A 40,745-nucleotide genomic window follows, 5' to 3' on the forward strand; every position below is an offset into this window, starting at 1 on the left:
GGGTCGCACCGGAGGGTCGGCGGCGGGCCGGAGCCGCAGGCGACGGAGGCGAACCGGGTTGCTGTCCCGGGCTACGGCTGGGCACTCGCATGACAGGTCCCTCTCTCCGGTCACGACACTGGGTGGTTCGCCCTGAAACACACCGTAATCATCGGGACCGGAACGGACCGAACAATCCTCCTATTTCCCCCCTAACGGAGCGTGGACGACGCAGGGGTGATCCTTGGGCCTGGCGCTTTGGAGCTGATGTCGCCAACGAATCAACGCCGCCGGCTTCGCAAGCGGAGCCGTGGTGCACACGAGCGGGCCCTGACGTCACACAGGCGGGCGTGACGTCACACAGGCGGGCCCGTCACACAGGCGGACACGTGATGTCGCAAACGATTCAGCTCCAAAGGCACCGACCAACACACCACCCACCGACGCCCGACGGACCGACGCCCGCCGGGCCGACGGCCGACGGACCGACGCCCGCCGGGCCGACGGCCGACGCCCGCCGACTTCCGGCCGGCCGGGCCGCATCGAGCGAGCCGAGCACAGCACCCGCCGACGGGCCGCCTGGGGCGGGCCAGGCCCTGCTCGGCAACCACCGCCGGAGCGCCGGCAACCACCGTCAGTCGCCGTCCATCGGCACCAGGGCCTGCACCTCGGCGTACGACGGCAGTCCCGTCGGTGTGGTGGGCCCGCCGTCGCGGACGGCGTCGGCGGCGGCGAGCGCGGCACCCAGCGCGGCCCGGAACAGCAGCGAGCCGGTGCTGACCCGGGCCACCCCGACGCCGCCCAACTCAGCCAGCCCTGGGCCGCCCGGCTGGTACAGCGCGTTAACCGGAGCGTCGATCCGCTCGGTGAGGACGCGCAGGGTGGCCAGGTCGACAGTCCCGGGCACGAAGATCCCGTCGGCACCGGCCACCCGGTAGGCACGAGCACGAGCGAGGGTCTGCGGCAGCGGGTCGTCCACCCCGAGCCACCAGGTGTCGGTGCGGGCGTTGATGAACAGCTCCGGTGCCGCCGCCTTCACGGCCACAATCTTGGCAACGGCGAGCTCGGTGTCGGCGAGGGTGCCATCGGCACGCCCGTCCTCCAGGTTGATCCCGACCACGCCAAGCCCGGCCAACTCCGCCACGTACTCGGCGACCTCCGCCGGGTCGTCACTGAAGCCACCTTCCACGTCAACGCTGAGCAGCATCGGCAGCCGAATCAGCCGGCGGGCCAGGGCGAGGGTCTCCCCCGCGGTGGCCGCAACGCCGTCGGGAAGGCCTGCGGTCGCGGCGACCCCGAGGCTGGTGGTGCCGATGGCCGGATGCCCACGCGCGGCGAGCGCCGCCGCCGAGGCGTGGTCCCACGCGTTGGGCAACAGCAGTGGGCGGCCGGCGTGATGCAGGGCGTGGAACGCGGCACGACGTTCGCTCATCGGACGTTCACCTCCAGACTCGTCGGTACCCGCAGGGTCGGGTGCGGCTCGTGGCACACGGGGTCGGATCACGCCGGCAGCGTTCCCGCAGCACGTCGAGCACCCCGCTGGCCAGCGCCAGGGCGTGCCGGTCACCGGGGCAACCCCGCTCCCCCGTGCCGAAGGTCAACAGCCCGGCACCGGGTCGACCGGGCTGGAACGCCGCGGGCTCGGTGAACGCCTGCGGGTCACGGTTGGCCGCGTCGAACCGCAGCAGCACGAGGCTCCCGGCCGGCAGATCCTGCCCGCCCAGCCGTACCTCGTGGACGGTGACCCGTCGGGTGGCCCGGACCGGTGGGTCGAGGCGCAGCACCTCGGCCAGCAGGTCGGCGGTCCGTGCCGTGGCCGGAGGTCGCGGGGCGGCCGGTGGCAGCAGGTGATGGGTGGCGGCGCCGATCAGGCCGGCGGTCGCGTCGCACGCCTGGACCAGCAGACCGATCAGGTTCGCCCGTACCTCCGGCGGGCCCTGCGGCGCGAGCGCCAGCAGCGCCGTCACCGCCCGGTCGGCCCGCGCGGTCAAGGCCGGGTCCACCCCCGGGTGGTACGCCGCCGCGACGACCGCGACCGCCGTCCCGGCGGCTGCCGGATCCGCGAAACCGAGGCGATCGGCCAACGCCCGTAGCGGAACCGGCCGGGCCAGTTCCCGCATCACGTCGACGCGGTCGCCGGCGCGGTCGAGAACGGCAACGGTCAGCCGTGCCGCGTCCTGTCGCAGGTCGTCCGGGTCCAGCCCGGCCAGCGCGCTCACCGCGACCGCCCGACGCTCGGCGTGCCGTCGCGGTGGACTGAACCGGCTGACCGTGGCGCGCAGCCAGGCGAGGGTGCCGGGCGGACCGGTGTCGACGGCCGGCACCTGGAACGCCGGGTCGGTCAGTGCCGCGCGCACGTCGGCGTGCCGGGTCACCCACCAACCGCGTTCCGGTTCGAACGAGGGCGGCCCGCACGCCGGTGTTCCCGGGGCGGACGCAATGAGCGGCCAGTTGTCAGTCACCGCCCGACCGTAGGGCCCGAACCGTTCGCCGTACACCGAACGATCCCGCCGCGGTCACCTAGCTGCTCGCCGGTCAGGCGCGGCCGCTCGTGGGTGGCGGGGCTGCCGGCGGGTCGAGGGTGTGTTCGGGGATGGACAGTGCCGCGGCCAGGCCGGGGCGGCCGGTCGGAGTGAGACGGACGGCGCGGCCGGTGCCCGGGCTGATCCAGCCCAGGTCGGTGAAGCGATGGCAGAGTGCCGCGCCGAGCGCTCCGGCCAGGTGTGGGCGGCGTTCGGTCCAGTCCAGGCAGTCGCGGACCACCGGGCGGCGGGCGGCGCGCAGCACCTGCACGGGTACGCCCAACCCGGCCACCCAGGCCCACCCGTCGGGCGTCAGTGCCAACCCGCTGGACCGGTCGAGCCGGCGCTCGGCCAGCAGCGCGTCGTACATCAGCACGCCCAGCCGCCCCGCGAGGTGGTCGTAGCAGGTCCGGGCGTACGCCAGGGAGGCGGTGGCGGTCGTCGCGCGCAGCGACCCGGTCGGGGTGGGCGTGGCCGGGGCCTGCCCGGCCAGGTCCTCGATCAGCTGAGCCACCGACGGCCCGGCCAGTCGCAGGTAACGGTGCCGGCCCTGCCGTTCCTCGACGAGCAGCCCACCGCGGACGAGTCGGGTGAGGTGGTCGCTGGCCGTCGACGGGGCGACACCGGCGCGCCGGGCCAGCTCGCCGGCGGTCCACGCCCGCCCGTCGAGCAGCGCCAGGCACATCCCGGCGCGGGTGCCGTCGGCCAGCAGGGCCGCCAGCTCGGCCATCCCCCGGCCGTCGGTGCCAACGCTCATCGCCCCAGTCTAGGAAGGCCGCACACCTGATCCGCCGTCGAGTCCCTCGGTGGACGAGACACCCAGCAGGACCCGCTCGTCGGTGGGGCGGGCCGACAGCGTTCAGCGGAGCCGGGTCAGCGCGGTCACCGAGCGGTCCGTGCCGTCGTAGCTGCGGGCGGCGTCGAAGTCGCCCGTCGGGCGCTGCCCACCGGCGACGGCACGAGCCGCCCGCAGGTCGGCGTTGCGGAACCGCAGGGCCAGGCTCAGGTGCGGCACCCACGCGTCGGGCGCATGCCACGGGCGATGTCCGTCGGCCTCGGCGAGAACGTCCCAGACGGCGGCGTGCAGCGCGGTCAGCGCCGGAGTGGGTCGGACGAGCCAGACCAGTGGGGCGCTGCCGTCGAGCACGACGACCCGGTCGAGCGTCACCGGCACCGGCAGCGCGGCGTCGAACAGGTCGGCCAGGTGGTGCTCGACCCCCGGCGGGAACTCGTCGACGGCGGCGAGGGTGAGGTGCGGCCGGTTGGTCGGGTGGATGTTGCGGGCCAGGCTGGGCAACCCGGCGGCGGCCAGCCGACCCCAGACCGCCCGGACCGCGACCTCCAGGCCGGGCGAGCAGACAAGTTCCACCGTACGCACGCGCCCACGCTAGCCGGGCGGTCCACGCCACCCCCACGGATCGGAACCGCGCCACACCCTTCAGGCCGGGTGGCGGCGGGGAGCGTCCCCGGCCGACGCCGGGTTGACCTCACCCGCGATCCGGGCGCGGTGGGTCAGGTCGAAGATGGCGACGACGGTGATGGTGGCCGCGCCCAGCAGGCCCACCGCCAGCGGCGGGAGTCGTGCCGCGACCGGGCTGAGGATCAGGCACGCCACCACGGCCGCGAGGCAGTGCCTCGTCAGGCGGCCGAACACCCAGATCTCGAAGATCATCCGCCCGATGAGGAAGGTCAGCGGCCCGACCAGGATCGCCACGACGTTGCCGGCCGACCGCTGCGCGTCGGGCTCCTTCAGCATCAGCTCGCCTCCGATGCCGGTGAGCAGGATGCCCGCCACCATCACCAGGTGGGTGTAGCTCGCCCGCAGGTTGAGCCGGTACGGATCCACTGCGGTGTCGATCTTCACGGCGAGGCTGCTCGTGGTGCGATAGAAGTAGGTCCACCAGAGGAAGACCACCGTCCAGAAGGTGAGCAGAAATGCGGTGGTGTCCGTCAGGTCCCGCGTCGACAGCCGGTAGAAGTTGCCGGTGGCCAGGATCGTCTCGCCGAGGGCCAGGATGATGAACTGCCGGTACCGCTCGTTCAGGTGTTCGCCCGAGAGGTGCCACTCGTTGGCCCGCGCCCGGCCGAGCCGCGGTACCGGCCACCCCAGGACCGGCCCCGAGTAGTCGATCGCCAGCGCGCATGCCCACAGCAGGACTCGGGCTTCGCCGCCACTGGCCGCCGCCCCGGCGAACCAGACCGTCGCGGACAGCAGATACCAGACGATTCCCCGTACCGGCCGACGCCAGGCCGGGGTGCCCCGCAGGTAGAGGGCCATGACCAAGGTCCGGCCGAGGTGGATCCCGAGGTACGCGCTCACGAAGACGAAGCCCTGGTCACCGAAGGCGTCCGAGAGTGTTGGTCCGTCCCTCACGCTTCGGCCCTCAGCGAGACGCGCCACCGGTGTCGACGGTCAGAGCCAGCCGTTGTCCCGGGCGGTGCGCACCGCCTCGGCCCGGTCGGCGGCACCGAGCTTCTGCACGGCGGCGGAGAGGTGGTTGCGCACGGTTCCGGTGGACAGGTGCACCCGACGGGCGATCACCGCAACCGGAGCACCCACCTCCACCAGCCGTAGCGTCTCCAGTTCCCGAGGGGTCAGCGGGCACGGGGGCAGGGTCAACGCGTCGGCGGCCAACGAAGGGTCGACGTAGCGACCTCCGGCGTGCACCCGGCGGATGACGTCGGCGAGCGCCGCACCCGGCGAGCCCTTGGGCAGGAACCCCCGGGCGCCGGCGGTCAGCGCCTGGCGCAGGTGCCCGGGACGACCGTGGCCGGTCAGCACGACCACCGCGCAGTCGGGTCGGACCCGGGTCAGCTCGGCGGCTACCGCGATGCCGTCCAGGCCGGGCATCTCCAGGTCCACCACGGCCACGTCCGGACGGTGCGCCAGCGCCGCGGTGACGGCTGTCTTCCCGTCGGCGGCGTGCGCCACCACCTCGATGTCCGGTTCCAGGCCGAGCAGCGCGGCGACGGCGACCCGGATCAGGTCCTCGTCGTCGGCGAGCAGGACGCGGATCACGACGGCGCCGGCACTGTGGCTTCGAGGGTGAAGATCGCGTCCTCCCGGCGTACCCGCAACTCGCCCCCGGCAGCGGCGAGCCGGTCGGCCAGCCCGCGCAGGCCGTGGCTGTGCGCGTCCGGGCCGCGGTCGTCGGCGCCGTCGTTGGCCACCGTCATCCTGGCCACGTCATCCTCCCGATCGATGCGGATCCGGCACCAGTCGGCCCGGCTGTGCCGCAGCACGTTGGTGCTCGCCTCGCGCAACACCGCCGCCAGCTCGATGGCGGCGGGCTGCGGCAGGTCCGCCGGCAGTGGCAGAACCGTGCACCGCACCCCGCAGGAGCGCAGCACCCCCACCACCGCGGTGAGCTGTTCGTCGAGGTCGACGGCCCGATAGCCGTGCACGGTCTCCCGTACCTCGCTCAGCGCGGAGGCGGCCAACCGTTGCACCTCGGCGGCTTCCCTCCCGGCCCGTTCCGGGTCGACCGGGGCGAGCCGGGCGGCGAGTTCGGCCTTCAACGCGATCACCGTGAGACGGTGCCCCAGGACGTCGTGCACGTCGCGGGCGAAGCGCAGCCGCTCCTCGGCGGCGGCCAGCCGCGCCTGGGCGGCCTGGCCCTGCCGGGCCTCCACGAGCAGGTCCCAGAACCAGACCTGGAACCCGTTGAAGGCGGCAACTGCCGCGCCGATCCCACCGGTCACGGCGAGGTGGCGCGGAACGGAACCGCCGGTCCACCAGGCCACCACGACCGCCACCGCCAGGACGCCGACCGCGACCGCCAGCCCGGCCCGCCACCGCACCAGCAGCGGCGTCATGCCGATCAGCGCCGCACCGAGCCAGGCCCAGGTCGGCCACCTGCCGGCCGCCACCGGACCCACCAGCGGAACGGTCAGCACCGCCACCCCGACCAGGCTCAGCTCGGCCCGACGTCGCCAGCGCGGCTCGAGCCACGGCGTCACGGCCGCGTACAGCACGACGGTCTGGGCGATCACGAAGGCGAGGATGCCGACCGCGCCGAGTGTCACCCGGCCCGGGTCGGGCTCGCGGGTCAGGCCGACCGCCGGTAGCAGGATGCTCGTCCAGACGCCGGTGGCCAGCGACACCAGCGTCGCCCGCCGGGCGCGACGCAGCCGGCGGTCCGCCCGGGTAGTCACCGCCTCGCTCGCCACGCGCCGATCCTAGGACCGTCCCCGGCACGGTCCACCCCTGCGAACTGTCACGGTTGGACCGTGCGGTCCGCACGGTTTTCCGGTGACGAACGGGTCTGCCGGTCACACGGGGGGCACCGGCAGGGTCGAGGCATGGAAAACACCCGGATGTACGCGGACAGCCTCACCGCCGTACCGTCGCCCGCGCCCCTGCCCACCGACGAGCCGACCTCCTCGGCCCCGACACCGACCACGGCGGCACCGACCGCCGCGGCACCGGCCAGCAGCAGGCGGAGGTTGCTGTGGCATCTGGGCGAGATGGCCCTGGCGATGGTCGCCGGGATGCTGCTGCTCGCGCCGTTGTGGGAGCTGGCCGGCACCGCTCTGGGCATCGGCGACGCGCTGGCCCGGCCGGAGGTCGCCGTCCTGGTGATGGCCACGAACATGACCGTCGGGATGACGGTGGGGATGCGCTACCGGGCGCACGGCTGGCACGCGGTCGGCGAGATGGCCGCCGCGATGTACGTCCCGTTCCTGCTGCTGCTCGTGCCGTTTCGGGCCGGCCTGATCGACGCCGACGCGCTGATGCTCGGCGGTCACCTGCTGATGATCCCCGCGATGGTGCTGGTGGCTCTCCGGCACCGGCACGAAGCGCCGGCACCGGTACGCCGACACCGGGTCGTGGTGGCGCTCGCCCACCGCTGGCCGACCGGGCTGGCGCTGCTGATGACCGTCGACATGTGGGTCGACCCGAGCGTGCTCAGCCCGTGGACGATGCTGGTGCTGGCCGGCGGCTATCTGGTGATCGGCGTGGTCCGTGGCACGCTGCACGGGCCGGGGGTGCTCGCCACCCAACTGGCCGGCCTGGTCGGCTGGGTTGCCCTGACGCTGGTCGCGGTCGCTGCCGGCGGGCGGACGGCCGAGTGGCTGGTGGCGTTCGGTTGGCTGGCGCATGCCGGCTGGGACCTGGTCCACCACCGCAGCGGCCGGGTGGTGCCGCGCGGCTACGCGGAGTGGTGCGGCGTGCTCGACGCGGCATTCGCGGGAATCATGATCCTGGCAATCCTGACCACCAACGCCTGATCGAAGCCGCCGTCGGGGTCGCGGAACAGCCGCAGCACGGGCTCGGGGACAGCTCTTGTGGCGGTCGGCGCAGCGGCTCCGACGGCGTAATGAAAGGCTTGGCACATGAGTTCCGCACCTGCACAGCACGACGCACCGATTGACGCACCGATCGACGCCACCCCCGACGGCACCGACGAGGTGAGCGCCTTCACCGAGCTCGGGCTCCGCGCCGAGCTGCTGGGCGCGCTCGCCGCCCTCGGGTACGAGGAGCCGACCCCCATCCAGCGCGAGGCTATCCCACCGCTGCTGGAGGGTCGGGACCTGCTGGGTCAGGCGGCCACCGGCACCGGCAAGACGGCTGCGTTCGCGCTGCCGCTGCTGAACCTCATGGCGGCACACCGTCAGGGCGGCGACCCGGTGGCGCTGGTGCTGGTGCCGACCCGGGAGCTGGCGGTACAGGTCTCCGAGGCCTTCCACCGCTACGGCAAGGACCTGGGGGCGCGGGTGCTGCCGATCTACGGTGGGCAGCCGATCGGGCGGCAGTTGCGGGCACTGGACAGCGGTGTCGACGTGGTGGTGGCCACCCCGGGCCGTGCCCTCGATCACATCGCCCGGGGCACCCTGCGCCTCGGTGGGTTGGCCACGGTGGTGCTCGACGAGGCCGACGAGATGCTCGACATGGGCTTCGCCGAGGACATCGAGGCGATCCTGGAGCACGCGCCGACGCAGCGTCAGACGGTGCTCTTCTCGGCCACCATGCCGTCGCGCATCGACGGGATGGCCCGCCAGCACCTGCGCGAACCGGTGCGCATCGAGATCGGCCGGGAGCAGCAGGTCGCGGGTGAGGCGCCCCGGGTGCGGCAGAGCGCGTACATCGTGACCCGGGCGCACAAGCCGGCCGCGCTGGGCCGGGTCTTGGACGTGGAGTCCCCGACCGCGGCGATCGTGTTCTGCCGCAGCCGGGAAGAGGTCGACCGGTTGACCGAGACGATGAACGGTCGGGGCTACCGCTCCGAGGCGCTGCACGGCGGCATGAGCCAGGAGCAGCGCGATCGGGTCATGGGTCGGCTGCGGGCAGGCACCGCCGACCTGCTGGTGGCCACCGACGTGGCGGCCCGTGGGCTGGACGTCGAGCAGCTGACCCACGTGGTCAACTACGACGTGCCGTCCGCCCCCGAGTCGTACGTGCACCGGATCGGTCGGGTGGGTCGGGCTGGCCGCGAGGGCGTGGCGATCACCCTCGCCGAGCCGCGTGAGCACCGGATGCTCAAGACCATCGAGCGGGTGACCGGCCAGCGGATCACCATCGACAAGATCCCCACCGTGGCCGACATGCGCACCCGGCGGCTGGAGCTGACCCAGGCGGCCCTGCGGGAGAGCCTGCTGGAGGACGACCTCGACCCGTTCCGGGTGATCGTGGAGACGCTGACCGACGAGTTCGACCTGATGGAGGTCGCCCTCGCCGCCGTGAAGCTGGCCCACGAGGTGACGTCGCCGGGCTCCGACGACGAGGAGGAGATCCCGCAGGCTCCGGTCCGTGGGCCGCGCGAGGGTCGCCCGGAGGCCGGCGGCCGGGGCGGCGACCGGCGGGGCGGGGGCCGGCCACGCTCCGGCGGCGGCAACACCGTCCAGGTCTTCGTCGGCCTGGGTCGACGCGCCGGGGTGCGCCCGCAGGATCTGGTCGGCGCGATCACCGGGGAGACCGGCATCCGCGGTCGGGACATCGGCTCGATCGAGATCGCCGACCGGTTCTCACTGGTGGAGGTGCCGCAGGGGGTGGCCGATGAGGTCATCTCCGGGTTGCGCTCCAGCACGATCAAGGGCCGCAAGGCCACCGTGCGCCGCGACCGCGGCGGCGACGAGCGCTGAGCACGCCGTCGGCGACCGCCGGAGCACGACGGTCGCCGACGCCACTGCCCGGCGAGGCGGCGGGAGAAACGAGAGCACCCGCCGCCCGCGTCGAAGAGCAGGCGCTGTCCAGCAGCCGTATCTACTGTGCATCGTCGCGTGCTGGCCGACGCGGATCAGAGGGCGTACGGGCCGAAACGGCCCCAGGCCACCACTGCGGCGAGGACGAGCAGCACCGCGCAGGTGACCGCGCCCTGGATCTCGGTGCGACGCCCGTCCGGGGAGGTCTGCTGCTCGCGGGCACGCAGGTGCACCAGGATGCCGCCGATCATGACGATGACCAGCCCGACGGCGGCGAGTGGGGTGAGCACTGTGGCGATGCCGGTGGCGGCGGGCAGCACGAGCCCGGCGGCGGCCAGCAGCTCGACCGCGCCGAGCGACTTGACCTGCGACGGCGGCACCGGGTCCACCCACCGCATGACGTCGCGCAACTTCTCCTTGGGCTGGCTCAGCTTGGCCAGCCCAACGCCGGCGAAGACGGCGGCGAGCAGGATCTGAATGATCCAGAGCACCACGTTCACGGGGGTTCCTCCAGGGGGCCGCCTCGCGGCGGAGAGGTGGTTGACGGTGCAGACGAGACAGTAGACCGTCCCCCGCGTACCGAAAGGGCCCCCGCCGTCGGAAGACGGCGGGGGCCCGCATGGTCGGAGCGTCAGACCGCGAAGAGCGCCGGACCGTCCAGCGTCTTCACGTCGGCCGGACGCAACGCCAGGGCGAGCACGTCGGCCACGTCGGCCAGGGTGTGCACGGTCAGCGCCTCGCGCACCTCGGTCGGCAGGTCGTCCAGGTCGGGCTCGTTGCGCGCCGGGATGATCACCTCGGTGAGGCCGGCCCGGTGCGCGGCGAGCAGCTTCTGCTTCACCCCACCGATCGGCAGCACCCGACCGGAGAGCGTCACCTCGCCGGTCATCCCGAACTCTGGGCGGACCGGGCGACCGGTGACCAGCGACGCCAGGGCCGTGACCATGGTGATGCCGGCGCTCGGACCGTCCTTGGGCACCGCGCCCGCCGGGAAGTGGACGTGGATCCGGCGTCCCGCGAGAGCGTTCGGGTCGATGCCGAACCGCCGCCCGTTGGAGCGCAGGTAGGAGAGCGCGATCTGCGCCGACTCCTTCATCACGTCACCGAGCTGGCCGGTCAGGGTCAGCCCCGGCTCGCCCTCCATGCTGGTCGCCTCGATGAAGAGCACGTCCCCACCGGCACCGGTGACGGCCAGGCCGGTGGCCACGCCGGGCACGGCGGTGCGCTCGGCCGATTCCGGGGTGAACTTCGGCCGACCCAGGTAGCCGGCGAGGTTGTCGGTGCCGACGCGTACCGGCGTCGGGTCCGTCGCCAGCGTCACCGCCACCTTGCGCAGGATCTTGGCCAGGGCACGCTCGAGCTGCCGGACACCGGCCTCCCGGGTGTACTCCCCCGCGATCAGCGCGAGAGCCTCATCGGCGACGCTGACCTCGTCGACGGTCAGCCCGGCCCGCTCCCGCTGCCGGGGCAGCAGGTGGTCGCGGGCGATGGCGACCTTCTCGTCCTCGGTGTACCCGTCCAGGGTGACCAGCTCCATCCGGTCCAGCAGGGGGCCGGGGATGGACTCCACCACGTTGGCGGTGGCCAGGAAGAGCACGTCGGACAGGTCGAGGTCGACCTCCAGGTAGTGATCCCGGAAGGTGTGGTTCTGGGCCGGGTCGAGCACCTCCAGCAGGGCGGCGGCCGGGTCACCGGCGTAGCCGGCGGCCAGCTTGTCCACCTCGTCGAGGAGCACGACCGGGTTCATCGAACCGGCCTCGCGCAGCGCGCGGACGATCCGACCGGGCAGCGCCCCCACGTAGGTGCGTCGGTGCCCGCGGATCTCCGCCTCGTCGCGGACGCCGCCGAGCGACACCCGGACGAAGTTACGCCCGAGCGCCCGCGCCACGGACTCGCCGAGGCTGGTCTTACCCACCCCGGGAGGACCGGCGAGGGCGAGCACCGCGCCGGAGCCGCGTCCGCCGACCACACCGAGGTTGCGCTCGGCACGCCGGTTGCGCACCGCCAGGTACTCCAGGATGCGGTCCTTCACGTCGGACAAGCCGGCGTGGTCGGCGTCGAGCACCGCCCGGGCCGCGGCCAGGTCGGTGTTGTCCTCGGTACGCGTGCCCCACGGCATTTCGAGGACGGTGTCCAGCCAGGTACGGATCCAGCCCGCCTCCGGGGAGGCGTCGCTGGCCCGCTCCAGCTTGCCGACCTCGCGCATGGCCGCCTCGCGCACCTTCTCCGGCAGCTCGGCGGACTCGACGCGGGACCGGTAGTCGGCGGAGCCGTCCGGCTCGTCCTCGCCCAGCTCCTTGCGGATCGCGGCGAGTTGCTGGCGCAGCAGGAACTCGCGCTGGGACTTCTCCAGCCCCTCGCGGACGTCACTGTTGATCTGCTCGGTGACCTCCTGCTCGGCCAGGTAGTCCTTCACCCAGCCGACCAGCAACTCCAGCCGGGCGGTGACGTCCGGCGCGGCCAGCAGTTCGGTCTTCTGCTCCAGGGTCAGCCAGGGCGCGTAGCCGGCCGAGTCGGCCAGCTCGGAGAGGTCGGTCATCCGCTCCACCGCGTCGATGACCTGCCAGGCGCCCCGCTGCTGGAGCACGGATGTCACCAGGGCGCGGTACTCGCGGGCGAGTTCCCGGGCCCGACCGGCGTAGGCGGGTTCGTCGAGTTCGGTCGCCTCGACCCAGAGGGCGGCACCGGGGCCGGGCACGCCGGAGCCGATCCGGGCCCGGGACAGGCCACGGATGACGGCGGCGGGCTCACCCTCGGGCAGCCGGCCGACCTTCTCGATGGTGGCGACCACGCCCACCGGGCCGTACTCGCCGTCGATGCGCGGCACTGCCAGCAGCTTGCGGTCGCCGGTCGCACGCGCCGCGTCGATCGCGGCCTGGGTGGTGGGGTCGAGGGTCACCGGGATGACCATGCCGGGCAGCAGTACGGCGTCGGTCAGCGGAAGTACCGGAAGAGTTGCCATCGAACACCTCGCGTTGAGTTGAGCGTGTCTCACTCAAGTAACAAAGCGTTCCCCTTGTTCCGATCTGTGACCCAGGCCACTCTTCCGGTTGGTCCGTCGAGCCGCCCGGGACCGGCGGGCGACCCGACGAGGCGCCTCAGGTGAGCTTGCTCTTCACCGTGTTCACCACCGAGCCGGCCACCCCCGGGTTGGTGCCGTACAGGCGGGGGTCACCAGGGGGCAGCACCGGCTCCGGCGCGTTCGCCCGCGGGTTGTCGTCGTACCGGAACTCGCCCTTGCCGTCCGGCGAGGGCCCGGATGCCCAGCGCCCCCGGGCGGCGTCGGTGCCCGAGGAGAAACCCAGGTAGGTGTAGCCGTACTCCTCGGTGAACTCGCCCGAGTCCGGGAACGCCTCGGGCACCGGCATGTCCTCCAGCCCGTCCTCCTTGAGCTGCTCGATCGCCGCCAGCCACATGTTCTGGTGCATCGTGTCGCGGGCCAGCAGGAAGCGAAGCATCTGCTTGACGCCCGGGTCGTCGGTCATGTGGAACAACCGGGCGACCTGGAGCCGACCCTGCGCCTCGGAGGTGACGTTGAGCTGGAAATCGGCCAACAGGTTGCCGCTGGCGGTGATGAACGCGCCGTTCCACGGCACCCCGTTGGAGTCGGCGGGCAGGGCGCCACCACCACCGTGGATGAAGTGCGCCGGGTTCTCGCCGGCGTAGGTCGCGGCACCTCCGGGGTCCTCCGCGATCCCCTCGGTCAGCGACAGCGGCGCGTTGTCCAGCAGTCGGGTGATCATCGTGACGATCATCTCGACGTGGCCCATCTCCTCCGTGCCGACGTCGAGCAGCAGGTCCTTGTACTTGCCGGGCAGTCGGCAGTTCCAACCCTGGAAGAGATACTGGTTGGCGACCGTCATCTCGCCCCACTTGCCGCCCAACACCTCCTGCAAACGGCGGGCGAACGCCGCGTCCGGGCCGTCCGGCTTGGCTTCGAACTGCAGATCCTTGACGTGTCGGAACATCCAACCTCCTCGGTACCGGAAAACAGGTAGCGAGGCCGTTCCCACCCCGATGACCCGAGCGGGCCAACCGGTGTCCCGCCCGGGTCAGCGCACCGGGCGAGCCATCGGCAGCAGCACCTCCAGCGCCACTCCACGGGGCCGTAGCCGGTGCGCCCGCAACGCTCCTCCGTCCGTCGCGACGAGCTGTCGCGCGATCCACAGGCCCAGACCGGACATCCCGACGGCCGGCGCCGGACGCCGTAGCGCGACCAGCAGCGCATCGCCGACCCGGCCCTCGTCGGTGACGAGGATGCTCAGGCTGGAGCCGCGCACTGTGGCGTAGAGCCCGACGTGTCCGTCCGGCGGCCCGTGCCGCAACGCGTTCTGCACCAGGTTGACCAGTACCTGTCGGGTTCGTCCGGCCGGCACCGGGCAGGAGGCCGCCCGCCGGGTGGCCCGCGCCCGCCGACGGCCGACCGGCACCAGCGCGGCGGCCTCCCGCAGGATGCCCGCCAGCGCGACGGCCGGCTCCGGCTGCGGAGCCGGCGTCAGCACGCCGGTGCCTGCGGTCGCGTCGCGCAGGAGGCTCTGCAGGTGGGCGGCCTGGTCGCGGGCCAGCTCACTGAGCGCCCGCCGGTCGTCCCCGGTCAGCTCGCGACGCTCGTCGGCCAGCGCGCGGGTCAGCGACGTCAGGGTGCTGATCGGCGTACGGAACTCGTGGCACAAAACCCGCAGCAGCAACTCCGAATCGGCCACCGTCGGCCGTCGCTCGTCTGGTGTCGGCTCAATGGGGTGCAACCCTCGCAGCAGGTCCCGCAAACCATGCCGTACGCGCATCCACCCGACTCCTCTCGTTCGGTGCGAACCCGCATGATCGGTACCCGCTGGGGAACGGCGCAGACATGCCGGGAGCCTCCACCTTGCGACTCGTCGTCGTGGACGATCACCCGCTTTTCGTCCGCGGCCTGGAGTTACTGCTCCCGATCACCACCAACGGCCGCGCCGAGGTGGTCGCCTCGACCGGCGACGCCGCCGCGGCGGCGGCCCTGGTCAGCAACCACTGCCCCGACCTGGCCCTTGTCGACCTGCACATGCCGCCGCCCGGCGGCATCCGGGCGGTGGCCGCGATCCGGCGGACCACCCCACGGGTACGGGTGGTCGCGATGTCCGGTTCCGCCGAGCCCGGGCCAGCGGTCGAGGCGCTGCGAGCCGGCGCCGAGGGGTTCCTGCCCAAGACCAGCGAACCGGAGGAGCTGCTGCCCCCACTGCTGGCCATCCTCGACGGCTGGGCGGTGCTGCCGGCCGAACTGCTGCGCACCATGCTGCGACCCACGCGCTTCGCGGCCGTCGACCTGGACGGCGAGGAACGGCGGCTGCTGCGGGCGATCGCCGCCGGCCGCAGCACCGTCGACATCGCCGAAGAACTGCACGTCTCCGAACGGACGGTGAAACGGATGACCGCCGCGTTGCTGCGCAAGTTGCGGGTCTCGAACCGGGCCGAGGCGGCTGCCCTCGCCGGTCACAGCGGCATCCTCGGGGAATGAAGCCTCGACACCGAACCGATTCACGGTTTTGCTCGGTAACGGAATCGCGACGCGCCGAATGAATGGAAGGCATATTGTTGCGGATTACCGGGGTGATAGGTCAGACTTTGGACACATCCCGCCGCACACAGGGAGTAATCGGCAATGGCGAGAAAAGTAATCACGGTCCTGACCGACGACCTCGACGGTGGGAAGGCCGACCGGACGGTTGAGTTCAGTCTCGACGGCGTGGCCTACACGATCGATGTCTCCGACGAGAATGCCGGCGTCCTGCGCAAGGCGCTCGATCCGTACATCAATGCGGGTCGGCGGATCGGGCGCGGTCCGGTGGAGAGCACCCGTTCAGTCCGGCGACCGGGGCGACCCGCCGGCGCGGGAATGGATCGGGAGCAGAACCGGGCCATCCGGGAATGGGCCGTCAAGAACGGCTACAAGATTTCCGAGCGGGGCCGGATCCCGGTTGAGGTCGTCGAGGCGTACAAGAGCCGCTGACGCGACTCGACGGGGCCCCGCCGGAAACGGCGGGGCCCCGTCGTTTGTCCGGGCACCGGAAACGAAGCGGCGGCCGGCCACCCCGGGTTGTCGCCCCGGGTGGCCGGCCGCCGTTGGTACGTCAGCTCAGTTGACGTCGATGCGCACCGAGTCGAAGGCGGGGGTCTGGTTGGCCCGCTCCATCATCGGCAGGCGGTGCGAGCCGTCACCGGCCCAGACGGAGCACTGGGCGGTACCGGACTGCGGCAGGCCCGGAATCTGGATCGTCACCTCGTCGGGCTGGGCGCCACCGCGGCCGTCCTCGGTCGCGACGAAGAACGCGGGCACCTCCTGCGGCTCCGGCGGAGCGGTCAGGCTGTTCAGCATCCGGCAGGCGGTGTGGAAGTGACCGCGGACCAGGCCCTGGTCGTTGAGGAGCGAGCTCTCCACGTAGTAGCCACCCTGACCGGCGGCCAGGAAACGGTCCCGGACCAGGTTGCGGGTGCTGACCCGCAGGGTGAAGGGCTGGTTCTGGCCGACCTGGTCGGGGAACTGGGTGATCAGCAGCGACGGGTTGTTGGCCGCCGCGCCGACCTCACCGAACTCGGTGCTCACACAACGGTTGCCGTTCTGGAAACCGTTGTGCGGCTGGAGCTGGCTCTCGTCGCAGTCGTTGGCGAGCACTCCGAGCCCGGCGCCGGGAGCGGTGCCACCACCAGGGGTCGTGGTGGGTGAGCTGCCGCCACCGTTGTTGCCGCCACCAGGGGTCGTGGTGGGTGAGGTGCCGCCGCCGTTGTTGCCACCCGTGCCGCCGGTGGGCTGCACCTGGCACTCGGCGAGCTGCGCGAGGCCCTGCGGCCGAGGTCCGACCCGGTCGATGGCGGTCGTGATCCGGTCCAGCACGGCGCGGCGCTTGCCGGCCAACGGCTGGAGGATCGCGCTGCGGATGAACGCCTCACCCTTGTTGCCCTCGGCGGCGAGGCGGCGGTCCGCCTCGGCGATCTGGGTCTGCAACTGGGCGAGGTTGCGGTCCACCTCGGCCCGCGCCCGGTTCGGCACCTGCGGCAGTTTGGCCGCCACATCCGGACAGGCGATGGCCGTACCGGTGCCCACCGTGCCGTCCTTGCCGTCCTCGCACTCGGGGACCGACTGTTGTCCGTCACCCCAGTGATTACGTACCCACCGACCGTTCTGCCAGGTCCGGGTGGTCGAGCCGCCGCCGGTCGGCGCGGTCGCGCCTGGGCTCGGCTCCACGCACTGCCCGGAAGCCGGACGTGGCTTATTTGTCCGCCGGTCCTGGGCCGACGAAATCTGAGTCACGGCGACAACTCCGCCGAAGACCGCGAGCGTGCCGACAACTGCCAGCAGACGCTTGCTCCGCGCGTTGCCGGAAGGCCGGCGCGCCCGAGTGGACCTGCGCATCGAATTGCTCTCCTTCTCGATCCGGTAGTGGATTTCTGCCCTCGGCGGACCGACGGATGTGAGGTGGCACGCCGCGGTGGCGACCCACCGTGGCCTACCCGGTAATGCGTCGATGGCCGACGATGCCCTTTCCGCACCGTCTCCCGCGCCCGGTGGACGCGGATGGGGAGATCCTGTTCATTCGCGCAGGAGTACGGGGCTGCGGCCGGGAAGGTTCAACAGACGCACAGGAAATTGCCGCGACCCGACACGGAGCCGGTGCGGAGCAGGGATCAGCAGGTGAAACGGCGCTGGTCAGTCGGCGCAGAGGTGGTCGAAGGCGAAACCGCCGACCAGTTCGTGGCGACGCTGGCTCAGCGCGGCGATCCGGGCGGTCCACTCGCCGCGCGGCAGCAGGTCGGCCACGGCGTTCTCCCGTAGGCGTTCCCCCACCGCGACGGCGGCGAGATCCTCGGCCAGCCGGGCCGCGTCGATGCCACAGGAGAAACGGTGTTCGGTCACCGAGACCTGCTCGATGAGGCACGCGTCGGGGCGTACCTGCACCCAGCTCCACCCCTGTGCCGGCCCGTCCACCCAGCGGACGTGCAGCCCTCGCACGATCGGGTCGGCCACCTGCCCGGCCACGTACGCCTCGACCGCCGCCGCGCGGGTCAGCGCGCCGAGGTCGTTGACCGGCCCGGTACGCCCGTCCGGCAGCCGGCCCAGGATGTCCCGGAAACCCACCGGCGCCGGTTCGGTCCCGGCGGCGGTGGCCCCGCCCGCGGCGTAGGCGCGCGCGTCGATCACGTACTCGACCAGGCGGCGGCCATGCTCGGCGGCGCTCAACGTGGGCGTACCGATCCGCAGAACGGGCAGGCCGACGGCCGCGCTCACCGCGTCCGTGAGTCGCTCCACGCGCTGCTCCGCCGAGCCGGGAGACGGCACCGGGCCGATCTGGACGGCGACGACCGGACGGCCGGTGTCGGCGGCGTAGACCACGAAGTCGAAGCTGGCGCGGCTCGCCGAGGTCCACTGGCTGCCAGTGACACCGGGTGGGCGGCCCTGGACCAGATCAGTGAGCCGGCGTGCCGCCAGGACCCGGTGGCCGGCGCGGCTGAGCAGCGCGTCGCGTCCCGCCTCGGCGGGCATCGCCCGCAGCCAACCGGGGTCGTCGCTCCCGATGCTCGTCATCTGCCTGATCCATCCGCCGGTCGGTCGAGCCGGGCCGAGTCTAGGTGGTCGATCATGGGCCACCGACTTACGATGTGACGCGGATCACAGCAGCGCCGACGTTCCAGGAATGGCCGCCGGGTGTATCCAGCGACCGCCGGTACCGGACCGGCCCGGAGGTGACCATGTCGCGACAGCAGTTCGGCTTCCTCGCCGGGTTCCTCGCCGTGGCGGTCTGGGCGCTCGCCGGCGCCGGCGTGGCCGCCCTGGCCGTGCTCGCCGGCCTGCTCGGCTGGCTGGTCGTCCGGGTGCTCGACGGCGACCTCGCGGTGACCGGTCTCGGCGACCGCCGCGCCGACGCTCGGCGGCGCCGGTGACCACCCGCCCGTCCGCGGGGACGAACCCCGGCACCGGTCTGGCTGCCGGGACGACCGGCCCGGAGCGCCGCCCGGGCGACACCGCGGACGTCGCGCGGATCGCGGTGCAGGCGGCCAGCCTCGTGCCGGGCGTGTCCGTCGTCCGCCCGGCGGCGGTCCGCCTGGATGACCAATCCGTCGGACTCGACCTGCACCTGATCACCTGGTACGGGCACAGCGTGCCGACGATCGCCGAAACGGTCCGGGCGGTGGTCACCGACCAGGTTGCCGCCCAGACCGGGCTCAGCGTGGCGGTGGTGACCGTCACCGTGGACGACCTGCTCGTCCCCGGCGTCGACTCCTCCGGCGTCGGCACCGCCACACCGGAGGACGGCTGAGATGCGTACGGCCAACCGGGTCGCCTCGTTGCTGCTGGCCACCGCCCTGCTTCTCGGTGGCGCCGCGGCGGCCGTCCAGGCGTTGCTGCTCACCCTGCACCGACCGACACCGTTCGACACCAGCGGCTGGCTCGACGCGCTGAGCGGCACCCGGTGGCGCGACCCCACCGTCCGGGCCGTGGCCGGCGGGGCTCTCCTGCTGGGCCTGGCCATCCTCGTCGCCCAGTTGCGCCGTTGGACGCCGGTCCGCCTGCGCGCCGACGAGCGCGATGGCTGGTACCTGCACCGGCGCTGTGTGGAACGGCGGCTCGCCGACGCCGCCAGCGCGGTGCCGGGCGTCCGCCGCGCCCGGGTCCGGGTCCGACGGCGCGGTGGCCAGTGGCGCCCCCGGGTCCGCGCGACCGGCGACCCGGCGGCCCGGGCGGAGATCGAGTTCGCCGTGCACCAGGAGTTGCGCCACCTCACCGCACCCCGCCCCGCCCGGATCGACGTCCGGCTGCTGCCTCGGCGACGGCCGGCGTGAGCAACGCCGGGCACCGACTGCTGTGGACCGTCATCGCGCTGCTGCTGGTCGCGGGCGGCGCCGGGGCGCTGACTGCCAGCCTCGGTACGTTGCCCGGCGCTGACCCGGCGGCGGTGCTGCTCAGCGCCGAACTGGTCGACCGGTGGCGGAGGGCCGCGCCGTGGAGCACCCTGGCCGCGGCCGTCGCCGGAGCACTGTTCGCGCTGGCCGGGCAACGCCTGCTGGCCCGGGAGCTGCGGGGCCCGGACGGCACGCTGCGCGGCACCCTGAGCCACCCCGGACGCCGGCCGGGCCGGACCCGGCTGGCCACCGACGTTCTCGCCGACGCGCTGGCCCGCGACCTGACCGGCAACCCCGGGGTACGCCGGGCCCGGGTGGTGCTCACCGGCGCGCCACCGCACCCCGACGTGTGGATCCGGGTGGACCTCACCGCCGACGCGCCGACCGCCGGCGTACGCGAGCACGTACGCGCCGCGGTCCGCCGATTCGCGGCGACGACCGACTGCCAGCCCGCGCACCTCGACGTGACCGCCCGCATCGAGGCGAGCCACCCCTGACCCGACGCCGACCCGAGAGGCATGATCGGTGTCGGCGGCGAACAGGAGGTACGCGGGTGCGGGTGGTGTCGCTGGTGCCGTCCCTGACCGAGGCGGTGGCGCTGACCCTGCCGGGAGCGCTGGTCGGAGCCACCGACTGGTGCAGCCACCCGGCCGGGCTCGACGTGGCCCGGGTCGGCGGCAGCAAGTACCCCGATCTGGACCGGGTGCGCGCACTGCGTCCGGACGTGGTGCTGCTGAACGTTGAGGAGAACCGCCGGGCCGACGCGGAGGCGTTACAGGCGGCCGGCGTACCGGTGCGGGTCACCTGTCCGCGGACCGTTTCGGGCGCGTTGGCCGAGCTGGGCGACCTGCTGACCGAACTGGGTGCGCCGACGGAGCCGGCCTGGCTGCGGGACGCCCGGCGGGCGTGGGCCACACCACCCCGGCTGACGACGACCCGTCGCGCGGTGGTGCCGGTCTGGCGTCGGCCGTGGGTGGTGCTCGGCGGCGACACGTTCGCCGGTGACGTGCTGCGCCGCCTCGGCGTGGTCAACGCCTACGACGAGCACCCCGAACGCTATCCCCGCCCGACCCTGGCCGAACTACGCGAACGAGAGCCCGACCTGGTGGTGCTGCCCGACGAGCCGTACCGGTTCACCGCCGACGACGGGCCGGAGGCGTTTCCCGGCGTACCGTGCGCCCTGCTCTCCGGGCGGCACCTCACCTGGTACGGCCCGTCCCTGGCCGAGGCGCCCGCGTTGCTCGCCGACCAGCTGTCCCGGCCGGTGCTGGTCGGCTGACCCCGGCCAGCGGCCCGGCGGCTCAACCAGCGGCCCGGCGGCTCAGCCGTCGGTTCGGCGGAGGGCGGCCAGGGTGCTGGCGCCGATGGAGACCGTCAGGGTCAGCAGCACCACGGCCAGGGTCAACCAGACCGGCAGCTTGCCCACCGGCGTCTCGGCGAGAATCAGCTTCAGCCCGGCGAAGGCCAGTAGCAGCGCCAACCCGTACCGCAGGTAGCCGAAGTGGCGCAGCAGGCCAGCGAGGCAGAAGTAGAGGCTGCGCAGCCCCAGGACGGCGAACGCGGTGGCCGTCCAGACCAGGAAGGTGTTCGTGGTGATGGCAAGGATCGCCGCCACCGAGTCAATGGCGAAGACCACGTCGGTGGCCTCGATGGCGACGAGCGCGACCAGCAGCAACGTCGCCACCCGACGGCCGGCCACCCGGGCGGTGAACCGGTCGCCGTGGTAGCGGGCGTCGGTGGGCACCAGCCGCCGGAACAGCCGGACCACGACGTTGCGTTCCGGGTCGACGTCCGGCTTTCCGCGTACGGCCAGCCGCCAGCCTGTCCAGATCAGGAACGCGCCCAGCACGAACCCGGCCCAGGCGAGCCGGTCCAGCAACTCGGCACCGGCGAAGATGAACAGCAGCCGGAAGACGAGTGCCCCCACGACACCCCAGAACAGCACCTTGTGCTGATAGCCCGGCGGCACCTGGAAGTAGCCGAAGAGCAGCGCGAAGACGAAAACGTTGTCCACCGAGAGCGCCTTCTCCAGCAGGTAGCCGGAGAAGTACGCGATGGCCGGGTCACCGCCGAGGCCCCACCAGACGACCAACCCGAACAGCAGACCGGCGCCGATCCAGACGGCGCTCCACAGCAGCGCCTCGCGGAGCTCGATGACGTGGTTGTCCCGGTGCAGGAGCACATCCACGGCGAGCAGCACCGCGATCACCGCGCCGACCGCCGCCCAGGCCCACAGCGGGACCGCGACCGTCGCCTCAGCCACCGACGCCCTCCGCATCGATCACCGCGCACCGCCCGTCAACCAGGCCGGCCGGCCTTTTCCGAGCTTAGGTGAACGCCCGACCCGGCATCGGACGGTCGACCGAAGTCGGGTCGGGCACCACTACGGCGACCTGGCGGTCCCCAGGGGCGACGGCTGAGGCTCTGGGCGGGCGCCGCCCCTGCTCAGGCGACCGGCATCACCTGGCGGGGGTCGGAGATCGTGTCGTCGGCGTCGTAGGCGATCGCGTTGGTCACCCGCACGACACCACTGACCTGCCCCGCGAGTCGACCGGCGAGGTCGACGGCGGAGCGGCGGTCCAGCCGACCGGCCAGAGTCACGTCACCGTGGCGGACCTCGACCGTGACCAGTCCATCCCGCACCGCGAGCACCCGGCGCAGTACCTCCTGGACCACGTCCTCCCGAATCTCGGCGTCCGAGCGCAGGTGCACCCGCAGCAGGTCGGCACGACTGACGATCCCGACCAGCCGGCCCAGGTCGTCCAGCACGGGCAGCCGTTTGACCTGCTCCCGGTCCATCAGCCGGGCAGCGGCGGACAGCATCGCCTCCGGATCGGTGGTGACCGCCGGCGCGGTCATCAGGTCGCCGGCCAGCAGGGCGGCACTCTTGCCACGGGCACCGCGCCGACGGCGGCTCTCGAAGACCCGTCGCAGCGCCGGATCACCGGCGCGCTCGACCCGGTGCAGCAGATCAGCCTCGGACACCACCCCCAGCACCCGGTGGAAGTCGTCGATCACCGGCACCGCGCTGACACCGCGGCGCAACAGCACATCGACGATCTCCCGGTACGGGGTCTCGGCCACCACGGTCTCGACCTCCCGGGTCATCACGTCACCCACCTGCCAGGTCCTCATCACGGCCTCCCTCTCCTGGTCCATCTCGGACGCTACGACCGAGCGCCGACGGTCGTCAGGGCCGCCGGACCGGACCGGAGGGGGTCGAACGTCCCGAGCAGGTGCGGTCTGTCGGCCCTGCCGCCGAGAACGCCGTGGGAGTCCACTGGAGATGCCACCGGGAAGCGCGGTGCGAAGCTGAGAAGGGACGTGGAGACCATGGTCGCGACGACCGAGCGGGTCACCGCCGATAACACCGCTCCGAAGGCCGGCACCGCTCACGAACGGACCGTCCGGTACATCCTGGCCGGCACCCGGCTGGCGCTCGGCTGGATCTTCCTCTGGGCCTTCATCGACAAGATGTTCGGCTTCGGGATGGCCACCGAGTCGAAGAACGCCTGGATCAACGGGGGCAGCCCCACCAAGGGATTCCTGACCTTCGGCGTGAGCGGCCCGTTCAAGGATCTCTACGCCGGGATCGCCGGTGCCACCTGGGCGGACTGGCTCTTCATGATCGGCCTGGCCGGGATCGGTGTCGCGCTGCTGCTCGGCATCGGTATGCGGGTCGCCGCCGTGGCCGGTGGGCTGCTGCTGGTCATGATGTGGACCGCCGTCCTGCCTCCGGAGAACAACCCCTTCATGGACGACCACCTGATCTACGCGGCGGTGCTGGCGGTCCTGGCGCTGGTCAACGCCGGCGACACCTGGGGTCTCGGCCGGGTGTGGGCGAGGCTGCCGATCGTCCGGCGGATGCCCTGGCTGCGGTGAACACGGCACCCCCCGCGGCGGACGTCACCAGCACTGGTGGCGCCCGCCGCGTCGTCGTTTCACCGCCCGGGCCCGCAGCGCTACCGGGACCGTCGGTGCACGACCGGCGGACGGGCCGCAGAGCAGGTTGCGGGTCCGCCGCACATCGGTGAGGGGTGATCCGGCAGGATCGACGGTGACCGGACACATCACCCAACACGGCAGGAGATCCCCGCATGACCCAGGCAGCAGGCGCCCAGTCGGGCAAGCCCGAGGTTGGTCCGATCGAGGGTGCACCGCCGGCCGACCTCGTGATCGAGGACATCACCGTGGGCGACGGCCCGCAGGCCGAGCCGGGCCAGTTGGTCAGCGTGCACTACGTCGGCGTGTCGCACTCCACGGGCGGCGAGTTCGACTCGTCGTGGAACCGGGGCGAGGCGTTCGACTTTCCGCTCGGCGGCGGCCAGGTCATCGCCGGCTGGGACCAGGGCGTCGTCGGCATGCGCGTCGGCGGTCGCCGCCGCTTGATCATCCCGCCGCACCTGGGGTACGGCGACCGGGGCGCCGCCGGCGTCATCAAGCCGGGCGAGACCCTGGTCTTCGTCGTCGACCTGCTCGGCGTGAGCTGACCGATTGTCGGGGTCGCCGGCCCACGCCGGCGGCCCCACGTCCGGATACGAGGGTGGGAGCCCACCACGTCGTCGGGGTCAGGCGGCCAGTTGCAGGTCCGTGGTCGCGACGACCGGGCGACGCGCGGCCTCGATCGGCGAGGTCAGCTCCAGAATCGGCATCACGCGGTGCAGCCCGCTCACGCGCAGCACCCGCGCCACCACCGGGCTCGGGTCGACCAGGACCAACTCGCCACCGCAGGCCCGCACGCGCAGATGCGCCGCGAGCAGCGTGCGAACTCCAGCGGCGGAGAGCAGCCGCAGCCCGGACAACTCCAGTTGAAGCACCGGGCGGGCCGGCGCGGACCACAGCGCGGACCGGAACGCGGCCACCGTGGCGATGTCGACCTCGCCGGCCACCCGCACGAGGACCATCTGGTCACCGACGCTGACCTGCACGTCCAGCCGGTCGCTGTGCTCTTCCATGCCCAGAAATCTAGCCGCCACCACCGACACTTTCGCCCCTCCACGGAGTGATTCCGGGTACGCCCAGGGGCATACCCCGAGGCGCCCCACCTCCCTCTCGGGGTGGAGTCAGGGGTCCACCCGGCACGCCGCGCGGGCTCGGAACGCGGGGGTCTGCCGGCATTCGGGTGGAGAATAGGTCGATGCTGATCCCCCGGCCCCGGCCGCCCCGGCTGATCCGCCCCGTCCGCGAGCCGGCGACCAGCCCTCCGCCACTGGCCGGGCCATGGGCACCCACCGACCACCGGCTCGACGAGGCCGAGTTGCTACCCCTCCCCACGGGTGCCGTCGGCCCCGAGGACGTGCTGGTCGACCGCTCCGGGCGGGTGATCAGTGGCGACGAGGACGGCCGGCTCTGGTGGTGGCCGGTCGACGCGCTGGCCGGCACCCCACCCCAACTGCTGGCCGAGACCGGGGGCCGTCCGCTCGGCATCGAGCTGGACCCGTCCGGCGAGGCTCTGGTGGTCTGCGACGCGTACCGCGGATTGCTGCGGGTCACCCCCGACGGCGCGGTACGCGAACTGACCGGAACGGCACCCCCGGTGCACCTGGCCAACAACGCGACGGTGGGTCGTGACGGCACCATCTACTTCACCGACAGCTCCGACCGGTTTCCGGTCTCGCACTGGAAGCGGGACCTGCTGGAGCATCGTCCCAACGGTCGGGTGCTGGCCCACCATCCGGGCAGCGGCCGCACCGAGGTGGTGACCGACGGGCTGTACTTCCCCAACGGAATCGCGCTGACCCCGGACGAGTCGGCGCTGATGCTGGTGGAGACCAGCACCCACCGCCTGCTCCGGGTCGAGCTCAGCGGCGGTGTGCGGGTCCTCGCCGACCTGCCCGCGTACCCGGACAATCTCGCCTCGGTGGGCGACGGGACGTACTGGATCGCGCTGCCCAGCCCTCGGGTGCCGATCGCCGAACGGCTGCTGCCCCATCCGCGGCTGCGCCAGATCGCCGCCCTGCTGCCCGACGCGATGCAGCCGCAGCCACGCCGCTACGGGCTGGTCGCGCTGGTCGACGACGCGGGAACGGTCCGCCGGACGCTGCACGGTCCGAACGGGCACTACTCGATGATCACCGGGGTACGCCAGCACGGCGACCACCTCTGGCTGGGCAGCCTCACCGGGTCCGGGATAGCCCGCGTACCCCTGGGGTGACGGCCACGTGCGGCGACAGGGCCGGTCGCCGTGGTGGCGGGCCGACCCTGTCCTGCCGTCAGTGGCGTCTCAGCGGCCGCTGACCGAGGGCGCCGGTGCGGGCGATCCGCCGGCCACCGCGCCCGGGTGCGCCGGGGCGACCGGTGCGGGCTTGAGCCCGGGCGGCACCGGCAGGGCGCTGCCCCGGGCGAACTCGTCCCAGCTCACGTTCCACGCGGTCCAGCCGTTGCCCGGCTGTAGCTCCACCTCGGTGCCCTTGACCGTGACCAGGTCACCAACCTGCGTCACCCCCATCAACCAGTCGGCCGCGGTGGCGGAGACGTTCGCGCAACCGTGCGAGACGTTGGTGTTCCCCTGGTCCCCCTCCGACCAGGGGGCGGAGTGGATGAACTCGCCGCCCCAGGTGTAGCGCTGGGCGTCGTCGACGTCGACCACGTAGCCGCCGTCCGGCTCACCCCGGGTGTCGAAGGTGACCCGCTCGTGCTTCTCCATGATCACCATCTTGCCGCTGGAACTCGGCGTGCTCGGCTTACCCAGGCTGACCGGGATCCGGCGGACCTGCTTGCCGTCGCGCAGCACGGTCATCTGCTTGGTGGCGTTGTCGATCTCCAGCGAGACCTGCCGTCCGATCTTGGAGGTCGCGGTCCGCTCGGCGTCGCCGACCAGCTTCTTTCCGATCGGCAGGCCCTCCAGACCGGCCCGGACACTGATGGTGGTCCCCGGCTTCCAGAAATCGGGGGCGCGGTAATAGACCTGGCTCCCATCCTCAAGCCACGACCAGGTGCCCGGTTGGGGTGGATTGGTCTTTACGAACAACCGCCGCTGAACATCCGCCCTGGCCTCTTTCGGAATTCCTGGGTCGAACGCCACTGTTACCGGCATCGCCGTGCCGTACGTCCGATTGCCGTTGAAATAGAGTGTGCTGGTGATCTGCGGCTTGGTCGATTTGGCCATGGTTGTGAAGGTGGTGGTGCGGGTGGTGGTGGCACCGGAGTCACCGGTCGCGGTCACCTCGGCGGTGTAGGTCCGTCGTGGTTGCAGCGGGGCGCTCGGCACCCAGCCCGAGCCGTCCTCGCGCGGCTCGGCGTTGACCTGCTTGCCCTTGTCGTCGGTGAGGCGTACGCCGGTGACCCGCCCGCCCTTGACCACGGTGCCCACCTCGGCACTGACCGGGACGTCCCGGGCCTTGTCCCCCGGCGTCACAGCGAGTTCCGGTGCGGCGGCGTGCTTCTTGGCCGAGCCGGTCGCCGATCCCCGGTCGGCGGTGCACGCACCCAGGACGAGTGGTGCGGCTGCGATGGTTACCGCCAACAGCGTCAATCGCCGCCTAGACGTCATGTTTCAGTCCCCCCGTTTTCGACTTCCCTCCGCCATATTCTTGCCCGCTTGCGGGGTCCATTCGCGGCATTCGGAAATAATCGCCGGCGCATTTATCGACGCATTTTCCGACAATGCTCCGCTTGGCCGGAACAGTGGTCCAACGGACCCGTGTCATGCGTTTTGCTCCGCTTGAGCGACGCGACGTCAACTGTCCGAATGGCAGGGTGGTGGCATCTGGGGGCGCCCCCGCTTCATGATCGACTCGGCCTCAAGGAAGTCGCGGCATCCCGGTCGCCCTGATACCGCGACTTCCAGGAGCCCGAGTGGATCAGGCGCCGTGGCGAACCGGGCGAACCGGGCCGGGCGGCTCACGCGGCGTGGAGGTGCGGGAAGTAGAAGGTCAGGTCTGGTGTCGCACCTCGTGGGCAGACTTTTGTCAGTTGAAGCGAAACTTCCGGCGAACGCGACAAAGCTTTGCCTTCGTCCGGAGGCAAGAGTAAGGTCTCGATCTAGATAGAGGGTTGCCCATTCGTCGATCAACTTGCCGCCACCTCTGCCGGGTCGCCGCGTTCCGCTCCCGATGGGTCCGGGCCGCACCCGCGCCGTCCCTCACCGTCCAGCCGGAGCCCGCCTCCGGCCAGTTCGGCGCGCCCGGCGGACGGCAGTCAGGTCGACCGCCGCCGACGGCGTACCAGCCGTCAGGAAGGGACCACCACCATGGATCAACAACTCAACCGACCGGGGCCGACGCCGGCGTCCGAGCCGGTCAGCCGGCGTGGAGTGCTGCGCGCCGCGACCGTCTCCGCGGCCGCTGTCGGTGCCGCCGGTCTGCTCGGCGGCCCGGCCGTCGCCGCGCCCGCCGCTTCCACCGGGCAGGCCCAGGGCCGCCGCCGGGTGCCGGTGGACCGGATCAGCATCCAGCTCTACACGCTGCGTGATCAGCTCGCCGCCGACCTCCCCGGCACCCTGGACGCGCTGCGCCGGATCGGCTACCGGCGAGTGGAGCACGCCGGTTTCGTCGGACGCACCGCCGCACAGTTCCGGGCCGCGCTCGACGAGGCCGGGCTGCGTTCCACCTCCGGGCACGTCGGCATCCCGCAGCCGTTCGACGCCGCCACGTGGGAGCAGGCTCTCGCCGACGCCAATGTGGTGGGCTGCAAGAAGATCGTTCACCCGTACTTCGGTCGGGACGCGAGCGGTCAGCCGATCCGGGACCCCGCCGTCTACCGGGCCCTGGCCCGGGACCTGAACCGCGCGGGTCGGCTCGCCGAACGCGCGGGGCTGGACTTCGGCTACCACAACCACCAGCTCGAGTTCGTGCCGCTGACCGGCGGCTCGACCGGGTTCGACATCCTCAGCTCGCAGACCGATTCCCGGCTGGTCCACTTCGAGCTCGACCTCTACTGGACCTGGCGGGGCGCTCACGACCCGGTCGACGTGATCCGGGCCAACCGCGGTCGGATCCGACAGGTGCACGTCAAGGACCTCGACGTCGAGGGTGGTTTCGCCGACCTCGGCGACGGTGTCATCGATTTCGGCCGCATCTTCGCCCACGAGCGGGAGGCCGGCATCGAGGAGTACATCGTGGAGCGTGACGACGCGGGTACCGCGCCGCGCTCCCCCGCCGACGCCCTGGACACCGCTCGCGTCGGCTTCGACTATCTCGCTTCACTTCGGTACTGAAACAACCCCGGGGGACTCACCTGATGAACAGGACCGCATTCGCGTCCGCCCTGCTGCTGGTGACGGCCGGTCTGGCCGTACCACCGTCGGCAGCGTCCGCAGCGCCGGCCGCGCCGCCGGACAGCAGCTTCCAGAAAGTGACACTGAACGACTTCCCGGGCGAGCCGATGAGCCTCGCCGTCCTGCCCGACCTGCGGGTGCTGCACACCTCCCGCACCGGTGAGGTCCGCATCCACGACCCGCGCACCGGGCTGAACACCCTCGCCGCCGACATTCCGGTGTACGAGCACGACGAGGAGGGGTTGCAGGGCGTCGCCATCGACCCGAACTTCGCCCAGAACAAGTGGGTGTACCTGTACTACTCGCCGCCGATGGACACTCCGGTGGACGACCCTGCGACTCCCGGCGTCAACGAGGGGGACGCGCCGGAGACCGGCACCGAGGCGGACTGGCAGCGGTTCAAGGGCGCGCTGCGGCTGTCCCGGTTCAAGCTGGACGGGATGAGGCTGAACCTCGCCAGTGAGCAGCAGATCATCGACGTGCCCACCGACCGGGGCATCTGCTGCCACGTCGGCGGCCAGATCGACTTCGACAGCAAGGGCAACCTGTACCTGTCGACCGGTGACGACACCAACCCGTTCGCCTCGGACGGCTACATCCCGATCGACGAGCGGGCCGACCGCAACCCGGCGTACGACGCCCAGCGCACCTCGGCCAACACCAACGACCTGCGAGGCAAGCTGCTGCGCATCAAGGTGAAGGCCGGCGGTGGTTACACCGTGCCGGCCGGCAACCTGTTCAAGCCCGGCACGGCGCAGACCCGCCCGGAGATCTACGCGATGGGGCTGCGCAACGCGTTCCGGTTCGCCGTCGACCGGCGTACCGACGACGTGTACCTGGGCGACTACTCCCCGGACGCCTCCAACCCGAACCCGGAGCGCGGGCCGGCTGGGCACGGTCGGTGGATGCGCATCGACAAGCCGGCGAACTACGGCTGGCCGTACTGTGTGACGCCGACGATCGCCTACCGCGACTACGACTTCGCCACCGGCGAGTCCGGCGCCAAGTTCAACTGCAAGCGCCCGGTCAACGACTCGCCGCACAACACCGGCAAGCGGCAGCTGCCGCCGGTCGAGCAGCCGGAGGTCTGGTACCCCTCGGCCGCGTCGGGTGAGTTCCCGCAGCTGGGCAGCGGCGGGATCGGCCCGATGGGTGGCCCGGCGTACGAGTACGACGGAACCAGCACGTCGCGTACCCGCTGGCCGGCCTACTACGACGGGGTGCCGCTGTTCTACGAGTGGACCCGGGACTACATCAAGGAGTTCCGCCTCGACGAGGACGGCGACGTCAACGACATCCGCCCGGTGGTGCCGTCGCTGGTGGTGGACAACCCGATGGACATGGAGTTCGGCCCGGACGGCGCGCTCTACGTCCTGGAGTACGGCGACGGTTACTTCGCCGAGAACCCGGACGCGCAGCTGTCCCGGATCGACTTCGTCCGGGGCAACCGGACGCCGATCCCGAAGATCAGTGGCACCCCGACCGTCGGGCAGGCCCCGCTGACCGTCGCGTTCTCCAGCGCCGGCACGACCGACCCGGACGGTGACAAGCTCAGCTACGCGTGGGACTTCAACGCGGACGGCTCGGTGGACAGCACCGCTCCGAACGCGAGCTGGACGTTCCCGGAGAACGGTTCGTACACGCCGACGTTGAAGGTCACCGACCGCACCGGACGGTCCGCCTCGGCGTCCCTGCCGCTGGTGGTCGGGCCGACCGCGCCGATCATCGAGTTCGTCGCCCCGGAGGCCGGGCAGCCGTTCCAGTTCGGGCAGACGGTCGCGTACGAGGTGAAGGTCACCGACGACCTGCCGGTGGACTGCTCGCGGGTGAAGGTCACCTACGTGCTCGGGCACGATGAGCACGGGCACCCGCTCTCCACCTCGACGGGCTGTTCCGGGACCATTCCCACCTTCCTGGACGGTGGGCACAGCGGCGCGGACAACCTGACCGCCGTGTTCGTCGCGGAGTACACCGACGCCCCGACCGACCCGGGCGTACCCCCGCAGTCCGCTTCGGCGACGGTGGTGCTGGACCCGACCCCGGTGGCGGGTCTGGCCGGCTGATCAGTTCAACCACGACAGTGGCGGCGGCCGGATCACTCCGGCCGCCGCCGCACGTCGTTCAGCTCCACGTTCTCGCCGGCACCATCGCCGGGGCGTCCCGACGACGGCCAGTGGCAGGTCAGCTCCAGTCGCTGTCCACGTGGTTGTCCCGCCACCGTCCGCCCACCGGCGGGGTGTCCAGTCGCATCCCCTCGTCGGCATTGCCGGCCAGGTCGTTGTCCTCGACCCGGCAGTCCACGCAACTGCCCCGTTCGGTGATCCACAGCCCGTGCGTCTGGGTCGGGTTCTCGTGGTTGTCCCAGAGCCGGTTACCCCGGATGGTGGCCGAGTCGAACGGCGCGTCGATGGTGATGCCGGCCCGTAGCTTCGGTGCGGCGTCCAGTTCGTATCCGCATCCCGGCGGTGGCACGTCCCCACTCCACGCGCTGAACGCGTCCGGGCGGACCGGGGCGAGGGTGAGTTCGTCGCCGGTGTTGGAGGCCACCGTGGCCACGGCCTTCCCGACCCGCAGGACCTTGCCCCGGTGCCCGTCGTGGGGCCAGTTGGCCGACCGGTCCACCAGGCACCGCTCGCTGTAGTGGACGGCGTCGCCGGTACCGCCGGTGCCCTCGCCGTACTGCCGTCCGTTGTTGCGGATCCGGTTGTTGAGCAGCACCGCGTCGGTCATCTGGTGGTCGATGCGGATCGCGTCGAGGCCGTTGCCCCAGAACTCGTTGCTCTCGATCACCACGTCCCGGATCGAGCCCCGGTAGCCGCGCCTGAGGTCGTGCGAGTGGTAACCGTGCCGGCCGTTGCCGCTGATCCGGTTGCCCCGGACGCTGTACGGGCCGGGGCTGTTGCCGATGCTGACCCCGTCGCGCAGGTTGCCGTCGATGACGCAGTCGGTGAGCAGCCCACCCCGGCCGGCCACGGACGAGGTGCCCTGCGACGACACGTCGAAGCCTGCCTCCAGGTTGCCGGTCATCGTGCAGGCCGAGACGATCAGACCGTCGGCACCCCAGTCGGAGATGCCGAACCGGTTGCCCTGACTGTGGCAGCCGACGATGCGGTAACCGCGGGGCGGTTCCCAGTAGTCCTTCTGCAGCTCCAGGAAGATCCCGTTGGTGCCGTTGGCCAGCGCGGTGCAGTTGGCGATGGTCAGCCGCTCCACCGCTCCCCAGCCGCCGATGCCGATCCCGATGCCGGCGCCGCCCATCTGCTCGCCGTTGTCCAGGCGGCCACAGCCGACCACCACCACGCCGTCGATCAGGGAGTCCTGGAGGAAGTCGCAGCCCAGCCCGGTGGCCGCGGTGTGGTGGATGTAGAGGTTGCGGAAGACGCCCCGCACCACGTACTGGAGGCCGAGGCCCTTGGCCAGGTAGTTGTACTCGGCCATGGCGACGCCGGAGCCGTCGATCTGGAAGTCGGAGAAGGTGCAGTCGGCGATGTGCCGGTCCCGGTCGGCGCCGTGCTGCACCGTGGTCCAGAAGGCCAACGGGGTGGGGTCGGCCCGGTTTCCCTCATTGCTGAGCATGAACCGGGTCGCCGCCGGGCCGGCCCCGATCAGTGACACACCGCTGCGCCACACCGTGCCCGCGTCCCGGATCGAGTAGATGCCCGGCGGGCAGTAGATGACCCGGGCCCGTCCGTCCGAGGCGTACCCGGCGCCGAGGCGGTCCACGAGGGCGGCCAACGCCGGCTGGTCGTTGGTCGCGCCGTCACCGGTCAGCCCGTACTCCAGCGCGTCGCAGTACAGCGGCGCGCCGGCCGAGGCAGGCCGTCGTACCCGGACTGAGTTCAGTAGCAGCTCGTTCGCCACGGCCACGGGCGGGCTCCCTTCAACGCGTTCGGTGCGCTCCGGCGGGGCCGACTTCCCGGTGAGGCCGCCGGGAAACCCCGGCCCGATGACACCGCCGGGAAACCCCGGCCCGATGACACCGCCGGGAAGCCCTGGCCCGATGACACCGCCGGGAAGCCCCGGACGTGCGCCGGCCCCGGCGCCGCACGGGCAGCGCCGGGGCCGAGGGGGTACGCGTCAGACGGCGGCGATCAGCAGCGCCGGGCGCTCCACGCAGTCGGCGACGTGCCGCAGGAAGCCGCCGGCCACCCCACCGTCGCAGACCCGGTGGTCGAAGGTGAGGCTGAGCTGGGTCACCTTGCGGACGGCGAGCTGCCCGTCGACCACCCACGGCTTGTCCACGATCCGCCCCACCCCGAGCAGTGCCGCCTCGGGGTGGTTGATGATCGGCGTGGAACCGTCGACGCCGAACACCCCGTAGTTGTTCAGCGTGAAGGTGCCACCGGTCAGCCGGGCCGGGGGCAGGCTGCCGGCCCGCGCGGCGGCGGTGGTCGCCGCCAGTTCGGCGGCCAGCTCGGCGGTGGTGAGCCGCTGGGCGTCGCGCAGCACCGGCACCAGGAGCCCCCGGTCGGTCTGCGCGGCGATGCCGAGGTGCACCCCGGCGGACTGGACGATGCGCTGCGCCTCGGTGTCGACCCGGGCGTTGAGCTGCGGGAACCGGCGCAGCCCGCTGAGGCAGATCCGGGCCAGCAGGGCCAGGATGCTCACCGGCGCGTCGGGCGTCGCGGCGTTGATCGCGGCGCGGGTCTCCAGCAGCCCGGTGGCGTCCACGTCGACCCAGATGGTGACCTCCGGGATCTCCCGCCGGCTGCGGGAGAGCTTGTCGGCGATCACCTTGCGGACGCCGGTCAGCGGGACGATCACGTCACCGTCACCGACCGGGGCCGATCCGACCTGCGGGTCCGGCACGGCGGCGAGCCGGGCGGCGGGCGCGGTCAGCGCGGCCTCCACGTCGGCGCGGCGGATCACGCCCCCGAGTCCGGTGCCCCGCACCGTGTCGAGGTCGACGCCGTGCTCGCGGGCGAGCCGCCGCACGATCGGCGAGATGACCAGGGCGGCGGTGGGCGGTGCCGGGTCGCTGGACGCGGCACCGGCACCCGTGCCGGTCGGGCCGGCGTCGGCCGGTTCGGGGGCCACTGCCAGGCGGGGCCGGCGCCGACGGCGGGTGGCGGTGCCGTGGCCGGTGCCGTACCCGATCAGCACGTTGCCGGAGCCGGCGCGCTCCTCCTCGCGGTAGGTGGCGTGCCCGGCGGGCTCGTCGTCCCCGTCCAGCGGCGCGATGGTGATCAACGGCTGGCCGACCGGGCGTACCTCACCGGCCGCGCCGTGCAGGGTGACCACCCGCCCGGCGTACGGGCAGGGCACGTCGACGACGGCCTTGGCGGTCTCCACCTCGACCACGCTCTGGTCGACGGTGACCACATCACCCACGGCGACCCGCCACTCGACGATCTCGGCCTCGCTCAGCCCCTCGCCCAGGTCGGGCAGGAGGAAGACCTGCGTGCGTTCGACGGTGGTCATGCCGCCGCCCAACGCGCGTCCGGCTGGTCGTCCCACTGGAGGCGGGCCACCGCGTCGAGCACCCGGTCCACGCCGGGCAGGTGGGTGTGCTCCAGCATCGGCGCCGGGTACGGGATGTCCAGTCCGGCGACCCGCAGCACCGGGGCGTGCAGCGCGTGGAAGCAGCGCTCCTGCACCCGGGCGGCGATCTCCGCACCGACGCCCGCGAACCCGGGCGCCTCCTGGATCACCACGCACCGGCCGGTACGCCGAACCGAGGCGGTGATGGTCTCGTCGTCGAACGGCACGATGGTGCGCACGTCGACGACCTCCAGGTCCCACCCCTCCTCCCGGGCGGCCTCGGCGGCCTCCAACGCGACCGGCACCGCCGGCCCGTACGCCACCAGCGTGGCGTCGCGTCCGGGCCGGCGCACGACGGCCCGACCGAACGGCTCGTTGCGGGTCGGCAGAGACGCCTCGGCGCTGGCGAAGTAGAGCTTCTTGGGCTCCATGAAGACCACCGGGTCGGGGTCCTCGATCGCCTCGCGCAGCAGCGAGTACGCGTCGTCGACGGTCGCCGGGGTGACCACCTTCAGTCCGGGGGTGTGCGCGTAGTACGCCTCGGACGAGTCGCAGTGGTGCTCGACTCCGCCGATCCCGCCCGCGTACGGCACGCGGATGACGATCGGCACGCTCAGCGCGCCCCGGGTGCGGTTGCGCAGCTTCGCCACGTGCGAGGCGATCTGCTCGAACGCCGGGTACGCGAACGCGTCGAACTGCATCTCGACCACCGGGCGCAGGCCGGACATGGCCATGCCGACGGCGAAGCCGACGATGCCGGCCTCGGCGAGGGGGGTGTCGAAGCAGCGGTTCTCGCCGAAGCGGGCCTGGAGGCCGTCGGTGATCCGGAAGACGCCGCCGAGCGCGCCGACGTCCTCACCGAACACGACGACCCGGTCGTCGGCGGCGAGCGCGTCGGCGAGCGCCGTGTTGAGCGCCTTCGCCATGGTGGTGGCCATCAGGCGTCACCCTCCTCGGCGTGGGCGGCGGCCAGCTCGGCGCGGACCTGCTCACGCTGTTCGATCAGTTGCGGGGTGGGCTCGGCGTAGACGTGGTCGAAGAGGCTCAGGGGGTCGACCGTGGGCTGCTCGTTCATCCGGGTCCGCAGCTCTGCCGCGTACGCCTCGGCCTGCGCGGCGATCTCGGCGATCGCCGCGTCGTCGAGCACGCCGCGGGCGCGCAGGTAGGTCTCCAACCGGGCGACCGGGTCCCGGTCGCGCCAGGCGTCGACCTCGGCGCCGTCGCGGTAGCGAGTGGCGTCGTCGGCGTTGGTGTGCGGCTCCATCCGGTAGGTGTGCGCCTCGACCAGGAAGGGCCCCTTGCCGGCCCGGGCGTGGGCGACCGCGCGGGTGAGCACGGCGAGCACCGCGACCGGGTCGTTGCCGTCGACCTGCTCGCTGGGTACGCCGTAGCCGACGCCCTTGTAGGCCAGCGACGGCGCGGCGGTCTGCCGCGACAGCGGGACGCTGATCGCGTACTTGTTGTTCTGGACGAAGTAGACCACCGGCGCCTTGAACACGGCGGCGAAGTTGATCCCCTCGTGGAAGTCGCCCTCGCTGGTGGCGCCGTCGCCGATGAAGGCCAGCGCCACGGTGTCGCGACCCTGGTACGCCTCGCCGTGCGCCAGCCCGGCGGCGTGCACGCACTGGGTGGCGAGGGGGGTGCACTGCGGTGCGGTGCGTACCTCGGTCGGGTCGTAGCCGCAGTGCCAGTCGCCACGCAGCAGGGTGAGCACCTCGACCGGGTCGATGCCTCGGGCAACCAGCGCCATCGACTCGCGGTACGTGGGGAAGACCCAGTCGGTGTCGCGGACCGCGAGGACCGCGCCGACCTGGCACGCCTCCTGGCCCCGCGAGGACGGGTAGACGGCGAGCCGGCCCTGCTTGGTCAGGGCGGTCGCCTGGGTGTCGAAGCGGCGGCCGAGCACCATCCGGCGGTACAACTCGCGCAGCACCTCGGCGGGTGGTTCGGGGTAGTCGGAGCGGGCGGGCAGCGGCGTGCCGTTCTCGGCGAGCAGGCGGACCGGCTCGGCGTCTGGCAGCAACGAGCGCGCCGGGTCGGGCGGGGTGACCGTTCGACGGGTGCGCGGGGATGCCCTGCGGACCGCCTGGGGAGTGGTCGTCACGGCGGAACCTCCTGGGACGTGTGGTGAGCCTATGCTTCCGCTTGTGGATGATTGACTCAAGATCGACACAGAAGGCGGGACGGTTGGCATGCGGAGGACCCATCAGTGAGCCAGGAGACCGCCGACGAAGCGAGCCGGGGCGCGGGATCGGGACGATCGGCCCGAGCCTTGGACGAGGTCGACCGGCGGATCCTCGACGAGCTGGTCCGCGACGGTCGGACGTCGGTGCGCACCCTCGCCGAACGGATCCACATCTCCCGCACCAACGCGTACGCGCGGGTGGAGCGGTTGCTGCGCGACGGGGTGATCACCGGGTTCCGGGCCCAGGTGGCGCCCGAGGCGGCCGGGCTGGGCACCTCGGCGTACATCGCCCTGACCATCGAGCAGAACACCTGGCGGGAGGTGTCGGCCGAGCTGGCCCGGGTGCGCTACATCGAGCACGCCGCGCTGCTCGGCGGTGACCACGACGTGCTCGCGCTGGTGCGCGCCCCGGACAACGCCGCGCTGCGCGACGTGGTGCTGGGCCGGGTGCAGAGCATTCCCGGGGTGCTGTCCACCCGCACCTGGCTGGTCTTCGAGGAGTTCGACGGGCTTGGCAGCCCCTGGGCGTGACCGCCGGGCTCAGCGCTCCGGCGGGGCCTCCAGCCCGTCGCGGTCGGCCAACTCCAGCAGTGGTTCCAGCGAGTGCCGGTCACCGTCCAGGCCGGCGTGCGGGTCGCCGCGCTCGGCGAACCGGGCCGGCATGCTGAGCACGTCGAAGTCCTCCGGACGGGCCTGGTCCAGCTCCGACCAGTCCAGCGGCGCGGAGACCAGCGCGGCCGGCGTCGGCCGGATCGAGTACGCCGAGGTCACCGTGTGGTCGCGGGCCATCTGGTTGTAGTCGACGAAGACCGGGCGATCCCGTTGCTCGCGCCACCAGGTGGTGGTGACCACGTCCGGCAGGCGGCGCTGCATCTCCCGGCCCAGCGCGAGCACCGCCCGACGGCAGTCACCGAAGCTCCACCGCGGCTCGATCGACAGGTAGACGTGCAGCCCCCGACCGCCAGTGGTCTTCGGGTAGCCGGTCATGCCCAGCTCGGCGAGGAACGCCCGCACCTCGTGCGCCACCGGCACCACCTGCTCGAAGCCCACGCCGGGCATCGGGTCCAGGTCGATGCGCAGCTGGTCGGGGCGTTCCACGTCGGCGGCGGTGACCGGCCACGGGTGGAACCGCAGGGTGCCCAGGTTGGCAGCCCAGATGACGACGGCCAGCTCACTCGGCGCGACCTCGTCGGCGGTACGGCCACTGGGGAAGGTGATGTGCGCGGTCCGCACCCACTCGGGCGCGCCGGCCGGCAGCCGCTTCTGGTAGAACGCGTCGCCCCGGTTGGTCTGCCGGGTGGCGATCGTCGCGCCCTCGAAGACACCGCGCGGCCAGCGTTCCAGCATGGTCGGCCGGTCCCGCAGCGCCCGCAGGATGCCATCACCCACCGCCAGGAAGTAGCGGACCACGTCCAGCTTGGTCAGCCCACGCTCGGGAAAGTACGGCTTGTCGGGGCTGGAGACGCGAACCAGCCGCTCCCCCACCTGGATCTCCTCCGCCGCCGTGGCCACGCCCTGAGGGTACGACGCACAAGCGCGCCGTACGGCCACCGAGCGGACACTGGCGCGGCGCCGACGGAGCTAGCCTTCGACGGCAGCGATGACGCGCTCGGTCAGGTGAGCAGCAGCACGCCGACCACGACCAGTGGCAGCCCGACGAAGAGGAAGATGCCGACCCCGGTGAGCACGCGCCCACCGCCGGCCGTCTCCCGCTCCGGAGCGGCACCGAAGATGGCGCGCGGGCCGAGCATCCCGATTCGACTCAGCGTCAGGTCGCCCGTCATGCCGATGAGCCCGCCCACCACAACCAACCCGATGCCCAGCCGACCGGCGTAGTCACCGCCACCGACCGCCACCCAGATCATTGCCGCGACTGCGACCAGCGCCCCGACCACCACGAACAACAGCACCGCTTCCCGCAGACCTCGCAAGACAGTCATTGTCGACCCCCCGTCGGCTGTCCGGCGCACATTGTTTCGCATCACCAGATCGCGGCGCTGCCCTGAAACCGACAGCGACGACCGGACACGGTTACCGTCGGCGGCGCCCGGGTAGGGGGGCCGCATGGCGGAACTGGCAACCCTCTGGATCGTTCGGCACGGCGAGAGCACCGCGAACGTCGCGGCGACGCACGCCGAGGCGTCGGGCGCGGAGCTGATCGACCTCACCCACCGCGACGCCGACGTGCCGCTCTCCGCGACCGGCGAGGAGCAGGCTCGGGCGACCGGCCGTTGGCTGGCCGAGCTGCCGGACGCGAAGCGCCCGGACGTGGCGGTGGTCTCGCCGTACCTGCGGGCGGTGCAGACCTCGCGGCTGGCGCTGGACGGCACCGACATTCCCGTCCACCGCGACGAGCGGCTGCGCGACCGGGAGCTGGGCATCCTCGACGGGCTGACCGGGCACGGGGTGCGCCGGCGGTACCCGGACGAGGCCGACCGCCGGGAGCGGTTGGGCAAGTTCTACTACCGGCCGCCGGGTGGGGAGTCCTGGACGGACGTGGCGTTACGGCTGCGGACGCTGCTGGGCGACCTGCGCCGTGACCACGAGGGTTGCCGGGTGCTGCTCTTCGGCCACGACGCGCTGGTCTTCCTGCTTCGCTATCTGGTGGAGGGATTGACCGAGGACGAGCTGATGGCGCTCACCCGGCAGGACGTCATCGCCAACTGTTCGATCACCGAGTGGTCGGCGGACGGCGAGGACCGTCTGGCCCTCACCGCCTTCAACGATGTCGCGCACCTGCGTCAGCAGGGCGCCCAACCGACCAGGGAGGACGAGATCCATGCCGAGCCGGTCTGACGTGAAGGTGATCACCCCGACGTTGCTGCGGGACTGGGCGCTGCCGGTGCCGGTCGGTGGAAAGGAGAGCCGGGGCACCGTGCTGGTGGTCGGCGGTTCGCGCTTCACGCCGGGCGCGGTGCTGCTCGCCGGGGTGGCGGCGTTGCGCGCCGGTGCCGGAGTGCTTCAGCTCGCCGCCGCCGAGTCCACCGCGGCCGCGCTGAGCATCCAGGTGCCCGAGGCGCTGGTGATCGGTCTGCCGGAGACCTCCGACGGCGCGGTGGCCGCCGACCGGGACGGCCAGCTCGGCGACCTGGTCACGCAGGCCGACGTGGTGGCGGTCGGCCCCGGCCTGAAGGCGATCGACGAAACCAACCGCCTGCTGAGCCTGGTCCTGGAGGCGGCCCGACCGGACACCTCGCTGGTGCTCGACGCGTACGCCCTCGGTGCGCTCAGCCACGCACCGGACCTGCTGGTCGGGTCGGGTCGGCCCGTGGTGCTCACCCCCAACGTCACCGAGGCCGGGCACCTGCTCGGGCGGGAGCCGGGCGACGACCTGGACGCCGAGGCGGCCGAGTTGGCCGCGCGGTACGAGGCGGTCGTGTCGCTGTACGGACACGTCGCCGCCCCGGACGGGCGGGGTTGGCGGGAGGAGAGCGGCGACGCCGGGCTGGGCACCTCCGGCAGCGGGGACGTGCTCGCCGGGTTGCTGGCGGGGCTGCTGTCGAGGGGTGCCGAGCCTGCGCAGGCGGCCTGCTGGGGCTCGTTCGCGCACTCGGTGAGCGGCCAGCGGCTGATTCCCCGCTACGGCCGGATCGGCTTTCTGGCTCGGGAGTTGCTCGACGAGATCCCCCGCACCCTGGCGATGGTCTGAGGCGGTTTCACCTGTTTCCGCATTCGGCGTCGGGGTACCGGAACCTCACCAGCCGAGACTTTTCAGGGAGGTCATGCCGGTGTCGACCGATGCCATCGTCCTGCTCAAAGAGGACCACAAGGAAATGCGTCGCCTGTTCAAGGCCTTCCAGGATGCCGAGGAGGGGCCGGCGAGCCAGCGGCAGAAGTTGGTGGACCAGATCCTGGAGGCGCTGACCGTGCACACCTACCTGGAGAACGAGGTGATGTATCCGGAGGTCCGCCGGCTGCTGCCCGACCTGGAGGACGACATCCTCGAGTCGTACGAGGAACACCACGTCGCCGATGTGCTCTGCGCCGAGCTGGCCAGCATGAAGGCCGACGACGAGCGGTTCAACGCCAAGACGACAGTGCTGATCGAGAACGTCACCCACCACGTCGAGGAGGAAGAGCAGGAGTGGTTCCCCAAGGTCCGCGACGCGCTGGGCCGCAATCAGCTCCAGGAGATCGGCGAGAAGATGATCGCGCTGCGCGCGGACGCGCCGCGTACCCCCACCGCGCCGAAGGCGATCAAGAAGGCGCTCGATGCGGTGACGGCCTGAGGCACCCGCTCACACCGAAGGGCCCGGCACCATGCCGGGCCCTTCGGTGTGAGCGGGTGCCTCAGGCCGTCACCGCATCGAGCGCCTTCTTGATCGCCTTCGGCGCGGTGGGGGTACGC

At 72.2% G+C, this 40,745-nt stretch carries 41 protein-coding genes; 18 read left to right on the plus strand and 23 right to left on the minus strand.

Annotation, left to right across the window (positions count from 1 at the left end):
• Positions 1-613 precede the first annotated feature (613 nt).
• From DLJ58_RS07485 to DLJ58_RS07515, 7 genes are all read right to left on the minus strand, one after another.
• Positions 614-1,411, minus strand: coding sequence for an isocitrate lyase/PEP mutase family protein (locus tag DLJ58_RS07485; RefSeq protein WP_124854473.1), 798 nt, complete (start codon positions 1,409-1,411; stop codon positions 614-616).
• Between the two features lie 7 nt (positions 1,412-1,418).
• On the minus strand, positions 1,419-2,441 hold the full coding sequence (locus tag DLJ58_RS07490; protein ID WP_244218830.1) for a cytochrome P450: 1,023 nt from the start codon (positions 2,439-2,441) through the stop codon (positions 1,419-1,421).
• Between the two features lie 73 nt (positions 2,442-2,514).
• Positions 2,515-3,258 carry an ArsR/SmtB family transcription factor gene (locus DLJ58_RS07495; protein WP_124854474.1) on the minus strand — a complete coding sequence of 248 codons (744 nt, stop codon included), beginning with the start codon at positions 3,256-3,258 and terminating at the stop codon, positions 2,515-2,517.
• Between the two features lie 102 nt (positions 3,259-3,360).
• Positions 3,361-3,879: a 2'-5' RNA ligase family protein gene (locus DLJ58_RS07500; RefSeq protein WP_124854475.1), complete on the minus strand. Its 519-nt coding sequence runs from the start codon at positions 3,877-3,879 to the stop codon at positions 3,361-3,363.
• Between the two features lie 60 nt (positions 3,880-3,939).
• Complete coding sequence (locus tag DLJ58_RS07505; protein WP_158629557.1) at positions 3,940-4,875, minus strand: low temperature requirement protein A; 936 nt, start codon at positions 4,873-4,875, stop codon at positions 3,940-3,942.
• Positions 4,876-4,914: 39 nt separating this feature from the next.
• Positions 4,915-5,520, minus strand: a complete 606-nt coding sequence (locus tag DLJ58_RS07510) for a response regulator transcription factor (RefSeq protein WP_124854477.1) — start codon at positions 5,518-5,520, stop codon at positions 4,915-4,917.
• Entirely contained in the window at positions 5,517-6,671 is a 1,155-nt protein-coding gene (locus DLJ58_RS07515; protein WP_124854478.1) for a sensor histidine kinase, read from the minus strand. Before DLJ58_RS07515 ends, DLJ58_RS07510 begins: the two co-directional genes overlap by 4 nt.
• Positions 6,672-6,803: 132 nt before the next feature.
• On the opposite strand from DLJ58_RS07515, the gene DLJ58_RS07520 reads away from it, so the two are divergent.
• Both DLJ58_RS07520 and DLJ58_RS07525 read left to right on the plus strand, forming a co-directional pair.
• Entirely contained in the window at positions 6,804-7,733 is a 930-nt protein-coding gene (locus DLJ58_RS07520; protein ID WP_208740919.1) for a hypothetical protein, read from the plus strand.
• A gap of 105 nt (positions 7,734-7,838) precedes the next feature.
• Positions 7,839-9,584 carry a DEAD/DEAH box helicase gene (locus DLJ58_RS07525; RefSeq protein ID WP_244218831.1) on the plus strand — a complete coding sequence of 582 codons (1,746 nt, stop codon included), beginning with the start codon at positions 7,839-7,841 and terminating at the stop codon, positions 9,582-9,584.
• Between the two features lie 155 nt (positions 9,585-9,739).
• On the opposite strand, the gene DLJ58_RS07530 is transcribed toward DLJ58_RS07525, so the two are convergent.
• The 4 genes from DLJ58_RS07530 to DLJ58_RS07545 form a co-directional block, all read right to left on the minus strand.
• Positions 9,740-10,144 (minus strand): DoxX family protein, encoded by a 405-nt coding sequence (locus DLJ58_RS07530; RefSeq protein ID WP_124854479.1) that lies wholly within the window; start codon positions 10,142-10,144, stop codon positions 9,740-9,742.
• Between the two features lie 131 nt (positions 10,145-10,275).
• Positions 10,276-12,606, minus strand: coding sequence for an endopeptidase La (gene lon / locus DLJ58_RS07535; RefSeq protein WP_124854480.1), 2,331 nt, complete (start codon positions 12,604-12,606; stop codon positions 10,276-10,278).
• Positions 12,607-12,742: 136 nt separating this feature from the next.
• Entirely contained in the window at positions 12,743-13,612 is an 870-nt protein-coding gene (locus tag DLJ58_RS07540; RefSeq protein WP_124854481.1) for a manganese catalase, read from the minus strand.
• 84 nt (positions 13,613-13,696) lie between these two features.
• Entirely contained in the window at positions 13,697-14,428 is a 732-nt protein-coding gene (locus tag DLJ58_RS07545) for a sensor histidine kinase (protein ID WP_124854482.1), read from the minus strand.
• An 83-nt stretch (positions 14,429-14,511) separates the two neighbouring features.
• Here DLJ58_RS07545 and DLJ58_RS07550 point away from each other — a divergent pair, with 83 nt between their 5' ends.
• Both DLJ58_RS07550 and DLJ58_RS07555 read left to right on the plus strand, forming a co-directional pair.
• Positions 14,512-15,135, plus strand: a complete 624-nt coding sequence (locus DLJ58_RS07550; RefSeq protein WP_244218832.1) for a response regulator — start codon at positions 14,512-14,514, stop codon at positions 15,133-15,135.
• 144 nt (positions 15,136-15,279) lie between these two features.
• Positions 15,280-15,627, plus strand: coding sequence for a histone-like nucleoid-structuring protein Lsr2 (locus DLJ58_RS07555; RefSeq protein WP_091397759.1), 348 nt, complete (start codon positions 15,280-15,282; stop codon positions 15,625-15,627).
• 126 nt (positions 15,628-15,753) lie between these two features.
• On the opposite strand, the gene DLJ58_RS07560 is transcribed toward DLJ58_RS07555, so the two are convergent.
• Both DLJ58_RS07560 and DLJ58_RS07565 read right to left on the minus strand, forming a co-directional pair.
• Positions 15,754-16,719 carry a hypothetical protein gene (locus DLJ58_RS07560; RefSeq protein WP_341869897.1) on the minus strand — a complete coding sequence of 322 codons (966 nt, stop codon included), beginning with the start codon at positions 16,717-16,719 and terminating at the stop codon, positions 15,754-15,756.
• Between the two features lie 603 nt (positions 16,720-17,322).
• The gene (locus DLJ58_RS07565) at positions 17,323-18,198 is read right to left on the minus strand and encodes a PDDEXK family nuclease (protein WP_124854485.1); all 876 of its coding nucleotides are present in this window, start codon (positions 18,196-18,198) and stop codon (positions 17,323-17,325) included.
• A gap of 164 nt (positions 18,199-18,362) precedes the next feature.
• Here DLJ58_RS07565 and DLJ58_RS33785 point away from each other — a divergent pair, with 164 nt between their 5' ends.
• Genes DLJ58_RS33785 through DLJ58_RS07585 form a run of 5 tightly spaced genes read left to right on the plus strand, consistent with a single transcriptional unit; the run spans position 18,363 to position 20,793 of the window.
• Positions 18,363-18,554, plus strand: coding sequence for a hypothetical protein (locus tag DLJ58_RS33785; RefSeq protein ID WP_158629558.1), 192 nt, complete (start codon positions 18,363-18,365; stop codon positions 18,552-18,554).
• Entirely contained in the window at positions 18,551-18,931 is a 381-nt protein-coding gene (locus tag DLJ58_RS33790) for an Asp23/Gls24 family envelope stress response protein (RefSeq protein ID WP_158629559.1), read from the plus strand. Before DLJ58_RS33785 ends, DLJ58_RS33790 begins: the two co-directional genes overlap by 4 nt.
• Before the next feature lies 1 nt (position 18,932).
• Positions 18,933-19,454 carry a DUF6286 domain-containing protein gene (locus tag DLJ58_RS07575; RefSeq protein WP_124854487.1) on the plus strand — a complete coding sequence of 174 codons (522 nt, stop codon included), beginning with the start codon at positions 18,933-18,935 and terminating at the stop codon, positions 19,452-19,454.
• Positions 19,451-20,011, plus strand: coding sequence for a hypothetical protein (locus tag DLJ58_RS07580; protein ID WP_124854488.1), 561 nt, complete (start codon positions 19,451-19,453; stop codon positions 20,009-20,011). The genes DLJ58_RS07575 and DLJ58_RS07580 overlap by 4 nt, the downstream gene beginning before the upstream one ends.
• A 56-nt stretch (positions 20,012-20,067) precedes the next feature.
• Positions 20,068-20,793 carry a helical backbone metal receptor gene (locus tag DLJ58_RS07585; protein WP_124854489.1) on the plus strand — a complete coding sequence of 242 codons (726 nt, stop codon included), beginning with the start codon at positions 20,068-20,070 and terminating at the stop codon, positions 20,791-20,793.
• Between the two features lie 42 nt (positions 20,794-20,835).
• Here the strand turns inward: DLJ58_RS07585 and DLJ58_RS07590 are convergent, their stop codons facing one another.
• Together DLJ58_RS07590 and DLJ58_RS07595 are read right to left on the minus strand one after the other, a co-directional pair.
• Positions 20,836-21,777, minus strand: coding sequence for a TerC/Alx family metal homeostasis membrane protein (locus tag DLJ58_RS07590; RefSeq protein WP_244218833.1), 942 nt, complete (start codon positions 21,775-21,777; stop codon positions 20,836-20,838).
• Positions 21,778-21,959: 182 nt separating this feature from the next.
• Positions 21,960-22,649: a CBS domain-containing protein gene (locus tag DLJ58_RS07595; protein WP_124854491.1), complete on the minus strand. Its 690-nt coding sequence runs from the start codon at positions 22,647-22,649 to the stop codon at positions 21,960-21,962.
• A 189-nt stretch (positions 22,650-22,838) separates the two neighbouring features.
• On the opposite strand from DLJ58_RS07595, the gene DLJ58_RS07600 reads away from it, so the two are divergent.
• Entirely contained in the window at positions 22,839-23,396 is a 558-nt protein-coding gene (locus DLJ58_RS07600) for a DoxX family membrane protein (RefSeq protein WP_124854492.1), read from the plus strand.
• Positions 23,397-23,611: 215 nt separating this feature from the next.
• Positions 23,612-24,004 carry an FKBP-type peptidyl-prolyl cis-trans isomerase gene (locus DLJ58_RS07605; protein WP_124854493.1) on the plus strand — a complete coding sequence of 131 codons (393 nt, stop codon included), beginning with the start codon at positions 23,612-23,614 and terminating at the stop codon, positions 24,002-24,004.
• 78 nt (positions 24,005-24,082) lie between these two features.
• Here DLJ58_RS07605 and DLJ58_RS07610 read toward each other — a convergent pair whose 3' ends face one another.
• Positions 24,083-24,469 carry an STAS domain-containing protein gene (locus DLJ58_RS07610; RefSeq protein WP_124854494.1) on the minus strand — a complete coding sequence of 129 codons (387 nt, stop codon included), beginning with the start codon at positions 24,467-24,469 and terminating at the stop codon, positions 24,083-24,085.
• A 182-nt stretch (positions 24,470-24,651) separates the two neighbouring features.
• Here DLJ58_RS07610 and DLJ58_RS07615 point away from each other — a divergent pair, with 182 nt between their 5' ends.
• On the plus strand, positions 24,652-25,668 hold the full coding sequence (locus DLJ58_RS07615; protein ID WP_124854495.1) for an SMP-30/gluconolactonase/LRE family protein: 1,017 nt from the start codon (positions 24,652-24,654) through the stop codon (positions 25,666-25,668).
• A gap of 69 nt (positions 25,669-25,737) precedes the next feature.
• Here the strand turns inward: DLJ58_RS07615 and DLJ58_RS07620 are convergent, their stop codons facing one another.
• A complete protein-coding gene (locus tag DLJ58_RS07620; protein ID WP_124854496.1) occupies positions 25,738-27,006 on the minus strand; it encodes a L,D-transpeptidase in 1,269 nt (422 codons plus the stop codon).
• 699 nt (positions 27,007-27,705) lie between these two features.
• Between DLJ58_RS07620 and DLJ58_RS07625 the strand changes: the two genes are divergently transcribed.
• Positions 27,706-28,671 carry a sugar phosphate isomerase/epimerase family protein gene (locus DLJ58_RS07625; RefSeq protein ID WP_091397722.1) on the plus strand — a complete coding sequence of 322 codons (966 nt, stop codon included), beginning with the start codon at positions 27,706-27,708 and terminating at the stop codon, positions 28,669-28,671.
• A gap of 23 nt (positions 28,672-28,694) precedes the next feature.
• Entirely contained in the window at positions 28,695-30,794 is a 2,100-nt protein-coding gene (locus DLJ58_RS07630; protein WP_124854497.1) for a PQQ-dependent sugar dehydrogenase, read from the plus strand.
• A 118-nt stretch (positions 30,795-30,912) separates the two neighbouring features.
• Here the strand turns inward: DLJ58_RS07630 and DLJ58_RS07635 are convergent, their stop codons facing one another.
• The 4 genes from DLJ58_RS07635 to pdhA form a co-directional block, all read right to left on the minus strand.
• Positions 30,913-32,592 carry a right-handed parallel beta-helix repeat-containing protein gene (locus DLJ58_RS07635; RefSeq protein ID WP_124854507.1) on the minus strand — a complete coding sequence of 560 codons (1,680 nt, stop codon included), beginning with the start codon at positions 32,590-32,592 and terminating at the stop codon, positions 30,913-30,915.
• A gap of 216 nt (positions 32,593-32,808) precedes the next feature.
• On the minus strand, positions 32,809-34,152 hold the full coding sequence (locus DLJ58_RS07640) for a dihydrolipoamide acetyltransferase family protein (protein ID WP_425271298.1): 1,344 nt from the start codon (positions 34,150-34,152) through the stop codon (positions 32,809-32,811).
• Complete coding sequence (locus tag DLJ58_RS07645; protein WP_181539337.1) at positions 34,149-35,153, minus strand: alpha-ketoacid dehydrogenase subunit beta; 1,005 nt, start codon at positions 35,151-35,153, stop codon at positions 34,149-34,151. Before DLJ58_RS07645 ends, DLJ58_RS07640 begins: the two co-directional genes overlap by 4 nt.
• Entirely contained in the window at positions 35,150-36,316 is a 1,167-nt protein-coding gene (pdhA, locus tag DLJ58_RS07650; RefSeq protein WP_425271299.1) for a pyruvate dehydrogenase (acetyl-transferring) E1 component subunit alpha, read from the minus strand. Before pdhA ends, DLJ58_RS07645 begins: the two co-directional genes overlap by 4 nt.
• A gap of 105 nt (positions 36,317-36,421) precedes the next feature.
• Between pdhA and DLJ58_RS07655 the strand changes: the two genes are divergently transcribed.
• Positions 36,422-36,928, plus strand: coding sequence for an Lrp/AsnC family transcriptional regulator (locus DLJ58_RS07655; RefSeq protein ID WP_124854498.1), 507 nt, complete (start codon positions 36,422-36,424; stop codon positions 36,926-36,928).
• A 9-nt stretch (positions 36,929-36,937) separates the two neighbouring features.
• Here the strand turns inward: DLJ58_RS07655 and DLJ58_RS07660 are convergent, their stop codons facing one another.
• Positions 36,938-37,909 (minus strand): DNA polymerase domain-containing protein, encoded by a 972-nt coding sequence (locus DLJ58_RS07660; protein WP_124854499.1) that lies wholly within the window; start codon positions 37,907-37,909, stop codon positions 36,938-36,940.
• 101 nt (positions 37,910-38,010) lie between these two features.
• Entirely contained in the window at positions 38,011-38,337 is a 327-nt protein-coding gene (locus DLJ58_RS07665) for a hypothetical protein (RefSeq protein WP_124854500.1), read from the minus strand.
• 124 nt (positions 38,338-38,461) lie between these two features.
• On the opposite strand from DLJ58_RS07665, the gene DLJ58_RS07670 reads away from it, so the two are divergent.
• The 3 genes from DLJ58_RS07670 to DLJ58_RS07680 all read left to right on the plus strand — a co-directional run bounded on the left by DLJ58_RS07670 (position 38,462) and on the right by DLJ58_RS07680 (position 40,626).
• Positions 38,462-39,193 (plus strand): histidine phosphatase family protein, encoded by a 732-nt coding sequence (locus tag DLJ58_RS07670; RefSeq protein WP_124854501.1) that lies wholly within the window; start codon positions 38,462-38,464, stop codon positions 39,191-39,193.
• Positions 39,177-40,046, plus strand: coding sequence for an NAD(P)H-hydrate dehydratase (locus DLJ58_RS07675; RefSeq protein WP_124854502.1), 870 nt, complete (start codon positions 39,177-39,179; stop codon positions 40,044-40,046). The genes DLJ58_RS07670 and DLJ58_RS07675 overlap by 17 nt, the downstream gene beginning before the upstream one ends.
• 79 nt (positions 40,047-40,125) lie before the next feature.
• Complete coding sequence (locus DLJ58_RS07680) at positions 40,126-40,626, plus strand: hemerythrin domain-containing protein (protein WP_124854503.1); 501 nt, start codon at positions 40,126-40,128, stop codon at positions 40,624-40,626.
• Positions 40,627-40,745 lie beyond the last annotated feature (119 nt).

The organism is Micromonospora arida, assembly GCF_003857035.1.
Classification (GTDB): Bacteria; Actinomycetota; Actinomycetes; order Mycobacteriales; family Micromonosporaceae; genus Micromonospora; species Micromonospora arida.

What these genes read in the sequence shown, in the direction of transcription:
- DLJ58_RS07485 (WP_124854473.1), bottom strand. Translation starts at nt 1,411, where the DNA reads ATGAGCGAACGTCGTGCCGCGTTCCACGCCCTGCATCACGCCGGCCGC.
- DLJ58_RS07495 (WP_124854474.1), bottom strand. Translation starts at nt 3,258, where the DNA reads ATGAGCGTTGGCACCGACGGCCGGGGGATGGCCGAGCTGGCGGCCCTG.
- DLJ58_RS07520 (WP_208740919.1), top strand. Translation starts at nt 6,804, where the DNA reads ATGGAAAACACCCGGATGTACGCGGACAGCCTCACCGCCGTACCGTCG.
- DLJ58_RS07525 (WP_244218831.1), top strand. Translation starts at nt 7,839, where the DNA reads ATGAGTTCCGCACCTGCACAGCACGACGCACCGATTGACGCACCGATC.
- lon (WP_124854480.1), bottom strand. Translation starts at nt 12,606, where the DNA reads ATGGCAACTCTTCCGGTACTTCCGCTGACCGACGCCGTACTGCTGCCC.
- DLJ58_RS07540 (WP_124854481.1), bottom strand. Translation starts at nt 13,612, where the DNA reads ATGTTCCGACACGTCAAGGATCTGCAGTTCGAAGCCAAGCCGGACGGC.
- DLJ58_RS07545 (WP_124854482.1), bottom strand. Translation starts at nt 14,428, where the DNA reads ATGCGCGTACGGCATGGTTTGCGGGACCTGCTGCGAGGGTTGCACCCC.
- DLJ58_RS07555 (WP_091397759.1), top strand. Translation starts at nt 15,280, where the DNA reads ATGGCGAGAAAAGTAATCACGGTCCTGACCGACGACCTCGACGGTGGG.
- DLJ58_RS07565 (WP_124854485.1), bottom strand. Translation starts at nt 18,198, where the DNA reads ATGACGAGCATCGGGAGCGACGACCCCGGTTGGCTGCGGGCGATGCCC.
- DLJ58_RS33785 (WP_158629558.1), top strand. Translation starts at nt 18,363, where the DNA reads ATGTCGCGACAGCAGTTCGGCTTCCTCGCCGGGTTCCTCGCCGTGGCG.
- DLJ58_RS07575 (WP_124854487.1), top strand. Translation starts at nt 18,933, where the DNA reads ATGCGTACGGCCAACCGGGTCGCCTCGTTGCTGCTGGCCACCGCCCTG.
- DLJ58_RS07595 (WP_124854491.1), bottom strand. Translation starts at nt 22,649, where the DNA reads ATGAGGACCTGGCAGGTGGGTGACGTGATGACCCGGGAGGTCGAGACC.
- DLJ58_RS07605 (WP_124854493.1), top strand. Translation starts at nt 23,612, where the DNA reads ATGACCCAGGCAGCAGGCGCCCAGTCGGGCAAGCCCGAGGTTGGTCCG.
- DLJ58_RS07610 (WP_124854494.1), bottom strand. Translation starts at nt 24,469, where the DNA reads ATGGAAGAGCACAGCGACCGGCTGGACGTGCAGGTCAGCGTCGGTGAC.
- DLJ58_RS07615 (WP_124854495.1), top strand. Translation starts at nt 24,652, where the DNA reads ATGCTGATCCCCCGGCCCCGGCCGCCCCGGCTGATCCGCCCCGTCCGC.
- DLJ58_RS07620 (WP_124854496.1), bottom strand. Translation starts at nt 27,006, where the DNA reads ATGACGTCTAGGCGGCGATTGACGCTGTTGGCGGTAACCATCGCAGCC.
- DLJ58_RS07625 (WP_091397722.1), top strand. Translation starts at nt 27,706, where the DNA reads ATGGATCAACAACTCAACCGACCGGGGCCGACGCCGGCGTCCGAGCCG.
- DLJ58_RS07630 (WP_124854497.1), top strand. Translation starts at nt 28,695, where the DNA reads ATGAACAGGACCGCATTCGCGTCCGCCCTGCTGCTGGTGACGGCCGGT.
- DLJ58_RS07640 (WP_425271298.1), bottom strand. Translation starts at nt 34,152, where the DNA reads ATGACCACCGTCGAACGCACGCAGGTCTTCCTCCTGCCCGACCTGGGC.
- DLJ58_RS07665 (WP_124854500.1), bottom strand. Translation starts at nt 38,337, where the DNA reads ATGACTGTCTTGCGAGGTCTGCGGGAAGCGGTGCTGTTGTTCGTGGTG.
- DLJ58_RS07670 (WP_124854501.1), top strand. Translation starts at nt 38,462, where the DNA reads ATGGCGGAACTGGCAACCCTCTGGATCGTTCGGCACGGCGAGAGCACC.
- DLJ58_RS07675 (WP_124854502.1), top strand. Translation starts at nt 39,177, where the DNA reads ATGCCGAGCCGGTCTGACGTGAAGGTGATCACCCCGACGTTGCTGCGG.